This window comes from Sanguibacter inulinus (genome assembly GCF_013415325.1).
Classification (GTDB): Bacteria; Actinomycetota; Actinomycetes; order Actinomycetales; family Cellulomonadaceae; genus Sanguibacter; species Sanguibacter inulinus.
On sequence record NZ_JACBYE010000008.1, the window covers coordinates 57,672 to 115,342 of the forward strand.

47 protein-coding genes and 1 pseudogene (2 of these 48 cut by a window edge) are annotated in these 57,671 nt (G+C 70.8%); 12 read left to right on the forward strand and 36 right to left on the reverse strand.

Annotation, left to right across the window (positions count from 1 at the left end; all coding sequences use genetic code 11):
- The 4 genes from HZZ10_RS05220 to HZZ10_RS05235 form a co-directional block, all read right to left on the reverse strand.
- A protein-coding gene (locus HZZ10_RS05220) for an NAD(P)/FAD-dependent oxidoreductase (RefSeq protein ID WP_179912699.1) crosses the window boundary here: on the reverse strand, nt 1-326 show its start. Its footprint begins 877 nt before the window's first position; the window shows 326 of its 1,203 coding nt (coding positions 1-326); its start codon is at nt 324-326; its stop codon lies beyond the left edge, outside the window.
- Nucleotides 327-447: 121 nt separating this feature from the next.
- On the reverse strand, nt 448-2,022 hold the full coding sequence (locus tag HZZ10_RS05225) for a DNA polymerase IV (RefSeq protein ID WP_179912700.1): 1,575 nt from the start codon (nt 2,020-2,022) through the stop codon (nt 448-450).
- Nucleotides 2,023-2,155: 133 nt separating this feature from the next.
- A complete protein-coding gene (locus HZZ10_RS05230) occupies nt 2,156-2,374 on the reverse strand; it encodes a helix-turn-helix domain-containing protein (RefSeq protein WP_056133498.1) in 219 nt (72 codons plus the stop codon).
- Entirely contained in the window at nt 2,374-2,871 is a 498-nt protein-coding gene (locus tag HZZ10_RS05235) for a DUF2975 domain-containing protein (protein ID WP_179912701.1), read from the reverse strand. The genes HZZ10_RS05230 and HZZ10_RS05235 overlap by 1 nt, the downstream gene beginning before the upstream one ends.
- A gap of 442 nt (nt 2,872-3,313) precedes the next feature.
- Between HZZ10_RS05235 and HZZ10_RS05240 the strand changes: the two genes are divergently transcribed.
- The 5 genes from HZZ10_RS05240 to HZZ10_RS05260 all read left to right on the forward strand — a co-directional run bounded on the left by HZZ10_RS05240 (nt 3,314) and on the right by HZZ10_RS05260 (nt 8,853).
- The gene (locus HZZ10_RS05240; RefSeq protein WP_056133501.1) at nt 3,314-4,555 is read left to right on the forward strand and encodes a branched-chain amino acid ABC transporter substrate-binding protein; all 1,242 of its coding nucleotides are present in this window, start codon (nt 3,314-3,316) and stop codon (nt 4,553-4,555) included.
- 126 nt (nt 4,556-4,681) lie between these two features.
- Nucleotides 4,682-5,719, forward strand: coding sequence for a branched-chain amino acid ABC transporter permease (locus HZZ10_RS05245; RefSeq protein ID WP_228087105.1), 1,038 nt, complete (start codon nt 4,682-4,684; stop codon nt 5,717-5,719).
- Nucleotides 5,716-7,149, forward strand: a complete 1,434-nt coding sequence (locus HZZ10_RS05250; protein ID WP_228087109.1) for a branched-chain amino acid ABC transporter permease — start codon at nt 5,716-5,718, stop codon at nt 7,147-7,149. Before HZZ10_RS05245 ends, HZZ10_RS05250 begins: the two co-directional genes overlap by 4 nt.
- A complete protein-coding gene (locus tag HZZ10_RS05255; protein ID WP_056133506.1) occupies nt 7,146-8,147 on the forward strand; it encodes an ABC transporter ATP-binding protein in 1,002 nt (333 codons plus the stop codon). Before HZZ10_RS05250 ends, HZZ10_RS05255 begins: the two co-directional genes overlap by 4 nt.
- Nucleotides 8,134-8,853, forward strand: coding sequence for an ABC transporter ATP-binding protein (locus HZZ10_RS05260; protein ID WP_056133509.1), 720 nt, complete (start codon nt 8,134-8,136; stop codon nt 8,851-8,853). Before HZZ10_RS05255 ends, HZZ10_RS05260 begins: the two co-directional genes overlap by 14 nt.
- On the opposite strand, the gene HZZ10_RS05265 is transcribed toward HZZ10_RS05260, so the two are convergent.
- The 14 genes and pseudogenes from HZZ10_RS05265 to HZZ10_RS05330 form a co-directional block, all read right to left on the reverse strand.
- A complete protein-coding gene (locus tag HZZ10_RS05265; protein WP_179912702.1) occupies nt 8,835-9,263 on the reverse strand; it encodes a hypothetical protein in 429 nt (142 codons plus the stop codon). The two genes, HZZ10_RS05260 and HZZ10_RS05265, sit on opposite strands and share 19 nt — an antisense overlap.
- Before the next feature lie 322 nt (nt 9,264-9,585).
- Entirely contained in the window at nt 9,586-11,004 is a 1,419-nt protein-coding gene (pyk, locus tag HZZ10_RS05270; protein ID WP_056133515.1) for a pyruvate kinase, read from the reverse strand.
- Nucleotides 11,005-11,090: 86 nt separating this feature from the next.
- Nucleotides 11,091-12,557: a glutamate synthase subunit beta gene (locus tag HZZ10_RS05275; RefSeq protein WP_179912703.1), complete on the reverse strand. Its 1,467-nt coding sequence runs from the start codon at nt 12,555-12,557 to the stop codon at nt 11,091-11,093.
- Nucleotides 12,550-17,124 (reverse strand): glutamate synthase large subunit, encoded by a 4,575-nt coding sequence (gene gltB, locus HZZ10_RS05280; protein ID WP_056133521.1) that lies wholly within the window; start codon nt 17,122-17,124, stop codon nt 12,550-12,552. The genes HZZ10_RS05275 and gltB overlap by 8 nt, the downstream gene beginning before the upstream one ends.
- Before the next feature lie 135 nt (nt 17,125-17,259).
- On the reverse strand, nt 17,260-18,243 hold the full coding sequence (gene lgt / locus HZZ10_RS05285) for a prolipoprotein diacylglyceryl transferase (RefSeq protein ID WP_179912704.1): 984 nt from the start codon (nt 18,241-18,243) through the stop codon (nt 17,260-17,262).
- A complete protein-coding gene (gene trpA, locus HZZ10_RS05290; RefSeq protein WP_056133525.1) occupies nt 18,240-19,058 on the reverse strand; it encodes a tryptophan synthase subunit alpha in 819 nt (272 codons plus the stop codon). The genes lgt and trpA overlap by 4 nt, the downstream gene beginning before the upstream one ends.
- Complete coding sequence (gene trpB / locus HZZ10_RS05295) at nt 19,055-20,302, reverse strand: tryptophan synthase subunit beta (RefSeq protein WP_056133528.1); 1,248 nt, start codon at nt 20,300-20,302, stop codon at nt 19,055-19,057. The genes trpA and trpB overlap by 4 nt, the downstream gene beginning before the upstream one ends.
- A 131-nt stretch (nt 20,303-20,433) precedes the next feature.
- A complete protein-coding gene (trpC, locus tag HZZ10_RS05300; RefSeq protein ID WP_056133533.1) occupies nt 20,434-21,246 on the reverse strand; it encodes an indole-3-glycerol phosphate synthase TrpC in 813 nt (270 codons plus the stop codon).
- Nucleotides 21,247-21,405: 159 nt separating this feature from the next.
- A complete protein-coding gene (locus HZZ10_RS05305; protein ID WP_056133536.1) occupies nt 21,406-21,675 on the reverse strand; it encodes an HGxxPAAW family protein in 270 nt (89 codons plus the stop codon).
- A gap of 131 nt (nt 21,676-21,806) precedes the next feature.
- A complete protein-coding gene (locus HZZ10_RS05310; protein ID WP_179912705.1) occupies nt 21,807-22,493 on the reverse strand; it encodes a Trp biosynthesis-associated membrane protein in 687 nt (228 codons plus the stop codon).
- Between the two features lie 80 nt (nt 22,494-22,573).
- On the reverse strand, nt 22,574-24,160 hold the full coding sequence (locus tag HZZ10_RS05315) for an anthranilate synthase component I (RefSeq protein ID WP_179912706.1): 1,587 nt from the start codon (nt 24,158-24,160) through the stop codon (nt 22,574-22,576).
- A 149-nt stretch (nt 24,161-24,309) separates the two neighbouring features.
- A pseudogene (gene hisI / locus HZZ10_RS05320) lies at nt 24,310-24,693 on the reverse strand (phosphoribosyl-AMP cyclohydrolase); the annotation flags it as partial.
- Between the two features lie 153 nt (nt 24,694-24,846).
- Nucleotides 24,847-26,691: an ABC transporter ATP-binding protein gene (locus HZZ10_RS05325; protein WP_179912736.1), complete on the reverse strand. Its 1,845-nt coding sequence runs from the start codon at nt 26,689-26,691 to the stop codon at nt 24,847-24,849.
- 134 nt (nt 26,692-26,825) lie between these two features.
- Complete coding sequence (locus HZZ10_RS05330; RefSeq protein ID WP_179912708.1) at nt 26,826-28,655, reverse strand: ABC transporter ATP-binding protein; 1,830 nt, start codon at nt 28,653-28,655, stop codon at nt 26,826-26,828.
- A gap of 159 nt (nt 28,656-28,814) precedes the next feature.
- Between HZZ10_RS05330 and HZZ10_RS05335 the strand changes: the two genes are divergently transcribed.
- Nucleotides 28,815-29,459 (forward strand): TIGR03085 family metal-binding protein, encoded by a 645-nt coding sequence (locus tag HZZ10_RS05335; protein ID WP_179912709.1) that lies wholly within the window; start codon nt 28,815-28,817, stop codon nt 29,457-29,459.
- A 132-nt stretch (nt 29,460-29,591) separates the two neighbouring features.
- Here HZZ10_RS05335 and hisF read toward each other — a convergent pair whose 3' ends face one another.
- The 10 genes from hisF to HZZ10_RS05385 form a co-directional block, all read right to left on the reverse strand.
- On the reverse strand, nt 29,592-30,365 hold the full coding sequence (hisF, locus tag HZZ10_RS05340) for an imidazole glycerol phosphate synthase subunit HisF (RefSeq protein ID WP_056133550.1): 774 nt from the start codon (nt 30,363-30,365) through the stop codon (nt 29,592-29,594).
- 56 nt (nt 30,366-30,421) lie between these two features.
- Entirely contained in the window at nt 30,422-31,339 is a 918-nt protein-coding gene (locus HZZ10_RS05345; protein ID WP_156382783.1) for an FKBP-type peptidyl-prolyl cis-trans isomerase, read from the reverse strand.
- A gap of 77 nt (nt 31,340-31,416) precedes the next feature.
- Entirely contained in the window at nt 31,417-32,784 is a 1,368-nt protein-coding gene (pafA, locus tag HZZ10_RS05350; protein WP_056133556.1) for a Pup--protein ligase, read from the reverse strand.
- On the reverse strand, nt 32,781-33,566 hold the full coding sequence (gene prcA / locus HZZ10_RS05355) for a proteasome subunit alpha (RefSeq protein ID WP_179912710.1): 786 nt from the start codon (nt 33,564-33,566) through the stop codon (nt 32,781-32,783). Before prcA ends, pafA begins: the two co-directional genes overlap by 4 nt.
- Nucleotides 33,563-34,420, reverse strand: coding sequence for a proteasome subunit beta (gene prcB / locus HZZ10_RS05360; RefSeq protein WP_056133561.1), 858 nt, complete (start codon nt 34,418-34,420; stop codon nt 33,563-33,565). Before prcB ends, prcA begins: the two co-directional genes overlap by 4 nt.
- Nucleotides 34,421-34,426: 6 nt before the next feature.
- A complete protein-coding gene (locus HZZ10_RS05365) occupies nt 34,427-34,618 on the reverse strand; it encodes a ubiquitin-like protein Pup (RefSeq protein WP_179912711.1) in 192 nt (63 codons plus the stop codon).
- Nucleotides 34,619-34,732: 114 nt separating this feature from the next.
- The gene (gene dop / locus HZZ10_RS05370) at nt 34,733-36,322 is read right to left on the reverse strand and encodes a depupylase/deamidase Dop (RefSeq protein ID WP_218928465.1); all 1,590 of its coding nucleotides are present in this window, start codon (nt 36,320-36,322) and stop codon (nt 34,733-34,735) included.
- 75 nt (nt 36,323-36,397) lie between these two features.
- Nucleotides 36,398-38,101, reverse strand: coding sequence for a proteasome ATPase (arc, locus tag HZZ10_RS05375; protein WP_179912712.1), 1,704 nt, complete (start codon nt 38,099-38,101; stop codon nt 36,398-36,400).
- Between the two features lie 35 nt (nt 38,102-38,136).
- Complete coding sequence (locus tag HZZ10_RS05380) at nt 38,137-39,270, reverse strand: tRNA (adenine-N1)-methyltransferase (protein WP_308507500.1); 1,134 nt, start codon at nt 39,268-39,270, stop codon at nt 38,137-38,139.
- An 11-nt stretch (nt 39,271-39,281) separates the two neighbouring features.
- Nucleotides 39,282-40,424 (reverse strand): site-2 protease family protein, encoded by a 1,143-nt coding sequence (locus HZZ10_RS05385; protein ID WP_179912713.1) that lies wholly within the window; start codon nt 40,422-40,424, stop codon nt 39,282-39,284.
- A 53-nt stretch (nt 40,425-40,477) separates the two neighbouring features.
- Between HZZ10_RS05385 and HZZ10_RS05390 the strand changes: the two genes are divergently transcribed.
- Nucleotides 40,478-41,416 (forward strand): RecB family exonuclease, encoded by a 939-nt coding sequence (locus HZZ10_RS05390; protein ID WP_228087112.1) that lies wholly within the window; start codon nt 40,478-40,480, stop codon nt 41,414-41,416.
- Between the two features lie 152 nt (nt 41,417-41,568).
- Here HZZ10_RS05390 and HZZ10_RS05395 read toward each other — a convergent pair whose 3' ends face one another.
- On the reverse strand, nt 41,569-42,402 hold the full coding sequence (locus HZZ10_RS05395) for an HAD family hydrolase (protein WP_179912714.1): 834 nt from the start codon (nt 42,400-42,402) through the stop codon (nt 41,569-41,571).
- Between the two features lie 153 nt (nt 42,403-42,555).
- Here HZZ10_RS05395 and HZZ10_RS05400 point away from each other — a divergent pair, with 153 nt between their 5' ends.
- Nucleotides 42,556-43,431, forward strand: coding sequence for a PAC2 family protein (locus HZZ10_RS05400; RefSeq protein ID WP_179912715.1), 876 nt, complete (start codon nt 42,556-42,558; stop codon nt 43,429-43,431).
- Between the two features lie 154 nt (nt 43,432-43,585).
- On the opposite strand, the gene mshC is transcribed toward HZZ10_RS05400, so the two are convergent.
- Nucleotides 43,586-44,863, reverse strand: a complete 1,278-nt coding sequence (mshC, locus tag HZZ10_RS05405) for a cysteine--1-D-myo-inosityl 2-amino-2-deoxy-alpha-D-glucopyranoside ligase (protein ID WP_179912716.1) — start codon at nt 44,861-44,863, stop codon at nt 43,586-43,588.
- A 117-nt stretch (nt 44,864-44,980) separates the two neighbouring features.
- On the opposite strand from mshC, the gene HZZ10_RS05410 reads away from it, so the two are divergent.
- Nucleotides 44,981-45,973, forward strand: coding sequence for a magnesium and cobalt transport protein CorA (locus HZZ10_RS05410; protein WP_179912717.1), 993 nt, complete (start codon nt 44,981-44,983; stop codon nt 45,971-45,973).
- Nucleotides 45,974-45,995: 22 nt separating this feature from the next.
- On the opposite strand, the gene HZZ10_RS05415 is transcribed toward HZZ10_RS05410, so the two are convergent.
- A complete protein-coding gene (locus HZZ10_RS05415; protein WP_179912718.1) occupies nt 45,996-46,862 on the reverse strand; it encodes an undecaprenyl-diphosphate phosphatase in 867 nt (288 codons plus the stop codon).
- Nucleotides 46,863-46,922: 60 nt separating this feature from the next.
- Here HZZ10_RS05415 and HZZ10_RS05420 point away from each other — a divergent pair, with 60 nt between their 5' ends.
- Nucleotides 46,923-47,888: an aldo/keto reductase gene (locus HZZ10_RS05420; protein WP_179912719.1), complete on the forward strand. Its 966-nt coding sequence runs from the start codon at nt 46,923-46,925 to the stop codon at nt 47,886-47,888.
- A 55-nt stretch (nt 47,889-47,943) separates the two neighbouring features.
- Here the strand turns inward: HZZ10_RS05420 and HZZ10_RS05425 are convergent, their stop codons facing one another.
- Nucleotides 47,944-48,279 (reverse strand): primosomal protein, encoded by a 336-nt coding sequence (locus HZZ10_RS05425; RefSeq protein ID WP_179912720.1) that lies wholly within the window; start codon nt 48,277-48,279, stop codon nt 47,944-47,946.
- Between the two features lie 358 nt (nt 48,280-48,637).
- Between HZZ10_RS05425 and HZZ10_RS05430 the strand changes: the two genes are divergently transcribed.
- Nucleotides 48,638-48,841, forward strand: coding sequence for a DUF5703 family protein (locus tag HZZ10_RS05430; RefSeq protein WP_179912740.1), 204 nt, complete (start codon nt 48,638-48,640; stop codon nt 48,839-48,841).
- A gap of 158 nt (nt 48,842-48,999) precedes the next feature.
- On the opposite strand, the gene HZZ10_RS05435 is transcribed toward HZZ10_RS05430, so the two are convergent.
- The 4 genes from HZZ10_RS05435 to HZZ10_RS05450 all read right to left on the reverse strand — a co-directional run bounded on the left by HZZ10_RS05435 (nt 49,000) and on the right by HZZ10_RS05450 (nt 55,033).
- Nucleotides 49,000-50,337: a M20/M25/M40 family metallo-hydrolase gene (locus HZZ10_RS05435; protein WP_056133592.1), complete on the reverse strand. Its 1,338-nt coding sequence runs from the start codon at nt 50,335-50,337 to the stop codon at nt 49,000-49,002.
- 72 nt (nt 50,338-50,409) lie between these two features.
- Nucleotides 50,410-52,509, reverse strand: coding sequence for a M3 family metallopeptidase (locus tag HZZ10_RS05440; RefSeq protein WP_082544014.1), 2,100 nt, complete (start codon nt 52,507-52,509; stop codon nt 50,410-50,412).
- A gap of 80 nt (nt 52,510-52,589) precedes the next feature.
- The gene (ald, locus tag HZZ10_RS05445) at nt 52,590-53,714 is read right to left on the reverse strand and encodes an alanine dehydrogenase (protein WP_179912721.1); all 1,125 of its coding nucleotides are present in this window, start codon (nt 53,712-53,714) and stop codon (nt 52,590-52,592) included.
- A 23-nt stretch (nt 53,715-53,737) separates the two neighbouring features.
- The gene (locus HZZ10_RS05450; RefSeq protein WP_179912722.1) at nt 53,738-55,033 is read right to left on the reverse strand and encodes an AI-2E family transporter; all 1,296 of its coding nucleotides are present in this window, start codon (nt 55,031-55,033) and stop codon (nt 53,738-53,740) included.
- A 219-nt stretch (nt 55,034-55,252) separates the two neighbouring features.
- On the opposite strand from HZZ10_RS05450, the gene HZZ10_RS05455 reads away from it, so the two are divergent.
- Nucleotides 55,253-57,671, forward strand: the 5' portion of a protein-coding gene (locus HZZ10_RS05455; RefSeq protein WP_228087114.1) for a Pls/PosA family non-ribosomal peptide synthetase. It continues 1,757 nt past the right edge of the window; 2,419 of the gene's 4,176 nt are visible here — the first part of the coding sequence; it begins with the start codon at nt 55,253-55,255; its stop codon lies off the right edge, out of view.

The following is a 57,671-nucleotide window of genomic DNA, read 5'->3' on the forward strand; positions in this document are numbered from 1 at the left end:
GACCCTGGGCACACGGCAAGGTCCCCGTACTCGATCTCGTCACCACCGGCGAGGTGCACCGTCGAGGTGGCGGGGTCGACCGACACCACCTCGTCGACGTACCAGCGCACCCCCGACGGCGTGACGCGGTCCTGCGGGCGGCGCAGCTGGTCGAGCGTCGCCTGACCACCGGCGACGTAGGAGAGCATCGGGCGGTAGTGGTGCACCCGCGCAGGCTCGACCACCACGACGTCCTTCGCACCGTCCCTGCGGAGACGGCCCGCGAGCGACAGCCCAGCGTTGCCACCTCCCACGATGACCACGTCATGGTGTCGACGACTGCTCATAGGGCACGCTCCGTGGGGCTCGGGGAAGAAGACCCTTCGCACGCTACGCGTGCTTGCGCCACGGCGCGGGTCGAGAGCAGGGCTGCGAGCGCCGCCGGCGATCGACGACGCACCGGTGGACCTACTCCCCCTGTAGCTCCGCCGTCTCTGCTGGCTCCCCTGCCTCTGCCGGCTCCGCCGCGGCGCCGAGCTCGAGACCGTCGGGGCCCAGCGGGTCGACGAGCACGAGCTCTTCGACCTCCGGGTCCACCCAGCGCTGGTATCCAGGCCCCGTCGCGGCGGTCTCGAAGCGCACCGCGACCCGCCCGTCGTCACGGAGGTGGACCACCCAGCCCCGGCCGTCCCTCGAGGTCTGCACGTCCAGGCCCGGGGCGAGGGCCGCGGCGGTCGCCCGGACCGGCCCGGAGCGGGCGTCGACACTGTCCTGGTCACCGTCGCCGCCCTGGGGACCGTGGCCGTCCGCGCCCGCGTCGTCGGCAGCGAGCTGCCCGGACTGGTCGCTCCCGGCGCGTCTGCCGCCGAAGGGCCCGTCGCCCTCGGGCCCAGCCTCGTCGACCCCGACGTCCATCCCGAGCGGGAGCATCAGCTGGGAGTGCTCGGACAGACCGTGGAAGGACACCCCGAGCAACCGGACGGGCTCGACCACCTCGGCGAGGGCGAGGGCCCGTTGGGCAGCCTGCCGCAGCGCTGTGACGTCGGAGGTGGGTCGGCTCAGCGTCACCGAGCGGGTGATCGTCGTGAACGACGCGACCCGCACCTTGACCACCACGGTCCGGGCGGCGACAGCGTGCCGCTCCAGGCGCCGCAGGGCCGAGTCGGTCACGGCGTCCAGCGCGGTGGCGATCGCCGTCCTTCCGTGCAGGTCGTCGTCGAAGGTGTGCTCGGCCCCCGCGGACTTGCGCTCCCGGACCGTCGTCACCGGCCTGTCGTCCCAGCCACGAGCCACCCTGTAGAGGTTGGCACCAGCTGCTTCCCCCGCCGTCATGACGAGGGTGTCCAGGGGCTGGGCCCGGAGGTCTTCGACGGTCCGCACGCCCAGCTGGTCGAGCCTGGCGGCCGACACCGGCCCGACACCCCACAGGGCGCGGACCGGGAGGGCGAGCAAGAACTCGTCTTCGTCGGCAGGGTCCACGACCCGCACGCCGCCCGGCTTGGCCGCCTCGGAGGCCAGCTTGGCGACGAGCTTGGAGCGACCGAGCCCCAGGGAGACCGACAGCCCGGTCCGTGCGTGCGCCCGGGCGCGGAGCTCGTGGGCCAGAGTCTCGAGGTCCGCGCTCGAGCCAGGCAGGTGGTCGAGCTCGGCGAAGGCCTCGTCGATGCTGATGGCCTCGACCTGGTCCGTGACCTCACGCAGGACGGCCATGATCTGCGCCGAGTAGGCAGAGTAGGCGAGGAATCGCGGCACGACGACGGTGGCCGTCGGGCACAGCCGACGTGCCTGCTCCATCGGCATGGCCGACCGCGCACCGAAGGCACGCGCCTCGTAGGACGCCGTCGCCACCACGCCGCGCGGTCCCACGCCGCCGACCAGGACGGGTCGTCCGCGCAACGACGGCCTCTGGTGCTGCTCGACGCTCGCGAAGAACGCGTCGGCGTCGAGGTGCGCGACCGTCGGACGGCGACGCATCTGCGGAGCACGCATCGCGTTGAGCGCGGCCTGCGCTGCGGGGATGCCGCGAGAACGGTCGAGGGGCACGACTGGACACCCTCCTTCGCTGGGACTGGGCCGGGCTGGGACCACGCCGGACCGAGACAGTGCCGAGCGCGAGCCGGGCGGGTGCCGGCCGGTCCCGGACAGAGCCCGGGCGCGGCTGGCCGGGCAGGAGATCTTACGTTTCGGGACTGACAGGCTCCCAGCGGAGCAGGTCCCCGGGCTGGCAGTCGAGGGCCTCGCACAGCGCCTCGAGCGTGCTGAACCGCACGGCCTTCGCGCGACCGTTCTTGAGCACTGCCAGGTTGGCCGGCGTGATGCCGACGAGGTCCGCGAGCGCTCCCACCGTGATCTTGCGCCGCGCCATCATCACGTCGATGTCGACGACCACCGGCATCAGACCACCTGCTCGAGCTCGGCCTCGAGGTCCTTCGCCTGCGCGTCGCGGGCGACAGCCTGGGCGAGGAGCATCCGCAGGACGAGGACGACGAGCGCGGCGAGCACGACGAGGAGCCCGGCACCTCCGACGAGCAGGACGACCCCTGGGGCGACAGCCTCGCCGGGGGCGAGGACGACTCCGAGGGCGAAGACCAGCAGGGCGGCTGCGGTCACGGCACCGAGGACGATGTCGACGTAGCGGAAGGACGCGTGGGAGAACACCGTGCCTGCGCGCACCATCGACAGGAGCCGCCAGACGCACACGAGGACCACCTGGACCGTGAGGATCCCGAGCACGACGATCCCCAGGACCGGCACGCGCAGGTGCTCGGCCTCGGGCGAGAGGTCGTCGAGGTCGGCTGCGAGCAGCGGGACCATCACACCGAGGACGGCGAGAGACCCGGCGAAGGCTACGGCGAGCACAGCGCGCAGGGCGGGGACGACGATCGTGCTCATGGCAGCTCTCCTCTATCGATCAACGGTCACAACCTATCGACTTTCGATAGGGCGCACAAGGCTGCCAGATGGAGACCAGGTGAAGTTCTCCGACACCGGGCCAACGCCAGGAACGTGCGGCGCGCCGTCGCGCTCACTCCGTGGACATATGTTCAGTGACCCAAGTCACAAATGTGACCTGCAGATTTTGTAATCTCTTGACGATCTGCGCACCTCTGGCAGAACAGTCATGCGTGCAGAAGCGTGGCTTTTCCGTAACACTGACGCAACACCGATCGCAGTCGGCCGTAACACCAGGCCACCAAGGTGTGGGTACCGCAGGACCAGGACGAGTGCACCGTCGCACTCCTCCCCCGCGGCTCCACCACCCACCACCGACCGATCCACCCCACAGCTCCACTCATCATCCGGGTCCAGGGGGCCCACAGCCGGAGGTCACGAGATGCGTTCACATGCTCGCCGTACAACACCAGGCCTGGCGATCGCCCTCGCCGTAGCCGTCGCCCTCACCGCATGCGGGCAGAAGTCCACCGACGACGAGACAGGAGCCGCGTCAGGTTCCAGCGAGTCAGCCTCTGCCGACCTGGCCATCGTGCCGATGGTCCAGATCGACCCCGACGGAGTCGAGGTCGAGTCCGCGGCAGGCGGCGACGCCGTCGACCCCGCGGGTGACGGGAGCGCCACCTGCGCCGCCACCACCACCATCGCGATGGCCGGTGCGTTGACCGGTCCGAACGCCGCACTCGGGCAGAACATCCTCAACGGCGCACAGCTCGCGCTCGACAAGCACAACGAGGCCAACGCCGACTGCCAGGTCGTGCTCAAGTCCTTCGACACCGAGGGCGACCCGCAGAAGGCCACCCAGGTCGCGCCGCAGATCGTCGGAGACGCGAACGTCCTCGGCCTCCTCGGCCCCGCGTTCTCGGGCGAGACCAAGGCGACCGGCGACATCTTCAACCAGGCGGGCCTGCTCTCGCTCTCTGCCTCGGCCACCAACCCTGACCTCACCACCCTCGGGTGGAAGACCTTCTACCGCGGCCTCGCCAACGACGCCGTCCAGGGCCCGGCCGTCGCCAAGTACATGGTCGACACCCTCGGCTACGCCAAGGTCTGCGTCGTGGCCGACAACTCCGACTACGGCATCGGTCTCGCCGAGCAGATCACCGCGGGCCTCGGCGACGCCGCAGACTCCTCGTGCTCCGCCTCGGTCAAGACCGGTGACAAGGACTTCGCCGCCGCTGTCCAGATCATCAGCGGTGCCGAGGCCGACGCGGTCTTCTACGCCGGCTACTACGCCGAGGCAGCACCCTTCGTCCAGCAGCTGCGTGACGCCGGGGTCGACACCACCTTCGTCTCGGCCGACGGCACCAACGACCCGCAGTTCGTCGAGCAGGCAGGCTCGGCATCCGACGGCGCCGTGCTCTCCTGCCCGTGCGGCCCGGCACCCGACGCCTTCGCGACCGAGTACGAGACCGCCTTCGAGGCAGCCCCCGGTGTCTACTCCGTCGAGGGCTACGACCTCATGACGATCATGCTCGCCGGTATCGACTCGGGCATCACCGACCGAGCAGGCCTGCTCGACTTCGTCGCCAGCTACGACGGTGCCGGCCTCGCCCGGAACTACTCGTGGACCGACACCGGCGAGCTCACCTCCGCACTCATCTGGATCTACGACGTCGAGTAGCACCCGCCGCCCCGCCGGCAGCTGACCTCGCGCTCCCGGCCCGCCACCACGGCGGACCGGGAGCGCGGGCTGCTTGCGGGGCGCACCACGACGGACGTCCAGCACAGGAAAGAGAGAGTGCAGCACATGACAGGTGGTCTTCTCCACACCATGGTCGTGGCGGAACCCCTCATCGGGTTCGACGTCGCGGCCCTCGGGCGGAACTTCTGGGCGCTGACCGTCGACGGGCTGACCTACGGGTCCGTGTACGCCCTCGTCGCCGTCGGCTACACCCTCGTGTACGGCGTCCTGCGCCTCATCAACTTCGCGCACTCCGAGGTGTTCATGCTCGGGATGTTCGGGCAGTACGCGGCCCTCATGCTGCTCGGCTTCGGCCCGAGCGGCGACGCGTACGACATGGGGATCGTCATGACGGTCCTCTACCTCGGAGCCGCCATGATCGGCGGCATGGCCATCTCCGGCGGCGTGGCCGTCGGCCTGGAGCGGGTCGCCTACAGGCCGCTGCGCAAGCGCGGTGCCCCGTCGCTCGTCTTCCTCATCACCGCGATCGGTGCGTCCTTCGTGCTGCAGGAGTTCGTGCACTTCGTGCTCCCCCGCCTCACCGGCGGCACGCTCGGCGGCGTCAACGCCCAGCAGCCCATCCGGCTCGTCGAGCCCGAGGTGCAGTTCCAGATCGGCTCCGCCAACGTCACCAACGTGACCCTCATCATCGTGGTCTCCGCGCTGCTGCTGGCCCTCGCGACCGACCAGTTCATCAACCGCACCAAGTTCGGCCGCGGCATCCGTGCCGTCGCGCAGGACCCCGTGACGGCCACCCTCATGGGGGTCTCACGAGAGCGCATCATCATGCTCACCTTCCTCATCGGCGGCATCCTCGCCGGCGCCGCCGCGCTGCTCTACACGCTCCGCGTCCCCAACGGCATCGTCTACTCGGGCGGGTTCATCCTGGGCATCAAGGCCTTCTGCGCCGCGGTCCTCGGGGGGATCGGCAACCTGCGCGGAGCTCTCCTCGGCGGGCTGCTGCTCGGGGTCATGGAGAACTACGGACAGGTCGTCTTCGGCACGGAGTGGCGCGACGTCGTCGCCTTCGTCCTGCTGATCCTCGTCCTCATGGTCAGGCCCACGGGCATCCTCGGCGAGTCTCTCGGGAGGGCACGCGCATGACGACCCCGAACGCACCCACACCCGCGTCGCCGGGCGACGGAGAGCACGGGACCCCGTCCTCCGGCTCCTCGCCTGCCCCGCTCGCGAAGGGCACCTCGCCGACTGGCAGCTCGTCGACATCACCCCCGTCCACCGACCCTGCGCACAGCACGACGACAGGCCTGCGACCCCACTCCGGTGTGGGCGACGCCGTCCGTCTCTGGTGGGACGCCCAGGCCAGGCCCACCCAGTGGGCCCTCGGGCTACCCCTGCTGATCTTCATCGCTCTCCTTCCGATCTTGCAGATCCCGGTCCTGACGACAGTCGGCACCAACTTCGGCGGCGTCATGGCCCAGTTCGGCATGTACGCGCTCATCGCGATCGGCCTCAACGTGGTCGTCGGCCAGGCGGGGCTGCTCGACCTCGGCTACATCGGCTTCTACGCGATCGGCGCGTACACCGTTGCCCTGCTCACCAGCCCGTCGAGCCCCTGGAACCAGACCGGCGACGGCGGGTGGCTCTCCCAGGACTGGGCGTGGCTCGCCGCGCTGCCGATCGCCGTCGCGATCACCGCGCTCTCGGGACTGCTCATCGGCTCCCCCACGCTGCGTCTGCGCGGTGACTACCTCGCGATCGTCACGCTCGGCTTCGGCGAAATCGTCAGGCTGCTGGCCGACAACCTCGACGGCATCACCGGCGGCGGTCGGGGCCTCGCCCAGGTCGCCTACCCGCGAGCCGGGGTGAGCGAGACGAACCCCAACGGTGTGTTCTCGGCCGGCTCGGGCTCCGGAGCCCTCAACTCCGGGGTGTGGTGGTACTGGCTGAGCATCGTGCTCATCGTCGTCGCGCTGCTGTTCGTGGGGAACCTCGAGCGCTCACGCGTCGGTCGCTCGTGGGTCGCGATCCGCGAGGACGAGGACGCCGCCGAGATCATGGGCGTGCCGACCTTCAGGTTCAAGCTCTGGGCGTTTGTCATCGGCGCCTCGATCGGCGGTGCCTCCGGCGCCCTCTACGCCGGGCAGGTGCAGTTCGTGAACCCCACGAACTTCAACGTGATCAACTCGGTCCTGTTCCTCTGCGCCGTCGTGCTCGGGGGTCAGGGCAACAAGCTCGGCGTGATCCTCGGGGCCTTCGTCATCGTCTACCTGCCGAACTTCTTCCTCGGCCGGACCGAGATCTTCGGCATACCGATCGACGGTACCCAGATCGCGGAGTACAGGTACCTGTTCTTCGGCATCGCCCTCATGGTGCTCATGGTCTTCAGGCCGCAAGGGCTCCTGCCCGTGCGGCAGAAGCTCCTCACCTACGGCCGCGAGCTGTACGTCGCAGCCCGCCGCACCATCAAGGCGCAGGACAGCGAGCTCCACGACGGCTCGCACCACCGCGCGGGTCGTGGCAGCACCGGTCGCGGCAGCACGGGGCCCGACAGCACAGCGAAGGAGCAGGCATGAGCAGCCACGAGCCTGGCGGCATCGGCGCGGGCGCCGAGCACGGCGAAGAGCTCCGCAACCCTGAGCAGGGCGCCGGTACCGGACCCGCAGAGAAAGACCTTCCCGGTGGAGGGGTCGAAGAACCCGTCGTCGTGGACGTCGCCGACGTCCACCCCGAGCTGGCCGACCCGACCGTCGTCGCCGAGAAGGTGGCCTCGGACCGCGAGGTCCACACGGCCGTCGGCGAGCCGCTGCTGCGCATGGACGACGTCACGGTCCAGTTCGGTGGTCTCACAGCCGTCGACGGCGTGACCTTCGACATCCGTCGCGGGGAGATCCTCGGGCTGATCGGGCCCAACGGGGCGGGGAAGACCACTTGCTTCAACGCGATGACGGGGGTGTACAGGCCGACGTCGGGGACTGTGGTCTTCGACGGCGAGCCCGTCGGCCGCAAGAAGCGCTACCAGATCACCCAGCTGGGGATCGCCCGGACCTTCCAGAACATCCGGCTCTTCAACGAGATGACAGCCCTCGAGAACGTCGTCGTCGGGACAGACGCCCGGCACCGAACCTCGGTCCCCGGCGCCGTCTTCCGCACGCCCCGGCACCGACGAGAAGAACGCGAGGGCATCGACCGCGCGATGGCGCTGCTCGAGTTCGTCGGCGTCGGCGGCAGGGCGACCGATAAGGCCCGCAACCTCTCCTACGGGGACCAGCGTCGCCTCGAGATCGCCCGCGCGCTGGCCACCGAGCCCAAGCTGCTCTGCCTGGACGAGCCGGCCGCAGGCTTCAACCCCGCCGAGAAGGAGTCCCTCATGGACCTCATCCGGCAGATCAGGGACGACGGGTACACGGTCCTGCTCATCGAGCACGACATGAAGCTCGTGCGCGGGGTGACAGACCGCATCGTCGTCCTCGAGTTCGGCAAGGTGATCGCGCAGGGCACCCCTGACGCCGTCACGAGCGACCCGGCGGTCATCGCCGCCTATCTGGGGGTACCCGACGATGCCACTGCTTGAGATCTCAGGGATGACCGTCGCCTACGGGCGCATCGAGGCCATCCGCGACGTGTCCATCACCGTCGAGACCGGGGAGCTCGTCACGCTCATCGGTGCCAACGGTGCCGGGAAGACCACGACCATGCGGGCCCTCTCGGGCGTGCGTCCGCTGTCGCGCGGCACGATCGTCTTCGACGGCAAGGACATCACCCGCATGAAGCCGCACCTGAGGGTGGCCGCGGGGATCGTCCAGGCCCCCGAGGGCCGCGGCGTGTTCGCCGGCATGACCGTCATGGAAAACCTGGAGATGGGGTGCTTCGCCAGGCCCTTCGACTCCAAGGCCGAGCACGACGAGACCGTCGAGAGGGTGTTCACCTTCTTCCCGCGGCTCGCGGAACGGCGCACCCAGCTCGGCGGGACCATGTCCGGCGGCGAGCAGCAGATGCTCGCGATCGGCCGGGCGCTCATGGCCAGGCCACGGGTGCTGCTGCTCGACGAGCCGTCAATGGGCCTGGCACCGATGATCATCCAGCAGATCTTCCGGATCATCTCGGAGATCAACGCGCAGGGCACCACGGTGCTCCTCGTGGAGCAGAACGCGCAGCAGGCACTCTCGAGGTCCGACAGGGCCTACGTGCTCGAGACAGGGTCGGTCGTACGGACCGGCGAGGGCAAGGCGCTCCTCGCCGACCCGGCGATCAAAGAGGCCTACCTCGGGGTGGGCTGACCGAAGGTCAGCCGGACCACGGCCTCGCTCGTGCCCTGGGCACGGGCGAGGTCGGCCACGAGCCTCTCGACGACGCGGACGTCGTGCAGAGGATAGGCGAGCATGACAGCGCCGACGGGCATCCCCCGGCGTCGGGCGTAGGCCTGCACGAGCGACGAGACGAGCGGGCTGATCTCGGCCCGCTCGGTGCTGGGCTGCTCGAGCACCTCGGGAAGGGCCGAGCCTGCGGTGTCGAGATCGAGGTCCAGCACGAGGTCGAGGTCGCCGATCGCCGCGTCGACCATCGCTGCGGCGAAGGCACAGTCGGCGGCAGCGGACGCGGCGGAGGCAGCGGAGACGCGTGCTGCAGGAGTCGTGAGGACGGGCTCGGCGACGGCAAGGTCGACACCTGCTCCATAGCTCTCGGTCATCTCTCTCCCTCGTCGTCGTGGCGCGGCTCCCGACGCTGGGTTCCGCGGTCCGGGCGTCCCGGACACCTGTCTCATCGGCCGGTCGACGCCGGGCGTGAGTGTCTTGGCGGCACAGGCTCACGACAGCCGCAGGACGTGGCGGGCCGCCGAGCCGCTGCGCGCCAGCGCTCGTCCGCGGGACCGGCCGCCACTTGTGCTGGTCGCCGCACCCGAGCGCTCTCCTCGTCACACGACACGACCCCCGCCCTCCGGTGAGGAGGACGGGGGTCGTGGATGTCGTTCGTGTCAGGTCACGCAGACCTGCTCACGGAGGACGGGTCGATCAGAGCTCGTCACCGATGCGGTGGACGAGGATCGAGTTGGTCGTGCCCGCGACGCCGACGGGTGCACCGGCGACGACGACGACGAGGTCGCCCGTCTCGGCGAGACCGTTGGCCTGGAGGGTCGTGTCGACCTGGCGGACCATCGCGTCCGTGCTGTCGACCGAGGGGACCTCGTAGGACTGCGTGCCCCAGGTGAGGGACAGGACGTTGCGGACTGCTGCGTCAGGCGTGAAGGCCAGGAGCGGCAGGGCCGAACGGAGGCGCGACATGCGGCGCGCCGAGTCGCCCGACTGGGTGAAGGTCACGAGGTACTTGACGCCGAGGATCTCACCGATCTCCGCAGCGGCACGGGTGATCGCGCCACCGCGGGTGTGCGGGGTCGACCCGAGGGGGGCGATCCGCTCGCGGCCGAGCTCTTCGGTGCTCTCGATGATGCGGGCCATGACGCGCACGGCCTCGATCGGGTAGTCACCGACGCTGGTCTCACCGGAGAGCATGACGGCGTCTGCACCGTCGAGGACGGCGTTGGCGCAGTCCGAGGCCTCGGCGCGGGTCGGGCGCGGGGCCGAGATCATCGACTCGAGCACCTGGGTCGCGACGATGACGGGCTTGGCGGCACGACGAGCGAGCTCGACGGCGCGCTTCTGGACGAGCGGGACCTGCTCGAGCGGGAGCTCGACGCCGAGGTCGCCACGGGCGACCATGATGCCGTCGAAGGCGTCCACGATCTCGGCGAGGTTCTCGACAGCCTGCGGCTTCTCGACCTTGGCGATGACGGGGAGGACGCGGCCCTCTTCCTCCATGATGCGGCGGACGTCGTCGTAGTCGGCGGCGTTGCGCACGAAGGAGAGCGCGATGATGTCGGCGCCGAGCTTGAGGGCCCAGCGGAGGTCGGCCTCGTCCTTGTCGGACATGGCGGGGACCGAGACGGCGACACCGGGGAGGTTGATGCCCTTGTTGTTGGAGACAGGCCCGGAGACCTCGACGCGGGTCACGACGCGCGGACCCTCGACGGCGGTCACGCGGACGAGGACGCGGCCGTCGTCGATGAGGAGGGGGTCACCGACGCGTGCGTCGTCCGTCAGACCCTTGTGGGTCGTGGAGACGAGCTCCTTGGTGCCCACGACGTCTTCGGTCGTGATGGTGAAGGTGTCACCGACGTTGAGCCAGTGCTTCTCGTCACCGGCGAACCGGCCGAGGCGGATCTTCGGTCCCTGGAGGTCGACCAGCACGGCGACCGAGCGGCCAGAGGCCTCGGCTGCGGCGCGCACGTTGCGGTAGACCGCCTCGTGCTCTTCAGGGTCACCGTGGCTACGGTTGATCCGTGCGACGTCCATACCGGCGTCGACGAGGTTCTGGATCTGCTCGGGGGAGGCCGTGACGGGCCCGATGGTACATACGATCTTCGCTCTGCGCATGGCTCCAGCCTAGTTGATTGTTGAGGTGCTGCTCACGGGACAAAGGTCTTGCCCGGCCCGCAGATCAGGTGCTGCGAGCCGGTCGGTCACGGGCGGAGCGCGACTGTCGTCGCACGCACCGGGGCCGGGAGCTCTGTCGTGCCTTGCAGGTATGCGTCTACCGTAGCCGCAGTCGCCCGACCTTCGGCGATGGCCCACACGATCAGCGACTGACCGCGCCCGGCGTCTCCTGTGACGAAGACCCCCGGGAGAGCCGAGGAGAAGTCGTCGTTGCGGGCCACGAGGCCGCGGGAGGTGAGGCCCGCCCCGGTCTGCTGGACGAGCAGGCTGGTCTCGGGTCCTGTGAAGCCCATCGCGACGAGCACGAGGTCCGCGGGGATGACCCGCTCCGTGCCGGCCTGCGGCACGCGCCGGCCGTCGGGCAGGTACTCGGTCGTGGCGACCTTGAGCCCGGTCACGTGGCCGTGCTCGTCGCCGATCAGCTCGACGGTCGAGGCGAGGTAGTCGCGCTCTCCACCCTCGGCGTGCGAGCTCGAGACCTCGAAGAGCAGCGGGTCGGTCGGCCACGGCTGGTTCTCGGGGCGCGACGTCGGCGGCTTTTTGCCGATCGCCAGCGTCGTCACCGAGGCAGCGCCCTGACGCAGCGACGTACCGATGCAGTCCGAGCCGGTGTCACCGCCTCCGATGACCACGACGTGCTTACCTGTCGCGAGGATCTGGTCCTCGACGGTCTCCCCCGCGACGACGGCGTTCGCCTGCGGCAGGAACTCCATGGCGTAGTGCACGCCCTCGAGGTCGTTGCCGGGGATCGGCAGCTCGCGCGGGACCGTGGCCCCTGTCGCGAGCACGACGGCGTCGAAGCGCGAGCGGAGCTCGTCCCAGGTGATGTCCACGCCGATCTCGACACCGGGCCTGAAGCGGGTGCCCTCGGCCTCCATCTGCGCCAGACGGCGGTCGATGTGGGTCTTCTCGAGCTTGAAGTCGGGGATGCCGTAGCGCAGCAGACCACCGATGGTGGCGTCGCGCTCGTACACCGCGACGGTGTGCCCGGCACGCGTGAGCTGCTGGGCTGCCGCGAGCCCGGCGGGGCCCGAGCCGACGACCGCGACGGTCTTGCCGGTGAGGCGCTGCGGGATCTGCGGCACGACGTAGCCGCGGGCGAAGGCCTCGTCGATGATCGAGACCTCGACGTTCTTGATGGTCACCGCAGGCTGGTTGATGCCGAGCACGCAGCTCGACTCGCACGGCGCGGGGCACACACGACCCGTGAACTCGGGGAAGTTGTTCGTGGCGTGCAGCCTGTCGATCGCGTCCTCCCACTGGTCCCGCCAGACGAGGTCGTTCCAGTCCGGGATGAGGTTCCCGAGCGGGCAGCCCTGGTGGCAGAAGGGGATGCCGCAGTCCATGCAGCGCCCGGCCTGCACCTTGACGATCGCCGAGTCCTCCGCGCGGTGCTCGTGCACCTCGCGCCAGTCCATCAGTCGCACCGACACCGGCCGGTAGGCCGGGAGCTCGCGCTCCCGGACCTTCAGGAATCCACGTGGGTCAGCCACGAGCCACCTCCAAGATCTCTTCCCAGGCACCGGGGACGCTCAGGTCGACGCTGTCGGCGTCAGCCTTCGCGAGGGCGGTGCGGATACGTGCGTACTCGGTCGGCAGCACCTTGGTGAAGCGCGCGAGCGAGGAGGGCAGGTCGGCGAGCAGTGCCTCGGCGACCCGCGAGCCGGTCTCCTCCGCATGGCGGCGGAGCAGACCTTCGACGAGGACCAGGTCGTCGTCGTCGAGACCGGAGAGCGTGAGCTCGCCTGTCGTCGCCGCGACGGTGTTGAGGGCTTCTTCGCGCAGGTCCAGGACGTAGGCGGTACCGCCCGACATCCCGGCGCCGAAGTTGCGCCCGGTGTTGCCCAGGACGAGCACGGTGCCACCGGTCATGTACTCGCAGCCGTGGTCGCCCACACCCTCGACGACCAGCGTGGCGCCCGAGTTGCGGACACCGAAGCGCTCGCCCACGAGGCCGCGCAGGAAGATCTCCCCGCCGGTGGCCCCGTAGCCGATGACGTTGCCGGCGATCACGTTGCTCGCGCCCGTCAGCACGGCCGAGCGGTCCGGGCGCACGACGATGCGTCCGCCCGAGAGGCCCTTGCCGACGTAGTCGTTCGCGTCTCCGAAGAGGCGCAGCGTGATGCCGCGCGGCAGGAAGGCGCCGAGAGACTGACCGGCGGACCCCGTGAGGGTCACGTCGATCGTGTCGTCGGGCAGCCCGTCGCCGCCGTAGCGCTTGGTCACCTCGTGGCCGAGCATGGTGCCGACAGTCCGGTTGACGTTGCGCACCGGGACGTCGATCGAGACCGGCGTGCCGTCTTCGAGGGCCGCAGCGGCCGAGGCGATGAGCTGGTTGTCCAGGGCCCGGGCGAGCCCGTGGTCCTGGGTCGTGGTGTTGCGCAGCGACGAGCCCTCGACGGGCTGGGGCACCGCGAGCACGGGCGCGAGGTCGAGACCCTGCGCCTTCCAGTGGTCGACGGCCTTGCGGGTGTCGAGCGCCTGGACCTGGCCGACGGCCTCTTCGAGGGTCCTGAAGCCGAGGGCCGCGAGGTGCTCGCGGACCTCCTCGGCGATGAACTCGAAGAAGTTCACGACGAACTCCGGGCTCCCCGTGAAGCGCTTGCGCAGCTCGGGGTTCTGCGTGGCGACACCGACGGGGCAGGTGTCGAGGTGGCAGACGCGCATCATGATGCACCCCGACACGACCATCGGAGCCGTCGCGAAGCCGAACTCCTCGGCGCCGAGCAGCGCGCCGATGATGACGTCGCGACCTGTCTTCATCTGGCCGTCGACCTGCACGACGATGCGGTCGCGAAGGTTGTTGAGCACGAGGGTCTGCTGGGTCTCGGCCAGGCCGATCTCCCACGGGGTCCCGGCGTGCTTGAGCGAGGTGAGCGGGCTCGCGCCCGTCCCGCCGTCGTGGCCGGAGATGAGGACCACGTCGGCGTGCGCCTTGGAGACACCCGTCGCCACGGTCCCGACACCGAACTCCGAGACCAGCTTCACGTGGATGCGGGCCGAGGGGTTGGCGTTCTTCGCGTCGTGGATCAGCTGCGCGAGGTCTTCGATCGAGTAGATGTCGTGGTGCGGCGGCGGCGAGATGAGCCCGACACCGGGTGTCGAGTGACGCGTCTTGGCGACCCACGGGTAGACCTTGTGACCGGGCAGCTGACCGCCCTCGCCGGGCTTGGCACCCTGGGCGAGCTTGATCTGGATGTCGTCGGCGAAGGTCAGGTACTCGGACGTCACACCGAAGCGGCCCGACGCGATCTGCTTGACCTTGCTGCGGCGCTCGGGGTCGTGGAGACGCTCGGAGTCTTCACCGCCCTCCCCCGTGTTGGAGCGAGCACCGAGACGGTTCATCGCGATCGCGAGGGTCTCGTGGGCCTCCTGCGAGATGGACCCGTAGGACATCGCACCGGTGTTGAAGCGCTTGACGATCTCCGAGACCGGCTCGACCTCGTCGAGGGGCACGGGGGTGCGGTCGCCCGAGAACTGGAGCAGGCCGCGCAGCGTCATGAGGCGCGCCGTCTGGTCGTCGACCCGCTGCGTGTACTCGCGGAACACGTCGAACTGACGGGTCCGCGTCGAGTGCTGCAGACGGAAGACCGTCTCGGGGTCGAAGAGGTGCTCTTCCCCGTCACGGCGCCACTGGTACTCGCCGCCGACAGCGAGGCGCTGGTGCGCCTGGAAGTTGCCCGACGACGGGTACGCCTCGGTGTGACGGGCCGCGACCTCGGCCGCGATGACGTCGAGGCCGATGCCGCCGAGGCGGCTCGTGGTCCCCGTGAAGTAGTCGCCGATGAGCTCGTGCGAGAGACCGAGGGCCTCGAAGACCTGAGCACCGCGGTAGGAGGACATCGTCGAGATGCCCATCTTGCTCATCACCTTGAGGACGCCCTTGCCGAGCGCCTTGATGAGGTTCTTCACGGCCTTGTCGGGCGTGACGTCGAGGTAGCCCGACTTCGCGAGGTCCTCGACCGTCTCCATCGCGAGGTACGGGTTGACCGCAGCCGCGCCGTAGCCGATGAGCAGCGCGGTGTGGTGCACCTCGCGGACGTCCCCGGCCTCGACGATGAGCGACACCTGGGTGCGGGTGTGCTTGCGCAGGAGGTGGTGGTGAACGGCGCTCACGAGCAGCAGCGACGGGATCGGGGCGTAGTCCTGGTAGGAGTCGCGGTCCGAGAGCACGATGAAGCTCGTGCCCTGGGCGACTGCCAGGTCGACCTCGTCGAAGATCTCCTCGAGCCTGTCGCGCAGGCCCTCGCCGCCGCCGTCGACACGGAACAGGCCACGGATGGTCGTCGCGTCGAAGGTGCCGCCGAGAGAGGGCGCCTTGTGGATGTTGATGATCTTCGCCAGGTCGTCGTTGTCGATGACCGGGAAGGAGAGCACGACCTTGCGGGCGTGCTCGGCAGTGTCGGAGAGCAGGTTCGGCTCAGGTCCGATCGCCCCGCCGATCGACGTGACCAGCTCTTCGCGGATGGCGTCGAGCGGCGGGTTCGTCACCTGGGCGAACATCTGCGTGAAGTAGTCGAAGAGCAGACGCGGGCGCGAGGAGAGCACGGCGATCGGCGTGTCCGTGCCCATGGCGCCGAGGGGCTCGGCGGCCGTGTTGGCCATCGGGGTGAGGAGGATCTTGACCTCTTCCTCGGTGTACCCGAAGGCGCGCTGGCGACGCTGGACCGAGGCCGGGCTGTGCACCACGTGCTCGCGGTCGGGCAGCGCGTCGAGGAACACAGAGTTCTCCTCGACCCACTGCTTGTACGGGCGCTGTGCGGCGAGCTGGGACTTGATCTCGTCGTCGGGGACGATCCGGCCGGCGGCGGTGTCCACGAGGAACATGCGGCCGGGCTCGAGACGACCCTTCTGCACGACAGTCGCGGGGTCGATGTCGAGGACGCCGGCCTCGCTCGCGAGGACGACGAGGCCGTCTTCGGTCACCCAGAAGCGACCCGGGCGCAGACCGTTGCGGTCCAGGACCGCCCCGATCAGCGTGCCGTCGGTGAAGTTGAGGCAGGCCGGGCCGTCCCACGCCTCGATGAGGTTGGCGTGGAACTCGTAGAACGCGCGGCGCTCGGGCGACATCTCGGCGTGGTTCTCCCACGCCTCGGGCACCATCATGAGCACGGCGTGCGGCAGCGAGCGTCCGCCGAGGTGCAGCAGCTCGAGGACCTCGTCGAAGGACGCCGAGTCGCTCGCGCCGTCGGAGCACACCGGCAGCAGCGGGGCGAGGTCGCCGAGGTGCTCGCTCGCGAGCTTGCCCTGGCGTGCGGCCATCCAGTTGCGGTTGCCGCGGACGGTGTTGATCTCACCGTTGTGCGCGATCATCCGGAACGGCTGCGCGAGCGGCCAGGACGGGAAGGTGTTGGTCGAGAACCGCGAGTGCACGAGCGCGAGCTCGGAGGCGTAGCGCGGGTCCGACAGGTCGGGGAAGAACGGCTCGAGCTGAGCCGTCGTGAGCATCCCCTTGTAGGTGAGGGTGCGGGCGGAGAGCGAGGCGAAGAAGAGCCCGAGCTCGTTCTCCGAGCGCTTGCGCAGCCTGTAGGTGCGGCGGTCGAGCTCGATGCCGGACAGCTTCCGCTCGGGGTCGGCGACCACGAGCTGACGGAAGGTGGGCATCGAGGCCCGGGCGCTCGGGCCGACGAGGTCGGCCGTCACGGGGACGTCGCGCCAGGCGAGCACCTCGAGGCGCTCCTGGGCTGCGATGAGCTCGACGGCCCCAACCACCTCGGCCGCCTCGGCGGCGTCCTGCGGGAGGAAGGCCATGCCGATCGCGTAGCTGCCGACAGGGGGCAGGTCGACGGCGACGACGTCACGGATGAAGGCGTCAGGGATCTGGGTGAGGATCCCTGCGCCGTCTCCGCTGTTCTCCTCGGCGCCGACGGCGCCGCGGTGGTCGAGGTTGAGCAGTGCGGTCAGACCGGCGTCGACGATGTCGCGGCCGGGGGTACCACGCAGCGTCGCGACGAAGGCGACACCGCACGCGTCGTGCTCGGCCCGGGGGTCGTACAGGCCTTGGGCGGCGGGCGCCGCGGACATCGCGGAGCTGGTTGCGCTGTGCAGCGGCGTGGTCATCGACACCGTCCTCACGGGGAGCCTGCTTGACGCAGACTTGACTTGACTTGGGGGGTTGCGGGACGTCGTCGGCCCAAACATTACGACACTACGTCGCTCGTGTTTCGACGACGTTACCAACCGTTGTGACCTGGGTCACAACTTGGGCTGGTCTTGACCTTCTTCGACGGTGTCCGTCGGGTCGTCGTGACCGGTGGGGTGGTCGGTCACGACGGCTTCGTCTCCTGCTGCGCTCGCGTCGGCTCCGACCGGCGCGGGGACCTGACGGTCCCCGTCCACGAAGACCGAGTCTTCGCGTCCGGCGTGCCGGCGTCCCTGCACCACGAAGGCCGCGACACCGGCCAGACCCACGAGGATCGAGGTCCAGACGTTGAGGCGGAGGCCGAAGACCTGCTCTGCGGGGTCGATCCGCAGCAGCTCGATCCAGAGTCGGCCGACCGTGTAGAAGACGACGTACAACCAGAATACGCGTCCGTGACCGAGCCTGAACCGCCTGTCCAGGAACACGAGCAGCGCTGCGGCGGCGAGGTTCCACAGCAGCTCGTAGAGGAAGGTGGGGTGGAAGAGCGTGCCGACCTCGTAGCCTGCGGGGAGACGGTCCGGGCTGATCTCGAGGCCCCAGGGCAGGGTCGTCGGACCGCCGAAGAGCTCCTGGTTGAACCAGTTGCCCAGCCGGCCGATCGCCTGCGCGACGAGCAGGCCCGGGGCGACGGCGTCCGCGAAGGAGCTGAACCGCACCCCCGTGCGGCGGCACCCGATGTACGCGCCGACGGCACCGAAGGCGATCGCGCCCCAGATGCCGAGGCCGCCCTCCCAGATCGCAAAGGCCTTGAGCGGGTCACCGCCCTCGCCGAAGTATGCGTCGGGCGAGCTGATGACGTGGTAGATCCGTCCACCGATGATCCCGAAGGGGACGGCCCAGTAGACGATCGTGTACATGTCGTCGATCGAGCCGCCGCGGGCCTCCCAGCGCTTCCCGGTCATCCAGGCGGCGACGAAGATGCCGGCGAGGATCGCGAAGGCGTAGGCGCGCAGCGGGAGCGGACCGAGGTGCCAGACCCCGGTGCTCGGGCTGGGGATCGAGGCGAGCACGACCCCCTGGGCGAGGACGCCGGTCATGACGCGGCCGCACCAGAGCGGGCCGAGCGCACACCGGCGGCGAGACCGGAGACGACCGACTGCATGCTCGCCACCCTGTCGGCGAAGGGGGTGTCACCGAGCAGAGGCTTGACGAAGGCGGAGCCGACGATGACGCCGTCCGCGTAGCGGCCGACCTCGGCGGCCTGCTCGGGGCGAGACACCCCGAGGCCGACGCAGACGCGGGACGCTCCTGCGGCGCGGGTGGCGGCGACGAGCTCTTCAGCGCGGGTCCCCACGGTCGCCCGCTCCCCCGTGACACCCATGGTCGAGGCTGCGTAGACGAAGCCTCGCGAGGCCTTGGCGGTCATCTCGAGTCGCTCCGGGGTCGAGCTCGGGGCGACGAGGAAGACCTTGTCGAGGTCGCGGGAGTCCGCGGCCTCGATCCACTCCGAGCCCTCGTCGGGGATGAGGTCCGGGGTGATCAGACCGCTGCCACCGGCTGCCGCGAGGTCGCGCGCGAAGGCGTCGACGCCGTAGCGCAGGACAGGGTTGAAGTACGTCATGACCAGCACGGGCGCACCCAGGTCGGCGATGGCCTCGACGACCCTGAAGACGTCGCGCACGCGGGCGCCCGAGCTCAGCGCCTGGTCGACGGCCTGCTGGATGATCGCCCCGTCCATCACGGGGTCGCTGTACGGGATGCCGAGCTCGACGATGTCGGCCCCGGCCTCGACGAGGGCGCGGGCGGCCTCGATCGACTGGTCGACCGTCGGGAAGCCGACAGGCAGGTAGCCGACGAGGGCTGCCCTCCCCTGGGCCTTGAGCTCGTCGATACGACGTTCGGTGGCGCTCACGCGTCTGCTCCTTCTGCGCCGAGGTCGGCGTCCGCGTCGACCAGCTCGAACCAGCGTGCCGCTGTCGCGACGTCCTTGTCCCCGCGCCCGGAGAGGTTCACGAGGATGACCTCGTCCGTGCGGCCTGCGGCCGCAGCCTCCTTGCCGAGGCGGATCGCGCCGGCGAGGGCGTGGGCCGACTCGATGGCCGGGATGATGCCCTCGGTGCGGCACAGCAGACGCAGCGCCTCCATCGCGTCGGTGTCGGTGACGGGCTGGTACTCGGCCCGGCCGATGCTCGACAGGAAGGAGTGCTGCGGGCCGACGCCCGGGTAGTCGAGGCCCGCCGAGATCGAGTGGCTGTCCTTCGTCTGGCCGTCCTCGTCCTGCAGCAGGTAGGAGCGCGCACCGTGGAGCACACCCGTCGCGCCGCCGGTGATGCTCGAGGCGTGGCGACCTGTCTCGACGCCGTCGCCGCCGGCCTCGAGGCCGACCAGACGCACGGACTCGTCGTCCAGGAAGGCGTCGAAGATGCCGATCGCGTTGGACCCGCCGCCGACGCACGCGGCCACGACGTCAGGGAGGCGACCGACGAGGTCGAGGACCTGCTGGCGCGCCTCGACGCCGATGATCCGCTGGAAGTCGCGGACCATGGCCGGGAACGGGTGGGGGCCCGCGGCCGTGCCGAAGACGTAGTTGGTCGTGTCGACGTTGGTGACCCAGTCGCGCATGGCCTCGTTGATCGCGTCCTTGAGGGTGCGCGAGCCTGTGGTCACCGGGATGACCTCGGCGCCGAGCAGGCGCATCCGGGCGACGTTGAGCGCCTGGCGCTGGGTGTCTTCTTCGCCCATGTAGACGACGCACTCGAGGTCGAACAGTGCCGCGGCGGTCGCAGTGGCCACGCCGTGCTGACCGGCGCCGGTCTCGGCGATGACGCGCTTCTTGCCGATGCGCTTGGTGAGCAGCGCCTGGCCGAGCACGTTGTTGATCTTGTGCGAGCCCGTGTGGTTGAGGTCTTCACGCTTGAGGATGACCCGGGCACCACCGGCGTGCTCCGCGAAGCGCGGGACCTCGGTGATGATGCTCGGGCGGCCGCTGTAGGAGCGGTGCAGCTCGGCGAGCTGGGACTGGAAGACGGGGTCGGCGACGGCGGCCTGGTAGGCGACGTCGAGCTCGTCGAGGGCGGCGACGAGCGCCTCGGGGACGTAGCGGCCGCCGAACTCACCGAAGTACGGGCCTTGAAGGTTCTGCAGGGACTCGGGCACGAGATGGCCTCCTGAGGGATGCTGAGCGCCCCGGCGCCACGGCGAGCAGGGCTCGTCGCCACGCACGGGGCGGATGTCGGTGAGAGGGGTCCTTCGCCCGCGCAGAGGCGCGGGCGGGACCGGAGCAGGGTCTAGTGGCGGACTGCGCGCAGCGAGGGGTGGGAGCCTGCGGCGACGAGGTCGGCGACCGAGGAGCGCGGCGACTCCCCCGTGACGAGGGCCTCGCCGACGAGCACAGCGTGCGCACCCGAGCGGGCGTAGTCCATGACGTCGTGGGGTCCGCGGACACCCGACTCGGCGATGCGGACGACACCCTCGGGGATCGCGGGTGCGAGCCTGGCGAAGGTCGTGCGGTCGACCTCGAGGGTCTTGAGGTTGCGGGCGTTGACGCCGACGAGGCGTGCGCCGGCGTCGACCGCGCGGGTCACCTCGTCGACGGTGTGGACCTCGACGAGCGCCGTCATGCCGAGCGAGTGCACGCGGTCGAGGAGCGACTCGAGGACAGTCTGCTCGAGGGCCGCGACGATGAGCAGGACGAGGTCGGCGCCGTAGGCCCGTGCCTCCCACACCTGGTAGGGCGTGACCACGAAGTCCTTGCGCAGCACGGGGATGTCGACGGCTGCGCGGACAGCACGCAGGTCGGCCAGGCTGCCCTTGAACCGCCGTTCCTCCGTGAGGACGGAGATGACCGAGGCGCCGCCCTTCTCGTACTCGCGGGCCAGCGCCGCAGGGTCGTCGATCGAGGCCAGCGAGCCCTTGCTCGGGCTCGAGCGCTTGACCTCGGCGATGACCGCGACAGCGTCCTCACCGCTCAGGCGGCTGACGCACTCGAGGGCGTTCGTCTGGCGCTGGGCCTTCTCCTTGAGCACAGCGAGCGGGGTGGCCGCCTCGCGCACGGCAAGGTCTTCACGCACCCCGGCGATGATGTCGTCGAGCACCGTCATGACGTCTCTTCTCCCCAGCAGCATGGACCCGCACCGAGCAGGGACACCTCTGGCGCGGGTCGTCCGCGCCGTCGAGGCACCTGCACAGCCATCGTAGAGCCGCCGTGCGGGTCCACCGACCGGCGTCACGCATGTGAGACGGGTGACCGTCCCGAAGGGTCAGGAGCGCGAGGCGCCGCGACCTGCAGCAGCCGGCTGTCCGTGCCCGGCGACCGAGAGGAGCTTGCCGCCCACGAGACCGGCGACGACGATGACCGCCCCGACGATCACGAGCCAAACGAGCGCGAAGCACATCGCGACCCCGGCGACCGCGGCGCCGAGCACCACGACGATCGTGGTGAACCACGCCGCGGTGGTGTGACCGTGGTTGGTCGGGGGCGCGGACGGCGGGAGGTAGGTGTCGTCACGCTTCACTGAGCTGTCAGCCATGGAACTGCCTTTCACGAAAATGTGGTCCCAGCCTAACCACTGCTGGTGCTCGAGGTGGCCACGGAGCGTCTGTCGGCCGTGTCTGGCACGTCCTGGGAGCGTCTGCGCGGGTCGGAGGGAGAGCTGTGAGGTCAGGTGGGGTCGTCGCCCTGGGTGAGCGAGTCCCAGGTGTCGCGCTCGTCGAGGTCCGGGGTCGTGGAGGCCCCAGGAGACGTCGTCTGGTCCTCTGCGCGGGATCCCGTGACACTGGTGGCGGCCGGGGTCGTCGCGGCGGCTGCGGCACCTGAGGCACCACCGGGTGCGACCTGGGCGCTCTTCTCCCCCAGTCGGGCAGCCTGCTGACCGCTGCCGTGCGGAGCCGACGGTGCGTCGTAGCGACGGGACCGCTTGCCCCAGTCGACCGGGGCGAAGGCCGCCCAGGCTGCGACGACCACCACGACAGCGCCGAGGACGACGGTGACGTAGGGGGCGACCGAGATGTCGACCGCCGCGCCCGACCTGGCCACGCCTGTCGCCTCAGCGACCCCGGAGCGGGCCGCCGCGTCCGGGGACAGGACGAAGGACAGCGCCGAGCCGCCGATGACCGCGCCACCGAGAGCCACGACGAGCAGCGAGACCCACCGGGCCGCGCGGCCGACGAGCCCGAGGGACAGAGCCGCCGCGACGACCACGAGGGCCGCGGCGCTCACCCCCGGTGCGGCCGTGGTCCCGGAGACGGTGACGTCGACTGAGGCATCGAGCGCAGTCGATGCTGTGGTCGAGAGCCACGTCGGGACGGCGCTCAGCAGGCTGAACCCGCCGAGCAGCAGGAGCGTCATCACGACGGTCCGTCGCGGGGTCGTCCGGCGTGCGGCAGGGCTGTCAGGGCTGGCAGAGCCGCTCTGACCGCGCTGGCCGGTCACGGGCGGGCTCGCAGACGGCTCGCGACCTGGACCGCGCGGACGGCGGCTGCGGCCTTGTTCCGCGACTCTTCGTACTCGAGCGCGGGGTCGGAGTCGGCGACGATGCCACCGCCCGCCTGGACGCTCGCCCGTCCGTCGCGGATGAGCGCCGTGCGGATCGCGATGGCCATGTCCATGGTCCCGTCGAAGCCGAAGTACCCGACGGTGCCACCGTAGATGCCGCGGCCTGCAGGCTCGATCTCGTCGATGAGCGCGATCGCGCGCGTCTTGGGCGCCCCGGAGAGCGTGCCCGCCGGGAAGGTCGCCGTGAGGACGCCGAGCGCCGTCGCCTCGGGGCGCAGGGCACCGACCACCGTCGAGCTCATGTGCATGATGTGGCTGAAGCGCTTGATAGCCATGAACTCGACGACCTCGACGCTCGTGGGGTCGCAGACCTTGGCCAGGTCGTTGCGGGAGAGGTCGACGAGCATGATGTGCTCGGCGCACTCCTTCGGGTCGACCAGCAGCTCTTCGGCCAGGCGGGTGTCCTCCTCGGGGGTCGCGCCGCGGGGACGCGAGCCGGCGATCGGGAAGGTGACGACCCGACGGTCGGCGACCTTGGCGAGGGTCTCCGGGCTCGAGCCGACCACGGCGAAGTCTTGGCCGTCAGCGTCCGTGAGCTGGAAGTAGTACATGTACGGGCTCGGGTTGATCGTGCGCAGCACCCTGTAGACGTCGAGAGGGTCCGCCGTGCACTTGAGGTCGAGGCGCTGCGAGAGCACCACCTGGAAGACCTCGCCGTCGCGGATGGCCTCTTTGCCAGCCAGGACCGACTCCTCGAAGGTCGAGCGCTCGGTCCTGAAGGCCAGCTCCGGCTCGGGCTCGTCGACGAGCACCCGGCGGACCGCGGCGGCGTCGGCGGGCGACGGGGGCGCCACGAGGCTGGCCTCCATCGCGTCGAGACGTGCGACGGCGTCGGCGTGGGCCTCGTCGACGCGCTCGTCGCTCGCGTCGAAGTTGATGGCGTTGGCGATGAGCCAGACCGAGCCGTCCACGTGGTCGACGACAGCGAGGTCGCTGGCCAGGCAGAGCGTCATCTCGGGGACACCGAGCTCGTCAGGGGCCGTCTTGGGCAGCGTGGGCTCCCAGCGGCGCACGACGTCCCACCCGAGGGCACCGACAAGACCACCCGTGAGAGGCGGCAGCCCGTCGATCGCCTCGGTGTGCAGGACGCGCAGCGTCGCGTCGAGGACCTCGAGAGGCTCGCCGTCCGTCGGGATGCCGGCGGGCACGTCACCGCGCCACACGGCGCGGTCGTCCGCGACCGTCAGCGTGGCGCGCGAGGTCACCCCGACGAAGGAGTAGCGCGACCATCCACCACCGATCTCGGCGGACTCCATGATGAAGGTCCCCGGGCGCCCCTGGGCCAGCCGGCGGTACAGCGCGACGGGGGTGAGGTCGTCGGCGAGCAGCCTGCGGACGACGGGCACCACGCGGCGGTCGGCGGCGAGCTCGCGGAACTCCGGGAGCTCCGGCCACGTCTGGCCCCACGGCAGCGACCCGACGGTACGGGGGGTGCTCACGGGGTGCGGTGACGTGGTCATGCCGAGGTCTCCTTGCTGTCGGGACGTCCTGGGGCTGTCTGCTCTGCTGCGGCAGGTGTCGAGAGGTCGGTGGTGCGGTCGGCCGGTTGGTCGGTCGAAAGTCCGGCGTGGTGGTCGGTCGAGCGGTCGGCGGCCGTGGGCTCGGCCGCGCTGGCGACCACAGCTCCGAGGTCGCCGCCGCTGATGAAGCAGGTGCGCTCCCCCGTGTGGCAGGCTGCGCCGACCTGGTCGACCTCGACCAGCAGGGCGTCGCCGTCGCAGTCGATCGAGACCGAGCGGACCCACTGGACGTGGCCGGAGGTGTCGCCCTTGCGCCAGTACTCCTGCCGGGACCGCGAGTAGAAGGTCACGCGTCCTTCGGTCAGCGTGCGGGACAGCGCCTCGTCGTCCATCCAGCCGAGCATGAGCACCTCACGGGTGTCGTGCTGCTGCACGATCGCGGCGACGAGGCCGGCCGGGTCGCGCTTGAGGCGGGCGGCGATCTCCGGGTCGAGGGTGCTGGTGGGGACGGGGGCTGAAGACTGGGCAGGCACCGCAGCATCTTCCCATGCTGCGGTGCCGCGCCGCGCCTCGGGTGCGTCTCGCGGACACACCGGGGCCCCGTCCCGAGCCCCTGCACGTCACGACAGGCCAGGGCCCGCCAGCCGCCCTCGCGGCGCTGGGCAGCCTGTCCGATGGGCTGCCTGTCAGCGGACCTGGGAGACCCAGGCCTCGTGCATGCGGGCGTAGTGCCCGTCGACCTCGACGAGCTCGGCGTGCGGGCCGACCTGCGCGATCCGTCCCGCGTCGACCACGACCACCAGGTCGGCCGCCTCGGCCGTCGAGAGCCTGTGCGCGATCGTGATCGTGCTCCGGCCGTGGGTCAGCGAGTCGAGGGCCCGCGCGATGCGGACCTCGGTCGCGGGGTCGACCGCGCTGGTGGCCTCGTCGAGCACGAGCAGGTCGGCCTGGGCGAGGTAGGCGCGGGCGATCGCGACGAGCTGCCGCTCCCCCGCCGACAACGACTCTCCACGCTGCCCGACCGAGGTGTCGAGACCGTCGGGCAGGTCTGCGACCCAGTCGGCCAGACCGAGCTCGGACACCGCCCGCTCGAGGTCCGCGGCCAGGCGCGGGTCCCTGTCACGACCAGACGACCGGCCGGGCTGCAGGTGGTCGTGCGAGAAGGGCGCGTCAGGGTCGTCGAGCTCGGGCCTGTGGCCGTAGGCGATGTTGTCCGCGAGGGTCCCGTCGAAGAGGAAGCCCTCCTGCGGGACCATGACGATGCGCTGGCGCAGGCTCGCCGCCCGGATGGTCCGGACGTCGGTGCCGTCGAGCAGCACCGTGCCCTCGGTCGGGTCCATGAGACGGGTGGCGAGCTTGGCGATCGTCGTCTTGCCAGAACCCGTCGCACCCACCACGGCGACCTTGGTGCGCGGGGGCAGCGCGAGGTCGACGCCGTGCAGGACCGGGGCCCCGCCCGGGTAGGCGAAGCTCACGCCGCGGAACTCGACGGCCGCAGCCCCACGAGGGCTGTGCACCCCGTCGTCGCCCGGGTCGGCGACCATCACCGGGGTCTCCAGGACGGCGAGCACACGGCGCCAGCCGGCGACGGCGTTCTGCAGCTCGTTGAGGATCTCCGTGGCCATCTGGACGGGCCCCGTGAACAGCTGGACGAGGAAGAGGAAGGCGAGGAGCTGACCCACGCTCAGACCGCCCCCCACGCCCAGGTACGTCCCGGCCACCACGACGGCGCTCAGCACGAGGTTGGCCACCATGACACCGCTCGAGAAGACGATCGAGACGAGCTTCTGCGCGCGGATCGCCGCGTGGCGGTGGTCGTCGATCGAGGCGTCGATGCGACGCTCGGTCCGGCGGCCGACGCCGTAGGCGCGGATGGTCTCGGCACCGACCACGGCCTCGGAGATCGCACCGAGCATCGCGCCGACCTTGGCGCGGACAGCCGTGTAGGCCTGGTTGACCTTCTTCTGCGCCGGGCGCAGCACGAAGAAGAGCGGCACGAAGCAGACCCACACGACGATGGTCAGCTGCCACGAGTACCAGAGCATGAGGCCCGTGGCCGCGAGGATCTGGAGCATCGAGACGAGCAGCATGATGCCGCCCCACTGCACGAACAGCGAGATGGTGTCGACGTCCGAGGTCACGCGAGACACGAGGGACCCGCGTCGCTCGGTGTTCTGGGACAGGACAGAGAGGTCGTGCACGTGCCTGAAGGCCTTGACCCGCAAGGACGCGAGACCTGTCTCGGTGCTGGTGAAGAGCCGCACGTTGACGAGCGCGGAGCAGGTCCCCGCGATCACGAGGACCACCGCCGCGGCGCTGACGAGCCAGACGACCCGGGTCATGTCGACCCCGCCCGGCGCGAGGATGCCGGTGTCGACGGTCTGCTGGACGGCGAGCGGGACGACGATGCGTCCTGCCGCGGCGAAGACGGCGAGGATGAAGGTCAGCGTCGCGCCGTGGAGGATCTCGGGCGAGACCTGGACCCCGCGGCGCAGGGTCGCGAAGACCCCGAGCTCGCTGGCCGAGGCGATCGAGCTGTGGCTGTCGGAGTCGGGAGCACCGGAGACCGGCGTCGTGGAACCCTGCTCCTCCGCACTCTTCCGCGTCACCCTCTTCAGCCTCGAGCTCTTGCCCTTCGAGCCGGCGCCCGTCGTGCTGTCGGCGCTCACGCCTCGTCCTCTCGTCGGGTCGCCTCGCGCTGGTACGCGAGTGCGAGGTCTTGGAATCCTTCGTCTCGGGTCAGGAGCTCGGCCGCGGTACCGACGTCGACGACGCGACCAGACTCGAGGTGGGCCACCCTGTCGGCGAGCGAGACGCTCGACATGCGGTAGGCGACCATGACCACGGTCGTCCCTGCGCCGGCCCGCAGACCGGCGAGGATGGCCTGCTCGACCTCGGGGTCGACGGCCGAGGTCGCGTCGTCGAGCACCAGCAGGCTCGGTCGGCGCACGAGCGCCCGCGCGATCGCGACGCGCTGGCGCTGACCGCCGGAGAGGTTCGCGCCCCGCTCGCCGAGCGGTGCGTCGAGGCCACCGGGCAGCGCGCGGACCACGTCGGCGACACGAGCCAGCTCGAGGGCCTGCCACACCTCGTCGTCGGTGTAGGACCCCTGGTCCCCCACGTCGGCGAGCGTGATGTTGCCGCGGATCGTGTCTTCGAAGATGAAGGTGGTCTGCGAGACGAAGGCGACGGCTCCGGTGACGGCCTCGGCCGTCAGCTCGCGGGCGTCGACGCCGTCGAGCAGGACGCGTCCGCTGCTGGGGTCGGAGAGCCGGCTGAGCAGCGAGACGAGGGTCGTCTTGCCCGAGCCCGTCGGTCCGACCACGGCGAGGGTCTCCCCAGGCTCGACCACGAGGTCGACGCCCTCGAGGATGGTGATCGGTCCGTTCGAGCCGGGGACCTGGACACCGACGCCGTCCATGCGGACCTGGAGTCCTGCCGGCGCGCCGTCCGGGCCGGCGGCCCGCGCAGGCCGGGTCCTGGTGCCGACCGAGAGTGCGCCCGGTGCGTCGAGCACCTGCGCGATGCGGTCGTGGCCGACGAGCCCGCGCGGCAGCTCACCGAGGACCCAGCCGAAGGCTCGGACCGGGACCGCCATCATCGTCAGCAGGTAGGCCGCCGAGACCACCTGGCCCGTGTCGACGTACCCGCCCGAGACCCGCGAGGTACCCACGAGGAGCACGAGGAGGGTGCCGACCGAGGGCAGGAACTCGATGATCGGGTCGAAGGACGCCCGGACCTTGCCGACCTTGATGTTCGCGGCCCGCAGCTCGCCGGCCTTCTCGGCGAAGCGTGCCTCTTCGCGGTCTTCGGTGCCCAGTGCCTTGACGAGCAGCGCTGCCTCGAAGCTCTCGTGGGCGACGTCGGCCACCTCGGCGCGCAGCTGCTGCGCGCGGGTGATCGCCGGTGACATGTACTTCTGGAAGACGAGGTTGACCAAGACCGCGAGAGGCAGCACGACCAGGGCTGCGGCGGCCAGCCAGACGTCGATGCTCAGCAGCGCGACGGCGGCGATGACGATCATCACGCAGACACCGAGGGCGAAGGGCAGCGGCGTGAAGACCCCTGTGGCCGCCTCGACGTCCGAGCTGACGTTCGACAAGAGCTGCCCCGTGGGGTGCGCCCGGTGCCAGGACATCGGCAGCTCGAGGTACCGGCGGGTGACCGCGCGCCTGTGGTGGGCCTGCAGGTTGGACAGCCCGATGCCCGCGTAGATGCGGCGGGCCGCGACGCTCAGCGCGAGGCCGAGGCCGACGGCGGCGAGCACGAGGCCACCGATCCAGGCTCGGCCGGCCGGGCTCGACCCGTCGAGGGCCGGGACGACGATCGTGTCGGTGACCCGTCCGAGGACCTGGCTGATCGCGACGGTGAGTCCGCCGAAGAGCGCCGAGGCCCCGATGGCCCAGAAGTAGACGACGGGTTCGGTGCGCAGACCGCGACCGATGAGGACGGCAGAACGGCGTGTGCGTGAACCCGTGAGGGCGTGCGAGGTCACGGAGAGGGTCCTTCCAGAGGGAGTGAACAATGTTCTCACAAGCCACCGACACGGGCCCTGGCTGGTCGAGGGCTGTCACCGTCGCCACCTGCTGCGACGCGGGTCCACAGGCTGGCGCCGCAGCATGCCCGGCCGGGGGCGCCGTGCCAGGATGGGGCCATGACCCAGACCTGGAGCGCCACCGAGCGCGCGGACCTCGCCCAGACCCTGCTCGCAGCGGGCCCCGGAGCCCCGACGCTGTGCGCGGGCTGGCAGACGCAGCACCTCGCCGCGCACCTGGTGCTCCGCGACAGGACCCCGTGGCGGATGTCCCCAGGTCGGCTCGAGTCTGTCGCGGCGACGTCTGCCGACCCCCAGGGCTATGCCGCCCTGGTCGCGCAGGTCGCCGAGGGCCCCGGGCGCCTCAGCCCGGGGTATTGGTTCTCCGAGCAGATGAACCTGCTCGAGCTGTTCGTGCACTCCGAGGACGTCCGCCGCGCCGGACCTGACGGCGCGCGGTCGACCGAGATCGGCCCCGACTACGCGAAGGCGCTGTGGAAGCAGTTCCGGCTGTTCTCGAGGATGCTGCTCCGCCCGGCACCTGTCGGGGTCGTCCTCGTCGTGACCGACGGCCCGCGGGTCGTCGCGCGCAAGCCGCGGTCGGGGGCCGGCACCGTGGTCGTGACCGGAGAGCTGGCCGACGTGATCCTCTTCGCCTTCGGCCGCGGGACCAGCACAGACCTGACCTTCCAGGGGGACGACGCCGACGTCCGAGCGCTCCTCGCAAGGTTCCCCGGGCCGGGCGGAGCGTCGAGCCAAGCCTGAGCACGAAGCACGAAGCACGAAGCACTAAGCACTAAGCACTAAGCACTAAGCACTAAGCACTAAGCCAGGCTGCCACCTGCGGGAGGGCATCCTGGCTTCGTCGTCTGGCGCCCCGTCACCGGGGCACCGCGGTCACAGGCGGACGGGGACCCCGTCCGCGGCCATGGCCTGCTTCACCTGGTCGATCGTCAGCCGACCGAAGTGGAAGACGCTCGCTGCCAGCACGGCGTCGGCCCCGGCCTTCGCCGCCGCCGAGAAGTCTGCAGGGCTGCTCGCCCCGCCGCTCGCGATGAGCGGGACGCGCACCTCGGACCGCACCTGCGCGAACATCTCGAGGTCGTAGCCGTCGTAGGTACCGTCGGCGTCCATCGAGTTGAGCAAGATCTCGCCGGCACCGAGCGTCGCCGCGCGTGCGGCCCACTCGACGGCGTCGATGCCCGTTCCCTGCCTGCCGCCGTGCGTGGTCACCTCGTAGCCCGAGGCGGTCTCGACGCCGTCGCGGACGCGTCGTGCGTCGACCGAGAGCACGAGGACCTGGCTGCCGAACCTGTCGGCGATCTCGGAGATGAGCTCGGGACGCGCGATCGCCGCAGTGTTGACACCGACCTTGTCCGCTCCGGCGCGCAGCAGCCTGTCGACGTCCTCGACCGTGCGGACGCCGCCGCCGACGGTCAGCGGGATGAAGACCTGCTCGGCGGTCCGGCGGACCACGTCGTAGGTGGTCTCGCGGTTGCCCGAGGACGCCGAGACGTCGAGGAAGGTCAGCTCGTCGGCACCAGCGGCGTCATAGGTCCGCGCGAGCTCGACAGGGTCACCGGCGTCGCGCAGGTTCTCGAAGTTGACACCCTTGACGACACGACCGGCGTCGACGTCGAGGCACGGGATGACGCGGACCGAGACAGACATGCACTCCTGCTTCCTGGGGACTCGTCCGGGCTCAGGGCCGCGGACAGCTCCCGCGGTCAGGCCGGAGGAGACACCGCGAGTATATCGACCACGTAGACGAGGGTCTCGGACGCGAGCTCGTTGCCGCTCGGGCCGAAGGCCAGGCCGGGCGGGACGACGAGCATGACCTCGCTGCCGACGGGCAGGTCGACAAGACCCTCGTCGAAGCCCTCGATCAGCTGGTCGGTGCCGAGCGTGACGGTCTGGGGCAGACGCCCCTCCCCCCACGTCGTGTCGAAGACCTCACCTGTCGACCACTTCACGGCGACGAACTGGATGACGACCTGCTGGCCGCTCGCCACCTGCCCACCCGTGCCGCGGATGATCTGGCGCACGACAGGCTCGGCAGGCGGCTCGGTCCCCTCGGGGATGGTCACCGTGGGCACACCACCCTCACCGTGCTCGACGCTCGGCAGACCGGCCTCGGGGTCGCTGATGTCACCCGAGGCGCTCGTCGGCAAGATGTCGATGGTCGAGACGAGAGGCGTGCCGTCGGTCGCTGCGGCGTACATGATGCGCGCCCCGACGGAGTGGCCCTCGAGGACCGTGTACAGCTCGGAGCCGATCGAGTCGGGGGTCATGAGGTAGGCGGCCGGCACAGACGCGAAGTCGTCCCGGACGACGCTGCCGTCGGTCCCGCTCACCGTGTACACGCGGAGCAGGACGGGTCCTCCGTCGACCAACGGGTCACCGGCGCCTTCCCAGACGACCTCTTCGACGGGGTCCGAGAGTGTCAGCGGGGTCTGGAAGTCGAGCGTGGGGACGGTGCCGCCGGTCCCGGTGACACCGATCGTCGGCTCGGCGGTCGGGACGGGTTCCGGGGCCTCGTCGTCGCCGGGTCCGCAGGCCGTGAGTGCGAGCACGAGGGCGAGGGCCGGCGCCGCCCAGGCGGCACGGATCCTGGACGTGGAGCTGCGGCGGTGGTCTCGGGGCATCCCGCCATCGTATCGAGCGGTCGTGGAGGACTCGTGGAGCACGCCCGCCCAGACGGCTGCGGCGGGCGTGGCTCCCCTCACATGCTCTCGATGAGCCTGTCGACCCTCTCGTCGACGCTCTGGAACGGGTCCTTGCACAGCACGGTGCGCTGCGCCTGGTCGTTGAGCTTGAGGTGCACCCAGTCGACCGTGTAGTCGCGCTTGGCCTCCTGGGCCTTGCGGACGAACTCGCCGCGCAGCCTGGCCCGGGTGGTCTGCGGCGGGACGGCCGTCGACTCGAGCACCTCGACGTCGCTCGTCACACGCTCGACCAGCCCACGTGCGGCCAGCAGGTTGTACAGCCCCTCGGTGCGTGAGATGTCGTGGTACGCCAGGTCGAGCCGTGCGATGCGAGGATCGGTCAGCTCAAGAGAGTGCTTCTCCTGGTAGCGGCGGATCAGGCGGTGCTTGATCACCCAGTCGAGCTCGCGCTCGACGCTCGTGAGGTCACCCGACTGGAGCGCGAGCAGCCCGCGCTCCCAGAGGTCGAAGACCTTGCGGTCGGTCTCGGAGATCTCCCCCGACGCCTCGACGAAGTCGCGGACCCGCACCAGGTATTCCTGCTGGAGGTCGATCGCGGTGACGGTCCGGCCCGAGGCCAGCGTGACGGGCGCCTTGCCCGTCATGTCGTGGCTGATCTCACGGATGGCACGCATGGGGTTCTCGAGCGCCATGTCGCGCATCGGGACACCCGCCTCGATCATGCGCAGCACCATGTCGGTCGCGCCGACCTTGAGCATCGCCGTGGGCTCGGCCATCGTCGAGTCGCCGACGATCACGTGCAGGCGCCTGTACAGCTCGGCGTCGGCGTGCGGCTCGTCGCGCGTGTTGATGATCGGCCGCGACCGGGTGGTCGCGCTCGACACCGACTCCCAGATGTGGTCAGCACGCTGGGACAGGCAGAAGGTCGCGCCGCCCGGGGTGGGGAGGATCTTGCCAGCGCCGGTGAGGACCTGCCGGGTGATGAGGAAGGGCACGAGGATGTCGGCCAGGCGCGTGAAGTCCCCCTGCCGGCGCACGAGGTAGTTCTCGTGGCAGCCGTAGGAGTTGCCTGCCGAGTCGGTGTTGTTCTTGAACAGGTGGATCGAGCCCGGGATGCCCTCGACCTCGAGGCGCTGCTGGGCGTCCGCCACGAGCCCTTCGAGGATGCGCTCCCCGCCGCGGTCGTAGGTGATGAGCTGGCGGATGTCGTCGCACTCGGCCGTCGCGTACTCGGGGTGCGAGCCGACGTCGAGGTACAGCCTGGACCCGTTGCGCAAGAACACGTTGGAGGACCGGCCCCAGGCGACGACCTTGCGGAACAGGTAGCGCGCGACCTCGTCGGCGGAGAGCCCTTGCTGGCCCGCGGGCGCTGCGCAGGTGATGCCGTACTCGGTCTCGAGGCCGAAGATCCGGCGGGTGCTCATGCGGGGTCTCCTGAGGTGTCGGTCGTGGTAGTCGGTCCCGCCGGGTCGGAGGACTCGGGCCCAGCACCAGCCGGGCGTGACGGTTCGACCGCCAGGAGGTCGTCGAGCACGTCGCCCGAGAGCCTGCGGAAGGCACGGCGTGGTCGGCTGCGGTCGAGCACCGCGACCTCGAGGTGAGCAGCGGGGATCTCGCGTGCCTCGCCGTCGGGGGCAGCAGGACCGGCGAGCACCTCGCGCACGAGCACGAGGACCTCGGCCAGGGTCAGACCCGGGCGCCAGCGCTCGGTCATCGCCGTCCCGAGCTGCTCGGCCTGCCCGCCCATCACGACGAAGCCGTGCTCGTCGGACACCGACCCGTCGTAGGAGAGCCTGTAGATCTGGTCGTGCTCGGAGGTCGCCCCGACCTGGGCGACGACGATCTCGACCTCGAGGGGCTTCGACTCTGTCGTGAACACCGTGCCGAGCGTCTGGGCGTAGGCGTTGGCGAGGCCGCGGGCGTCGACGTCCGAGCGGTCGTAGGAATAGCCGCGCAGGTCTGCGTACCTGACACCGGCGACCCGCAGGTTCTCGAACTCGTTGTACTTGCCGACGGCCGCGAAGGCGATGCGGTCGTAGATCTCGGAGATCTTGTGCAGCGCGCGCGAGGGGTTCTCGGTCGCGAAGGCGATACCGCCCTCGTAGGCGGCGACGACGACAGACCTGCCGCGGGCGATGCCCTTGCGCGCGTAGTCGGCGCGGTCCTTCATCAGCTGCTCGGGCGAGACGTAGAACGGCATGCTCATCGCAGGTCTCCTCCGAGCGATCCGTGGCGGGTGCGGGACGAGCGGGCCTGCCGGGTCCGCTCGAGCGAGATGTCGTCGACGACGCTCTCGAGCTCGTCGTCTGCCAGACGCAGATAGCCCGCCTCGCTGACCGTGGCGACCACGGGCCAGATCTGGCGGACCGCGTCGGGGCCGCCGGTCGCCGAGTCGTCGTCGGCGGCGTCGAAGAGCGCCTCGACGACCACCCGCACGGCGCCCTGGGCGTCGAGACCGGGTCGCCACAGCTTCTTGAGGGCACCCCGGGCGAAGACCGACCCCGACCCCACGCTGTGGTGGTCGAGCTCTTCGTACCGTCCGCCCGTGACGTCGTAGGAGAAGATGCGGCCGCGACGCGCGACGAGGTCAAAACCTGCGAAGAGCGGGACGACGGCGAGCCCCTGCATCGCGAGCCCGAGGTTGCCGCGGATCATGGTCGACAGGCGGTTCGCCTTGCCGTCGAGGGAGAGCAGCGTGCCCTCGATCTTCTCGTAGTGCTCGAGCTCGAGCTGGAACAGCCTGACGAGCTCGAGGGCGAGCCCGGCGGTCCCCGCGATCCCGACAGCCGAGTACTCGTCCGCAGGGAACACCTTCTCGATCTCGCGGTGCGCGATCATCGAGCCGGCGGTCGCGCGGCGGTCCCCGGCCATGACGACGCCGCCGTCGAAGGACGCGGCGACGATGGTCGTGCCGTGCGGTGCTGGCGGCGCAGAGCCCGACGGGAGCGTGCGCGACGACGGCAGCAGCGAGGGGTCGTGCGCGGCGAGGAACTCGACGAAGGACGAGCTGCCCGGCGTCATGAACGAGCTCGGGAGCCGTGCAGGGTGCTCAGCCGTCATGGCGGGTCACTGCCCACCCTTCTGCACAAATCCACGGACGAAGGACTCGGCGTTCGTCTCGAGCACGTCGTCGATCTCGTCGAGCAGCGCGTCGACCTCGGCGTCGCGCGCCTGGGCCGCCGCGGGGGCTGGCGCCGGTGCTGCGTCGTTGGGCTCGCGGTCCTGCGGCGAGTGCTGCTGGCGTTCCTGGCCGGCCATGTGGTCCTCCTTGCCTGAGGTGCGTCACCCCGAGGGCGTCGACTGACTCCCATCTCACCACATCAGCGCGTCCGACGAGCGGCGAGTCCACAGGTGGCGTCGCAGGTCGGCGGCTCAGCCGAGCAGCGCGGCGAGGAACTCCTCGGCGTCGGGCCGCTCGGCGAACAGCCGGCCGACGTGCTGCTCGGTGCCGCGCCACGGGTCCATCATCGGGACACGCTGCAGGGACGGGGCCCCCGGCAGGTCGAAGATGACGGAGTCCCAGCTCGCCGCCGAGACCATCGCGGGGAAGCGCGCCATGACCTCTCCGCGGAAGTAGGCGCGGGTGTCCGTCGGCGGGTGCGCGACCGCGGCCGTCACGGACTCCTCCGTGACGAGGCGCTCGACTGCGCCCTTGGCGAGCAGACGGTGGTAGATGCTGCGCTCGGGGCGCACGTCCGACCACTGCAGGTCCATCGCGCGCAGCCGGGGGTGGTCCCAGGCGAGGTTGTCGCGTCGGCGCAGTCCCTCGAGCAGACGCAGCTTTGCGACCCACTCGACGTCGCGGGCGCACGACGCCCTGTCGGTCACGAGCCGGTCCAGGACGCTGCCCCAGCGGTCGAGGACGTCGTCGGTCACGGTGTCACCAGAGCCGATCGCCTCGACCCCCGCCCTCACCACCTCGAGGTAGGCGTCCTGGAGCGCGACGGCCGTCATCCGCCGGCCGTCCGCGAGCTCGAGCCCGTAGTCGAGCTCGAGGTCGCGGCTCACCTGCGAGACCGCGGCGACGGGGTCGCGGAGGCGCAGCGCGGCGAGCGCGGCCTGCGCGCCGGGGATCTCGTCCAGGTGCTCGAGGACCCACAGGACAGCCGACGTCGTGCCGAGCTTGAGGTACGTCGCGGTCTCGAAGAGGTTCGCGTCTCCGATGATCAGGTGCAGACGGCGCCACCGGCTGCGGTCGGCGTGCGGCTCGTCGCGGGTGTTGACGATCGGGCGTCGCAGCGTCGTCTCGAGGCCGACCTCGGCCTCCATGTAGTCCGCGCGCTGCGACATCTGGAAGCCGGCCTCCTGGCCGACGGGTCCCAGCCCCACACGACCGGAGCCTGTGAACACCGTGCGCGTGACGAGGAAGGTGGTCAGCAGCTCGGTGATGATGCCGAAGGGGACCTGACGGTCGACGAGGTAGTTCTCGTGGGTGCCGTAGCTCGCGCCCTTGCCGTCGACGTTGTTCTTGTACAGCTGGAGGTCGACCCCCATGTGCGCGGCGACCTCGCGGGCGGCGGCGACCATGACGCGCTCCCCCGCCACGTCCCAGCGCACGCCGTCGAGCGGGTTGGTGACCTCGGGCGAGGAGTACTCGGGGTGCGCGTGGTCGACGTACAGCCTGGCGCCGTTCGTGAGGATCGCGTTCGCTGCGCTCGGGTCGTCGTAGGCCTCGGTGGTCGGGCGCTCGATGCTCTGGACCTGGGCCTCGCCCGCGGTCGGGCCTGACGGCGCGGGGCGGCTGGGGTCGTCGGTGAGCAGCGACGGGTGCGCCGAGGCCCGGCGCACGTGGAAGCCCCGGGCGTCGAGCAAGGGGTCTTCGTCGTCGTAGTCCCACCGGGCCCTCGAGCGGGCCGAGGAGCTGATCGCCCTGTAGGCGGTCACCACCTGGCTCGACATGAGCATCGGGTTGGCCATCGGGTTGCCCTGCTGGAGGACGCCGTACTCGGTCTCGATCCCCATCACGCGTCGCACAGTCACGCGTCCAACCCTAGCCCCGGCGCGCAGGTCAGGGGTGCCGGGACCAGGGTCGGCGCGCTACAGGTACTGCCCGGTGCTCGTCGCGGTCTCGATGGTCCGCCCGGCAGCCGTGCGACCCGAGCCGTTCTTGTCCTGGACGATCGTACGGATGAAGACGATGCGCTCACCCTTCTTGCCCGAGATCCGCGCCCAGTCGTCGGGGTTGGTGGTGTTGGGCAGGTCTTCGTTCTCCTTGAACTCGTCGACGCAGGCCGTCACCAGGTGCTCCACGCGGATGCCGCGCTGCCCGGTCGCGAGGAAGTCCTTGATCGCCGACTTCTTCGCCCTGTCGACGATGTTCTGGATCATGGCGCCCGAGTTGAAGTCCTTGAAGTACAGCGTCTCCTTGTCCCCGGAGGCATAGGTCACCTCGAGGAACTGGTTCTCCTCGGTGTCGGCGTACATCCGCTCGACGACCCGCTGGATCATGCCGTCGACCACGGCCGCCGTGTCGCCCAGGTGCTCGGCGAGGTCGTCCGCGTGAATCGGCAGGTCTGCCGTGAGGTACTTCGCGAAGATCTCGCGGGCCCCCTCGGGGTCTGGCCTCTCGATCTTGATCTTCACGTCGAGGCGACCAGGGCGCAGGATCGCCGGGTCGATCATGTCTTCACGGTTGGACGCCCCGATGACGATGACGTTGTCGAGACGCTCGACGCCGTCGATCTCGCTCAGCAGCTGCGGGACGATCGTCGTCTCGACGTCCGAGGACAGGCCGGTCCCACGGGTGCGGAACAGCGACTCCATCTCGTCGAAGAACACCACGACCGGGTACCCCTGCGAGGCCTTCTCGCGAGCACGGGAGAAGATCAGCCGGATGTGCCGCTCGGTCTCCCCCACGTACTTGTTGAGCAGCTCGGGGCCCTTGACGTTGAGGAAATAGCTCTTCGCCTGGTTGGCGGTCTCGACGACCGCCGGGACACCGTCGGTCGGGCCGTCTGCCGCTGCGGCCGCCGCGCGTCGTGCCACGGCTGCCGCGAGGGAGTTGGCGACAGCCTTGGCGATGAGCGTCTTGCCACAGCCGGGCGGGCCGTAGAGCAAGATGCCCTTCGGCGGGCGCAGCCCGTGCTCGCGGAAGAGGTCGGGGTGGTTGAAGGGCAGCTCGACGGCGTCGCGGATCTGCTCGATCTGCGGACCGAGCCCGCCGATGTCGCTGTAGTCGATGTCCGGCACCTCCTCGAGCACGAGGTCTTCGACCTCGGCCTTCGGGATGCGCTCGTAGACGAAGCCCGACCGCGTGTCGACGGTGAGGGCGTCGCCCGCGCGCAGCGGAGCGCCCACGAGCGACCCGGCGAGGCGCACGACCCGTTCCTCGTCCGAGCGGCCGACCACGAGAGCGCGGCCGTCGTCGAGCAGCTCTTTGACGGTGACGATCTCGCCCACAGGCTCGTACCCGCCAGCAGCCACGACGACGAAGGCCTCGTTGAGGCTGACCTCCTGGCCTGGGCGCAGCCGCGAGAGGTCGACCGACGGGCTGGCGCCCACGTGCATCTTGCGCCCCGCCGACATGATGTCGAGGGTTCCGTCGCCGTGCTCCTCCAGGAACACCGCGAAGGTGCCCGGAGGCTTCGCGAACTCCTCGATCTGCTGCTGGAGCTCGACGATCTTGCCGCGGGCCTCGCCGAGCACCTGGGCCAGGCGCTCGTTCTGCGCAGAGAGCACGGCAAGACGTCGGGCGGCGTCCTCAGGTGTGCTCCGGGGGGTGTCGGGTGTCGAGTCGCTCATGGTGAGCCCCTTCCGCTGCGTGAGGTCCGACGATGTCACAGATCGTCGTCGTGCGCCCCTGTGTCCGCGGAGACGTCCTGTGACGATCCGGTCACGCCGCTCTCGGCGGCAGCCGCGGTGACGTCACGACGGACCCTGCGGACCTTCTTGTCCGAGACGGCACGCTCGCCGAGGTCTTCGGCGCTCCACTCTTCCTCGACGACCGGGTAGGAGCCCTTGGACGGGCGGCGACGCCGCACGGGCGCGTCGATGCCGTCAGCCATCCGGCGGGTGGTCAGCAAGAAGCCCGTGTGCCCGACCATGCGGTGCTGGGGCCTGACGGCGAGTCCTTCGAGGTGCCAGCCGCGCACCATCGTCTCCCACGCCTCGGGCTCGGTGAAGCGGCCGTCGTCGCGGAGGTCTTCGGCGAGGCGGGACAGCTGGGTGGTCGTCGCGACGTAGCAGACGAGGACACCGCCGGGCGCGAGCGCACCCGCGATGGCCTCGAGGTTCTCCCACGGGGCGAGCATGTCGAGGACCACGCGGTCGACAGAGCCGGGCTCGGCGACAGTCGGGAGGACGTCGGAGAGGTCACCGATCGAGAGCTCCCACGCGGGGTGCGGGGCGCCGAAGAACAGCTCGACGTTGGCACGGGCGATGTCGGCGAAGTCTTCGCGACGCTCGATCGAGTGCAGCGAGCCGCCGTCGCCGACGGCACGGAGCAGCGACAGGGTCAGCGCCCCGGAGCCGACCCCGGCCTCGATCACCCGGGCACCGGGGTAGATGTCGGCCATCGCGACGATCTGCCCGGCGTCCTTGGGGTAGACCACAGCGGCGCCGCGCGGCATGGAGAGCGTGTAGTCGCTCAGCAGGGGGCGCAGCGCGAGGTACTCGATCCCCGAGGTGGTCGTGACGACCGAACCCTCGGTCTGGCCGATGATCTCGTCGTGCTGGAAGTACCCGCGGTGCGTGTGGAAGGCAGCACCCGCGGTGAGGGTGATGGTGTGCAGACGGCCGCGCGGGTCGGTCAGCTGGACGCGGTCCCCCGGGCGGAACGGCCCGCGGCGGACCTGGGCTCCGGTCGGTTCAGGACGCCCGGTGGCGCTGGTCCCGGCAGGGACGGCGGTCGGTGCGCCAGGCGCGGAGGGGGCGGAGGTGCTCGGTGCGGCGGAGCTCAGTTCGTCGGTCACAACGCGCCAGTCTAGATCGCGCGGGCGACGTCCGTGGCGTAGAGGGCGCCGACGACGTGCTCGCCGAGGACGAGGATGCACACCGGGGCGTGCGGGGCAGCGCGCAGGACCGCCGAGAACAGCTGCTCCCCCGCGAGGGCCGCGTCGACCACGGCGACCGTCGGCAGGGCGACGGAGACCGACCAGACGGGCGCCGTCGCGGCGGCGTTCTCCGGAACGTCTGCGAGGGCGAGATGGTCGACGAGCCCGACGGGCTGTCCTGTCGCGACCCCGGTCGTCGGCTGCGGCCCGGCCACGAGGACGAGCTGGACCTGGGCGTCGTCGCCGCCGAGGTCCTCGGCGATCTGGCGAGCCTGCGCGACGGTGACGTCAGCGCTCACGGCGACCGCGGGACGAGCCAGCAGGCGCGGGTCGAGGGCGTCGATCTTCGTGCGGCGACGGCTCTGGGCCAGCGCCGCCGAGGCCGAGCTCCACATGAACGACCCGATGAGCGCGGCCCACACGACCATGAGGAGCTCGACGCGCCGACCGCTCAGGCTGGGGACCGCGATGGCTGCTGCGACGAGGGTGACGGCGAGGACCCGCCCCGTCCAGGCCGCGACGACGGTCCCGCGCAGCCGCGAGCCGGTGACAGCCCAGACGAGCGCCTCGGTGACCTGCCCGCCGTCGAGCGGGAGCCCGGGCAGCAGGTTGAAGATCGCGACGGCGGCGTTGGCGTAGGCGGAGACGTAGAGGAGCAGCGCGACCGACGACGAGCCGGCCTGAGCCTGGTAGCCGAACCAGGCGAGACCGGCGAGGACGACGTTGGTGAGCGGGCCGACCACCGCGATGACCGCTGAGCTGCGGGGCGTGGACCTCGTGTCCGTGTAGGCCGTGTGCCCGCCCCAGAGCGTGAGGGCGAGCTCTTGGACGACCATGCCGTGGGCGCGCGCCGCGAGGGCGTGCGCTAGCTCGTGCAAGAACACCGACACCATGAGCATGACGACCACGACGAAGGCACCCAGGAGGGTCTGCGACCCGAGCTCGGGGCTGACCGTCCGGACCGTCGGGACGAACAGCAGCGTGAGGACCCCGACCATGACCAGGGCAGAGGGCTTGAGCAGGACCGGTGCTCCCGCGATCCGGCCGACGACCCATCCTGTGCTCTTGTCCACAGGCGTCACCCTACGTGCCACCGCTGTCGGTGACGCACCCTAGGCTCGTCTCCATGCAGCACTCCGTCACTCCCCCAGCACTCCCGTCCGCCGTCGGCACCGCTCCGGTCGACGGACAAGCCGTCGTGCCTGCTGAGGACGGGGTGGTCGCCGAGGTGGTCCGGTCGCCGCGCCGGCCAGGGCTCTCGCCGTCGCGTGCCAACGACTTCATGCAGTGCCCGCTGCTGTTCAGGTTCCGCGTGGTCGACAAGCTCCCCGAGCCGCCCAGCTCTGCCGCAGCGCGCGGGACCCTGGTGCACTCGGTCCTCGAGAAGCTCTACGACGCGCCTCTCGGCGAGCGGACCGTCGAGCTCGCCCAGGGCATGATCCCGGGCGAGTGGGACAGGCTCCGCGAGGCCTCGCCGGAGTACGCGGAGCTCTTCACCGACGCCGCTGCGCTCGACACCTGGCTCGACAGTGCCGGCCGGCTGGTCTCGACGTACTTCACCCTCGAAGACCCGAACCGGCTCGAGCCGGAGTCGCGTGAGATGTTCGTGGAGTCCCAGCTCGACGGCGGACCGTTGATGCGCGGCATCGTCGACCGCGTGGACGTGGCTCCGAACGGCGCCGTGCGGGTGGTCGACTACAAGTCTGGCAAGTCTCCCCGACCGGGGTACGAGAGCTCAGCGGTGTTCCAGATGCGGTTCTACGGCCTGGTCCTGTGGCGCGAGCGAGGCGAGATGCCCAAGATGCTCCAGCTCGTCTACCTGGGCGACGGGCAGGTGCTGCGCAGCGAGCCGACCGAGCGTGAGCTGCTCGCGACCGAGCAGAAGGTGCGGACCATCTGGTCGAGCATCGAGACTGCCGCGACCACCGGGACCTGGGCACCGCGTCGGTCCAAGCTGTGCGGGTGGTGCGCGCACCAGAGCATCTGCCCCGAGTTCGGCGGGACGCCGCCCGAGATCGACCCGGACGCCGTCGAGCGCGCGACAGGTGTGCGCCCGGCAGCCTGACCGCGCGGCCGGGATGGGTCCCGGGCCAGGTCGACGACCAGCCAGCATCGAGGACCAGGCCGGTCCCCGACCAGGACGGGTCGGGTCGGGTGCCAGACCGGGTCTGTCGCCCCTCCAGCCCCGGTCAGCCGAGGCGCGGTGCCAGCGTGCGCTCAGGCCCGAGAGGCAGTCTCGGGCACGCCGATCTCGTCGATGACCTCACCGGCTGCGAGCCGACCGAGGGTCTCGAGCGTGAGCGAGCGCAGAGACCGGATGCGGCTCAGCCCGGGCCGCGGCTCGACGGGCACCATGACCTCGATGCCGACGGTCGGTGCGCCTGATGCGAGACCCGACGCGATGCCGGACGGAGAGTCTTCGACCACGACGCAGTCCTCGATGCGGACCCCGAGCATCTGCGCGGCCCGCAGGTAGGCCTCGGGGTCGGGCTTGCCGCGAGCGACCTCGTCACCGGTCACGATAACGTCGAAGGTGCCCTCGGCAGCCTGCGCGACGAAGGCGTCAGCGAAGGACCTGTAGGACATGGTGACGAGAGCGCACGGGATGCCAGCAGCCCGGACCGACGCCAGGGTCTCGACGGCGCCGTCCTGCCACGGGACCTCGATCTTCACCTGGGCGATCACCCGGGAGATGAGGTACTCGATGATCTCCGGGACCTCCAGGCGCACACCGGCGCGCTGCATGATCGCCGCAGAGTCGACGAGGGCACGACCGACCAGCTGCAGGCCGTCCTCGTGCGTCCACGGGACGCCGTGCTCACGGGTGAGCTCACCCTCGGCTGCCATCCAGTACGGCTCGGAGTTGATGAGCGTGCCGTCCATGTCCCACAGGACGGCCGCGGGCAGCGTGACCTCGCTGCGGACAGCGTCACGGGCCTCGGCGGAGGCCTCCGCGATGTCAGACGTGGCGGAGGTCGCAGACGTGGAGGCAGCTGCGGACGGGGCGGCGGCAGGCGCGGGAACAGGACTCAGATCAGGTGAGGGGGGCACCCGTCCATCGTATCGGCGGTCTCTGGGTGGGGTGGCCCTGAGCAGCACGGGTCGGGTGGTCCGGGCGAGACAGCCAGGGCAGGCTGGTCGGTCCGGGCGGGCTGGGCGGCGGCCGGCGCGGTCCTGGCGGCGCGGGCCAACTACGCTGGTGGGATGACGGACGAGACCCCCTCCGAGGCCACCCCCGACACCGGCGACGCGAGCCCTGCAGAAGACGCCATCATGTTCGCGGCCTTCGAGGGCTGGAACGACGCCGGCAGCGCTGCGAGCTCGGCCCTGCTGCACCTCATCGACGTGTGGGGCGCCGAGAAGATCGACGAGCTGGACCCTGAGGAGTACCACGACTTCCAGGAGAACCGGCCGATGGTCTCGACCGCGGCCGACGGCACCCGGCACCTCGCCTGGCCGACGACCACGATCTCGGTCGTCGAGCCGCCCATGACCCGTCGCCGGGTGGTCCTGGTCCACGGGATCGAGCCGTCGCTGCGCTGGAAGTCCTACTGCACCGAGCTGCTCGAGATCGCCCAGAGCCTCGGTGTGACGACGGTCGTGACCCTTGGCGCGCTGCTCGCCGACGTGCCGCACACCCGCCCGATCCCGGTGTCGGTGACCTCCGACGACCCGGCTGTCCAGCACCTGCTCGAGGTCGAGGCGAACACCTACGAGGGGCCGACGGGGATCGTCGGGGTGCTGCACAGCGCCGCGCACGAGGCTGGTTTCCACTCCCTCAGCGTGTGGGCCGCCGTGCCGCACTACGTCGCGCACCCACCGTCGCCCAAGGCCACGGCGGCGATCCTCGGACATCTCGAGGCCTTCCTCGCCGAGCCCGTCGACCTCAAGGACCTCGAGGAAGACGCGGAGGCCTGGCAGAACGGTGTCGACAAGCTCATGACCGAGGACACCGAGATCGCGGAGTACGTGAAGCAGCTCGAAGAGGCGAAGGACACCGCCGAGCTTCCCGAGGCGAGCGGCGAGGCGATCGCGCGGGAGTTCGAGCAGTACCTCAAGCGACGCGACAAGGATCTCTGAGCGACGTCCCTCGCGGGGAGCAGCAGCTCCTCACGCCGAGGGAGCGTCGCGGATACGCCACGAGCCGGGACCCCTGAGTGGGGTCCCGGCTCGTCAACTGTCCGCGTCAGCCGTCCAGCGTTGACGTCGTGCGGCGATGACGACGTGCGGCGTGTCAGAGCCGGACGCCGAGGAGCGCGTTGACCGCTCGTGAGATCACTCCGGGCGCGCCCTCGACAGGCTCGGCGGTGCCGGCGAGGGACAGCTCGGCCCACCTGTCGACGGCGGCCAGCGCGCGGGGCGCGTCGAGGTCGTCGGCGAGCGCGGCACGCACCTCCGCGAGGGTCGCGTCGGCGTCGGGGCCGCCGTTGCCGGAGACAGCCGAGCGCCACGTCTCAAAACGCTGCACGCCCTCGGTGAGGCTCGCGTCGGTCCACTCCCAGTCGGAGCGGTAGTGGTGGGCGAGCAGGGCCAGACGGATGGCCATCGGCTCGACGCCCTCGGCGCGCAGACGCGACACGAACACGAGGTTGCCGCGGGACTTGCTCATCTTCTCGCCCTGGTAGGCGACGAGCCCGGCGTGGACGTGCGTGGCCGCACCGGCTCCGTGGACCTCGCCGTCGCCGATGAGGCGGGCGTGCGACGTGCTCATCTCGTGGTGCGGGAACAGCAGGTCGGAACCACCGCCCTGGACGTCGAAGGGCAGTCCGAGCCCTGCACGGGCGATCACGGCACACTCGATGTGCCACCCAGGACGCCCGGTCCCGAGGCTCCCTGCCGCCCAGGCCGGCTCGCCCGGACGCTCACGGCGCCAGAGCAGCGGGTCGAGGGCGTTGCGCTTGCCGGCACGCTCGGGGTCGCCCCCGCGCTCGGCGAAGAGCTCGAGCATCGTCGCCTCGTCGAGGCGTGACACCTGGCCGAAGGCGCTGTCGGCGGTCACGTCCGCGTAGACGTCTCCGAGCTCGGGGGCGTCGCCGCCCGCGCCGTCCTCGAGCGGCACCCTGTACGCGGCTCCGGCCGCGACGAGCTCTTCGACCGCAGCGGCCACAGGCGGGATGGTCTCGACGGCCCCGAGGTACACGTCAGGGGGGATCACACCGAGAGCCGTCATGTCTTCGGCGAAGAGAGCCGTCTGCTCGACGGCGAGATCGCGCCAGTCGACCCCCGTGGCCGTGGCGCGCTCGAGGAGCGGGTCGTCGACGTCGGTGACGTTGGACGCGTAGGTGACGTGCTGACCGGCGTCGCGCCACGCCCGCCCGAGGAGGTCGAAGGCGACATAGGTGGCGGCGTGCCCGATGTGGGTCGCGTCATAGGGGGTGATGCCGCAGACGTACAGCGACGCCGACGGCCCCTGCGAGGCGACGACCAGCCGGCCGGTCGAGCTGTCGTGGACGCGGACGACGTCGCCGCGGCCGGGGAGTTCGGGGATCTGTGGGGCAGGCCAGGTGAGCACGGTCCAACAGTATCCCGAGCCGGGCACCCCCAGGCCCGCCCGCTGGGTGTGCGGTCGGTCCCGTACGACGTCGGTGACCGGGCGCGCGTCGCACCGTGCGTGGTCCAGAATGCAGGCATGGTCAGCCCACAGCCCCCGGTCTCCGTCCGTCGCACCGTCGAGCGTGTCTCCGACGGCTGGCACGAGACCACGCCCGGCCCGGCCGTCGCCCGTGCCGAGGCGCGGTGGTTCGTGGTCGAGGACGGCGCCGACGTGCTCGACGCCGCAGAGGAGCACGGTCTGGACGTCTCCGAGATCCGGGCGCGCCTCGCACGGATCGGCCGTGGTCCGTCGAGCGTGGCACCCCGGGTGGTCCGGGTGAACGACCACGCCCTCTACGTCGTGGTCCCGACAGCCGCCTACGACGACGAGCAGGTGACCACAGGCCGTCTCGTGCTCTTCGCCACGGGCACCGTGCTCTACTCGGCCGAGTCAGGGTCGGCCGGGGTCACGGACAAGGTCGTCGAGCGGCTCGGTGAGCAGCGCGCCCTCAAGGGTCGCGGTGCTCTCCCGGTCCTGGCAGCGATGCTCGTCGAGCTGGTGGCCGGTGCGTCAGACGTCGAGCTCGCGCTCGGCGACGCTGTCGCGCACCTCGAGCAGGTGGCCTTCCGTCTGGACGAGGACCCGCTCCCCCGCCTCTACAACCTCAAGCGCGAGATCTCCGAGGCGCGTCGAGCGCTGCTCCCTCTCTCGGTCGAGCTGCCGGACCTCGGCGACGACCGCACGACGGTGTCGACCGAGCCGCTGCGCCTCGACCGCCAGCTGCTCGAGCGACTCACGGCGCACGCGGAGCGGATCGACCAGCATCTCGAGAGCCACGACAGCCTGCTCTCGGACATGCTCACGGTCCGGCTGTCGCTCGTGTCCGTGCGGCAGAACGAAGACATGCGCAAGATCTCCGCGTGGGCCGCCATCGCGGCGGTCCCCACCCTGGTGGCCGGGATCTACGGCATGAACTTCGAGCACATGCCCGAGCTCGCCTGGACGTGGGGCTATCCGGGCGTGCTCTTCGCGATGGTCGGGATCTGCGTCGGTCTGCACCGCGCCTTCAAGCACAACGGGTGGCTCTGAGCGCCGACGCTCACCTGAGGCCTCAGACGCCGCCCTGGGCGGTCAGCACCCCGGCGAGGAGCAGCACGACGACGACCACGGCGAGCCCGATGCGGTAGTACACGAAGGGCTTGTAGCTGAAGGTCGAGACGATCTTGAGGAACACGATGATGACCAGGTAGCCGACGACGAAGGCGACCAGCGTCGCGAGCAGCGTCGCCCCCGCTCCAGGGGCGCCGGCCGAGCCGATCTCGCCCGAGGAGCTGAAGAGCTTGTAGAGGCCCGAGCCGAGGACCGCCGGGATGGCGAGCAAGAAGGAGTACCGGGCAGCGGCCTCGCGGGAGTAGCCCATGAGGAGCCCTGCGGTGATGGTGCCACCAGACCTGGAGACGCCCGGGACGAGGGCCATCGCCTGCGCGAGACCGAAGTACAGCGCGTGACGCGGGGTCAGCTCGTCGAGGGTCCGCGTCTTGCGGCCGACCTTGTCGGCCCAGCCGAGGATCACACCGAAGACCACGAGCATCAGCGCGATGAGGTAGAGGTTGCGGAAGTTCTGGTCGATCGCGCTCTCGAGCAGCAGACCGAGGACCACGATGGGGATCGACCCCAGACCGATGAACCAGCCCATCCGTGCGTCGTGGTTCTGCGACCCCATGCGCTCGCGCCAGCCCGTGCCGTCCGCGCCGCGCAACGCCTTCCACCAGGCCGTGCAGATGGTGACGATGTCGCGCCTGAAGTACAGCAGGACCGCGGACTCCGTGCCGATCTGGGTGATCGCCGTGAAGGCCGCCCCCGGGTCGTTGGAGCCGATGAGGTCGCCGACGATGCGCAGGTGCGCGCTCGAGGAGACGGGCAGGAACTCGGTGAGGCCCTGGACGAGTCCGAGGACGAGTGCTTCGATCGCGTTCACGTCGAGACACGTTACCCGCACCCTGGCCCTGCGAGGTGCCCGGCCACGTAGTCTGCGGGGATGGAGAACCGCCGCCTCGGTCGCACAGGCCTGCACGTGTCCGCCCTCGGACTGGGCACGATGACCTGGGGACGCGAGACCGACGCCCAGGACGCCGCCGTGCAGCTCCGTGACTTCACCGACGCCGGTGGGACCCTCGTCGACACCGCAGGCTCCTACGCCGACGGTGCCAGCGAGGAGATCCTCGGGTCTCTCCTCGGCTCGGCCGTCCACCGCGACGACCTCGTCCTGTGCACCAAGGGCGGGCTGCGCCAGACAGCGAGCGGGACCGTCGTCGACTCCTCGCGCAGAGCCCTGCTCACCGACCTCGACGCGTCTCTCGCGCGGCTCGGGACCGACCACGTCGACCTGTTCCTGGTGCAGGCGCCCGACCTCGGCACACCCCTCGACGAGACCGTCGACGCGCTCTCCCACGCCGTCACCTCGGGCCGGGCGCTGTACGTCGGGCTCTCGAACCACGGCGCGTGGCACACCGGGTACGTCGCCGGGCGGCTCTCGCAGGTCGACGGGGTCACGCTCGCGGCCGTCGAGGTCGAGCACTCGTTGCTCGCCCGCGCCCTCGAGGACGACGTCGTGCCCGCAGCACAGGCGCTGGGCGTCGGGGTGATCGGGTGGTCGGCCCTGGGTCGCGGGGTCCTCACCGGCAAGTACCGCGGTGGTGTCCCCGCGGGGTCGCGCGGCGCGTCGTCACAGCTGGCCGGCTTCGTGGAGCCGTACCTGGGCGAGGCCGCGTCGTCGGTCGTCGACGCCGTGTGCACGGCAGCGGCGGGCCTCGGGCGGGAGCCTCTCGAGGTGGCCCTGGCGTGGTTGCTCGAACGGGACTACCTGGGGTCCGCCGTCGTCGGAGCGCGCACACCTGGTCAGCTCCGGGCCGCGCTCGGGGCTGTCGACCTCGTGCTGCCGCCCGCGGTGAGCCTCGCGCTCGACGACGTCAGCGCAGACGATCGGGAGTCAGCCCGCGCCTGACCCGGGTCGAGCGCCTCACCAGGCTGGGCGCACCTGCCCGGGCGAGGTCAGCAGGTCAGCGGTCGCCGTCCGATTCGTACCCCTGGTCGTCGGCGTCGTCGAGGTCCGCCCCGTCGATCTCGTCGTCGTCGAGGTCGTCCTCGTCGATGTCGTCGTCGTGGTCTCCCTCGTCGTCGTCATCGTCATCGTCGTCGTCCGCGAGGACGAAGGGGAGAGCCTCGCCGTAGGTGTTGCCGACAGCCTCGTCGTAGACGTCGAAGGCGTCCGCGAGGATGTCGTAGGCGTCGTCGACCGAGGAGTCCTCGTCACCGCGCCGGCTGCTCACGGCCGCGTGGTGGGCTTCGAGGGCGGCGACGAGACGATCAAGGGCTGCGCGAGGGTCGACGGTCATACCCCTGACCGTAGCGCCCCACCAGGCTGAATGGCACCACGCAGGCGCTCCGAGTTCCACACGCACCGCCGCTGCTCGACCAGCGGCGGCGCGGTGCCGGGCTGGTGCGACGTCCCCGCAGACCTGCCGAGGGCTCCCGACGCGCCCTGCGCGGGCAGCGGGCGGGCTGTCCGCGGGTGCGTCGAGCGTCACGAGGTGGTCTTCACGGGGCCAGTGTCAGCGGTGTTTGGTAGGTTCGCCGGAGCGATCCAGGCGCCGCAGGCAGCGCCCGGCGACAGGCGAGAAGGTGGTGCCAGACATGGAACGACGTACGCACGACGACACCCAGCCGCCCGTCCCGCCGCGAGTGCGCCCGACCATGTGGGCCGACACCGGCGGGCAGTACGAGTACAGGGTCATCACGATCCCCCGCGACCGGGACAGGTCCGAGGAGACCCGCCGCATGCTCACCGACGAGGCCGAGTACGGGCGCTGGGAGCTGGCCAGGTCGGTGCTCTACATGGGTGGGCTGCGCAGGGTCTGGCTGCGACGCAAGATCATCCGCGTCCGCAGCACCCTCTGACCCTGGCAGCCCTCTGCCACACGGGTGCCACCTCTGCCTCGTCCAGCACGCGCTGATCCGGTCAGCGCACGGTCGGCACGCCCTGCGCTGGTCAGCGCACGCTGGCGCCCAGCCCACGCTGCCACCCCAGCGCACGCTGCCGTCCGGCAGACGCGGGGTCAGCAGGTCGCGAGCAGCCTGTCGAGGACGCGGGTCCCGAACTTGAGCGAGTCTGTCGGGACGCGCTCGTCGACCCCGTGGAACATGCCCGGGAAGTCGAGAGTCTCGGGCAGCAGCAGCGGCGCGAAGCCGTACCCGGTGATGCCGAGCCTCGCGAGCGACTTGTTGTCCGTCCCACCCGAGAGCGCGTACGGGAGCACGACGGCCTCGGGGTCTTCCGCGAGCAGCGACGCCGTCATCGCGTCGACGAGGTTGCCGCTGAAGGGCACCTCGAGGGCGATGTCCTGGTGGATCGGCTCGATACGCACGTGCTCCCCCGCGAGCTCGCGGAGCGTGGCCATCGCCGACTCCTCGTGGCCGGGGAGGAACCTCGCGTCGATGGTCGCCTCGGCACGCCCGGGGATCACGTTGGCCTTGTAGCCTGCCGCGAGCTGTGAGGGGTTGGAGGTGTTCTGCACTGTCGCGCCGACGAACCTGGCAGCCGAGCCCATCGCCGCGATGAGCGCGTCGACCCCTGCGGGGTCTTCGGGGTCGAAGGGCAGACCTGTGAGCTCGCCGACGCCTCGCAGGAGCGCCTCGACGGTCGGCGTCATCACGTAGGGCCATCGATGCTGACCGATGCGTGCGACGGCTGCCGCGAGGTGCACGACGGCGTTGTCCGTCTGCACCTGCGACCCGTGACCGGCCCGGCCGTCGGCGATCAGGCGCAACCAGCCGATGCCCTTCTCGGCGGTCTGGAGCAGGTACGCACGCTGCCCGTTGATCTGCGTGGAGAACCCGCCGACCTCGCTGATGGCCTCGGTCGCGCCCTCGAAGAGCTCCGGGCGGTGGTCGACAGCCCACCGAGCGCCGAGCGCTCCGCCGGCCTCTTCGTCGGCGAAGAACGCGAGCACCACGTCGCGAGCAGGCTTGCGGCCCTCGCGGACCATCTGCCGCACGACCGCGAGCATCATCGCGTCCATGTCCTTCATGTCGACAGCACCGCGACCCCAGAGAAGACCGTCGATCTCTTCTCCGCCGAAGGGGTCCACCTGCCAGTCGCCGGCCTGCGCGGGCACCACGTCGAGGTGACCGTGCAGCACGAGGGCAGGCCGGGTCGGGTCGAGCCCCGGGAGACGGACCACGACGCTCGCGCGGCCCCGCTCGGACTCGAAGAGCTCGGGCTCGAGGCCGACCTCGTGCAGGGAGGTCATGACGTACTCGGCCGCGGCACGCTCGCCGGGCCCGGACCCGTCACCGAAGTTCGACGTGTCGATCCGGAGCAGGTCCTGACAGATCCCGACGACCTCGTCCTGGGCGCTCGGGACTGGGGTCTGTGCAGTGTTCTGTGAGGTCATCCCCCCACGCTACCTGCCTCGGAGTGGGCCGGGGCCGGGGCGACCGAGCAGCGGTCGCCCCGGCAGCCGAGGTCAGACCAGACCGCGCCGCGCGAGCAGCGGGGCGATCTCGGGCCCGCGCCCGCGGAGCTCGCCGAAGGCGAGCATCGGGTCGGTCGACCCGCCGCGCGAGAGCAGCGCCGCGCGGAAGCGGTCACCCGAGGCGCGGTTGAGGACACGGCCGTCGGCGTCGGCGTTCTCTCGGAACCACTCGACGGTCTCGGCGTCGAGGACCTCGGACCAGATGTAGGAGTAGTAGCCGGCCGAGTAGCCGCCGCCGAACACGTGGTTGAAGTACGTGGTCCTGTAGCGCGCGGGGACCTCGCGCAGCGCGACGCCCGCAGCCTCGAGGGCTGCTGCCTCGAAGGGCAATACCTCGTCGACGGTGCCGGGCACCTGCTCGGGGGTGATCTGGTGCCACGCCTGGTCGAGCAGCGTCGCGGCCAGGTACTCGGTCGTCGCGAAGCCTTCGTTGAACAGGCGGGAGTCGAGCATCGTGCGGACCCACTGCTCGGGCAACGGCTCACCGGTGACGTGGTGGACGGCGTAGGACCGGAGGATCTCCTCGTCCCAGGCCCACATCTCGTTGACCTGCGACGGGTACTCGACGAAGTCGCGGGGCACCTCGGTCCCGGAGTGCGACGGGTACCTCACGGCCGAGAACAGGCCGTGCAGCGCGTGGCCGAACTCGTGGAACAGCGTGATGACCTCGTCGAAGACCAGGAGCGTCGGCTCCCCCGCCGGCGGCTTGACGATGTTGAGGTTGTTGACCACGACGGGCAGCTCACCGGTGAGGTAGCTCTGGTCGACGAGGTTGTTCATCCACGCACCGCCCCGCTTGGACTCGCGCGTGTAGTAGTCGGCGAGGAAGAGCCCCATGCCGGAGCCGTCGGTGTCGAAGACCTCGAAGACCCTGACGTCGGGGTGGTAGCCGACCAGGTCGTCGCGCTCGGCGAAGGTGATGCCGTAGAGCTCGGTCGCCGCCTTGAAGACGCCGTCCTGGACGACCTTCTCGAGCTCGAGGTACGGGCGCAGGAGACCGTCGTCGAGGGAGTAGCGCTGCTTGCGGACCCGCTCGGCGTAGTAGGCCCAGTCCCAGGCCTCGAGCGTGGCGCCCGGGTCGCCCAGGTCGGCGACGAGGGCCTCGGTGAGGTCGAGCGCCTCCTTGCGGGCGTTGGCGGCCGCAGCCGGGGCGAGGGGGGCGAGCATGGCGTTGACGGCCTCGGTCGTCTTGGCCGTCGCGTCTTCGGCGATGTACGCAGCGTGGTGGTCGTAGCCGAGCAGACGGGCGTGCTCGGCGCGCAGCCTGGCGAGCTCGATGACGATCTCGCGGGTGTCGGTGTCGTCGCCTGTCGCGCCACGGGTGACCGAGGCCTCGTGCACGCGGCGGCGGACGTCGCGGCGCGCGAGCGAGGCGAGCACGGTCTGCTGGGTCGGCAGCTGCATCTCGAGCAGGTAGCGACCCTCTTCGCCGCGGTCGGTCGCAGCCTGCGCCGCGGCGGCGATCGCGTCGTCGGCGAGCCCGTCGAGGTCCGCGACGTCGTCGACGAAGACGCTCGCCGCGTTGGCACCGGCGAGGAGCTTGCGCCCGAAGGCGGCCTCGAGGGAGGTCGTGCGCGCGTTGAGGTCGCGCAGCGTCGCCTGGTCCTCGGGCGACAGGTCGATGCCCGAGCGGCGGAAGTCCTGGAGCAGGTTCTCGAGGAGCCACCGCGTGTCGGCGTCTGCCTCGACCTCGCCCGCGCGGACCGCCGCGTCGAGCGCGACGACACGGGAGTACAGGCGAGCGTCCATGAAGATCGTGTCGTGGTGCGCGGAGAGCTCGGGGGCGAGAGTCTCCTCGATGTCTTCGAGGGCAGGGCTCGAGTCGGAGCTCGCCACGTTGTAGAGGACCGTGAGAGCACGGTCGAGGACCTCGCCGCTCAGCTCGAGGGCCTCGAGGGTGTTCTCGACGGTCGGCGGGTTCGGGTCGGTGACGATCGCCTCGATCTCGGCGAGCTCGGCTGCCATCCCGGCGCGCACGGCCGGGATGTAGTGCTCGTCGCGGATCGCCGCGAAGTCGGGCAGCGCGTAGGGAAGGGTGGACCGGCTGGCGAAGGGGTTGCTCGCATCGAGCTCGACAGGAGAGTCAGACATGACTCCATTCATACGTCACGAGGCGTCGGAGGTCGACCAGCCACGTCGGTGCAGGTCGTCAGAGCCCGCAGCCGTGCGGCTCACCGGGCAGGGGCGAACCTGTCGACCCAGTCGAGATCGTGCGCCTGCGCGACCTCGCGGTGCGCGAGCGTGCCCTCGTACGTCGCCAGACCTGCGGCCAGCGCCGGGTCAGCCGCGAGGGCGCGCAGGTCTCGGGCTCCTCCGAGGGCTGCCAGGCGTGAGACGTAGGGCAACGTCGCGTTGGTGAGCGCCTGGGTGCTGGTCACCGGGACGGCACCGGGCATGTTCGCGACGGCGTAGAAGATGCTCCCGTGCACCGTGTAGGTCGGCGCACTGTGCGTCGTGGGACGGGTTCCCTCGAAGCAGCCGCCCTGGTCGACCGCGACGTCGACCAGGACAGACCCTGGACGCATGCGCGAGACGAGCTCGTCGGAGACCAGGCGTGGGGCGAGCGCGCCCGGGACGAGCACGGCTCCGACGACGAGGTCTGCGCCTGCGACCTCGCGGTCGACGGCAGCAGCCGTCGAGGTCACGGTGCGCACGGCCCCGCTGTGCTCGCGGTCGATCGAGGCGAGGACCGAGGCCTCGAGGTCGAGCACCGTCACGTCGGCGCGCATCCCTGCGGCGACCTGCGCGGCGTTGCGGCCGGCCGTGCCGCCCCCGAGGACCACGACCTTGGCCGGTCGGGTGCCGGGCACGCCGCCCATGAGCAGACCCGCTCCCCCGACAGGGCTCGTCAGGTGGTATGCGCCGACCTGGGTGGCGAGCCGTCCGGCGACCTCGCTCATCGGTGCGAGCAGCGGGAGCCTGCCGTCGGCGAGGCGGACCGTCTCGTAGGCGAAGGACGTGGTCCCGCTGTCCAGCAGCGCCTGCGTGCACGCACGGTCGGCCGCGAGGTGCAGGTAGGTGAAGAGGGTCAGACCAGGGCGCAGGTAGCGGTGCTCGGACGGCTGCGGCTCCTTGACCTTGACGACGAGCTCGGCCTCGGCCCAGACCTCCTCGGCACCGGGGACCACCCGCGCGCCCGCTGCCTCGTAGTCGGCGTCTGTCACCGCCGAGCCGAGGCCGGCCCCCGCCTGGACGACCACCTCGTGCCCGGCCGACACCAGATGGTGGGCGCCGTCGGCGGTCAGGGCCACCCGGAGCTCGTCGGTCTTGGTCTCGGTCGGGACTGCGATGCGCATGGGTCTCCTTCGCGCCCGGCGGGTCACGCCGTGCTGGTCGGTGGTTCCTGCGTGGTGCTCCTGGACGTCGGGCGGGTGGTCGGGCCTGCCGGCACGACAGGGGCTGTGACGGACACCGGGGTCTCGTCCTCGAGGGCCCCGTCGTCGTGGTCCTCCTCGTCGTCGTCCAGGTCCTCGTCGTCCACGGGATCGAGCATGGGCGGGTCGAGGGTGCGCAGCTGGGAGTAGACGGCCCACGCGACGGCGACGAGCGGGACGGCGATGACGGCGCCCAGGATCCCGGACAGGAGCGTCCCCGCAGTCACCGAGACGGCGACGACGATGGGGTGCAGAGACACCTGCTTGCCCATGACGAGCGGCTGGAGCACGTGCCCCTCGAACTGCCCGATGAGGGCGATGCCGATACCCACGATCGCGGCCTTCCAGATGCCGTCGGCCGCGAGCGCGACGACCATCGCGATGACCATGGCCGCCGGGGCCCCGATGAGCGGGATGAAGGCACCGATGAGGACGAGCACGGCGAGGGGTGCTGCGAGGGGGACACCGAGGATGGTGAGGAAGACGCCGGCCAGGATGCCGTCGGTCACGGCGATGATGACGGTGCCGCGGGTGTAGCCGGAGAAGGTGTACCAGCCGGCTCCTCCGACGACCTTCCACGTGTCGCGCATGCGGCTGGGGAGCTGGTTGAGGAACCAGGACCACATGCTGTCGCCGCGGGCGAGGAAGAAGATGGTGCAGAAGATGGCGAGCGCGAGGGCCGTGAAGACCTCGACGACGGTCCCGGCCTGCTCGAAGGCCGTGCCGGCGATGTCGCCTGCGTGGTCCTGGACCCACTGCTGGCCGTCCTCGATCCAGCCGCGCATGTCGTCGACGGTGATGGAGAAGGGCAGCGGGCCGTTCTCCAAGAACTCGAAGATCTGGTCGGTGCCTGTCGCGAACTGGTCGGAGAGCTTCTGCCACTGCCCGGCGACGGAGGCGACGACGTAGGTGAGGAGGCCGCCGATGACGAGGACGCCGCTCAGCAGGGCGAGCGCGGTCGCGAGGGCTCGCGGCATGATCTTGCCGTAGATGTTGACAACAGGGCGGAGCACGGCCGAGAACACGAGGGCCACGAAGAGCGCGATGAAGACGAGCTGCACCTTGGCGGTGGCGAAGACGACGAGCCCGACGGCGATCGCGACGATGATGAGCCGCCAGGCCCACCCGGCGGAGGACCTGAGCCACAGCGGGACCGAGTCCTGGGGGGCTGCCGGCACCGGTGGACGGATCGACCCTGTGCTCCGTCGCACTGCTGCGCTCCGTACCCGCTGGCCCGACATGGTGGTCCCCTGCTCTCTGCTCTCGGACCCGCTGGAGGCTGCGGATCGCTCACCTGCGACACTAACCGTTCTGTACGACGCGCCTGTCGCCGCCGCGCCTCGCGGTCCTCGCGGACCTGCGACAAGTCTGGCGCAGCGCGCTCGTGCTCGCCCGGCGGTGACGCGTCAGTGTCGCCGGGCATTCATGCATCGTTCACCTGAGCGAGGGATCGTCCGACCATGACCGCACCGAGCACCCCCGGCTCGCAGCCCGCACAGGGCATGCCCGGCTCGCAGCCGGCACCGAGCACCCTGAGCTCGAAGCCCGCACCGGGCACCCAGGGCTCGCAGCCCGCGCAGGCCGTCCCCGGCTCGCAGCCGGGCGCGAGCCCGGCAGGGTCGTCCCTGCTGCGGGGCGCCCTCGCACCGCCTCCCCGCACGCTGGTCGACATCTTCGCCGACACCGTGGACAGGTACCCCGACTCCCCCGCCCTCGACAACGCCGTGGACGTGCTCACCTACGCTGCGCTCGACGAGGCTGCCGACGAGCTCGCGGCCGAGCTCGCGGGGGTGGGCGTAGGACGCGGCGACAGGGTCGGTGTGCGGATCAGCTCGGGGACGACAGACCTGTACGTGGCGATCATCGCGATCCTCAAGGCCGGAGCGGCCTACGTGCCTGTCGACAAGGACGACCCCGACGAGCGCGCCCGGACGGTCTTCGACGAGGCCGGCGTCGCCGCGGTGGTCGGGGACAGGCTCGTGGTCGCGCCGCGCCCTGTCGTGGGCAGTCCGGCAGGTGGGGCAGCGCAGGGTCCGCAGGCGCGGGCTCTCCCCCAGCCGTCGGTGCCTCCGGTCCCTCCGATGCCTTCGGTCCCCTTGGCGCCCCGGTCCGACGCGGCCGGCACCGCAGACGACGACGCCTCGGCGTGGGACGGGCCGGCGACGACCGACGACGCCTGGATCATCTTCACCTCCGGCTCGACGGGCACGCCGAAGGGGGTCGCGGTCTCGCACAGGTCCGCAGCCGCCTTCGTCGACGCCGAGGCACGGCTGTTCTTGCAGGGCGACCCGCTCGGCCCCGGCGACCGCGTCATGGCGGGCCTCTCGGTCGCCTTCGACGCGTCGTGCGAGGAGATGTGGCTCGCCTGGCGGCACGGTGCGTGCCTGGTGCCCGCACCCCGATCGCTCGTCAAGAGCGGCATGGACCTCGGTCCGTGGATGACGGCCAACGACGTGACCGTGGTCTCGACCGTCCCGACGCTCGTGGCGCTCTGGCCGCCGGCCGCCCTCGACGGGGTGCGGCTGCTCATCCTCGGCGGCGAGGCGTGCCCGCCGGAGATCGGTGCCCGCCTGGCCACCGAGGACCGCGAGCTGTGGAACACCTACGGACCGACCGAGGCGACAGTCGTGGCCTGCGCAGCACGCCTGACGACCGAGCCCCCTGTGCGCATCGGCACGGCTCTCGACGGCTGGGACCTCGCCGTGGTCGACGCCCAGGGCGTGCAGGTCGCGGACGGCGAGACCGGCGAGCTGATCATCGGCGGTGTCGGGCTGGCCCGGTACCTCGATCCTGCGAAGGACGCCGAGAAGTACGCCCCGATGCCGACGCTCGGCTGGGACCGCGCGTACAGGTCGGGCGACCTCGTGGTCTCCGACCCGGAAGGTCTGCTGTTCGTGGGGCGGGCAGACGACCAGATCAAGATCGGCGGGCGGCGCGTCGAGCTCGGCGAGGTCGACAGCGCGCTGCTCGCGCTGCCCGGCGTCGAGGCCGCCGCAGCAGCCGTCCGGAAGACCGGGTCGGGCAACACCATCCTCGTCGGGTACCTCACCCCGGGGCCGGGCTTCGACCTCGAGGCCTCCATGGCGACGCTGCGCGAGACGATGCCCTCGGCCCTCGTGCCGCGCATCGCCCAGCTGGCGACGCTGCCCACCCGCACCTCCGGCAAGATCGACCGCGACGCGCTGCCCTGGCCGCTGCCCAGCACGGGGTCCGCCCCCGAGGCCGAGACCCTCGGCGGGACCGCCGGATGGGTCCAAGAGCTCTGGCTCGAGATCCTCGGGGCCGTGGTGACCTCCCGCGACGACGACTTCTTCGCGCTCGGCGGTGGCAGCCTCACCGCCGCGCAGCTCGTCTCCCAGCTCCGCGGGCAGTTCCCCGAGGTGACCGTGGCGGACGTCTACGAGCGTCCGACGGTCGGCGCCCTCGCCGACGCCCTCGACGCGATGTCCGCACCGACCGGGCTGCGCAACGCCGAGGTCAACCCGGTCCCGGCAGCCACCCAGGTGGCCCAGGTCCTCGCCTCGGTCCCGCTGCGCACGGTCGCCGGGCTGCGCTGGCTGGTCTGGGTCGCGGCGGCGAGCACAGTCGTGGGCGACCTCTTCTCGGTCACCTGGCTGCCGCAGGCGTCGTGGTGGTGGACGGGGCTCGGGGCGCTGCTCTTCGTGCTGCCCGCGGGGCGGATGACACTCGCCGCCCTCGGGGCGCGGCTGCTGCTGCTGGGTGTCACGCCCGGGCGCTATCCGCGCGGCGGTCGGGTGCACCTGCGCCTGTGGCTCGCCGAGCGGCTGGCCGACGAGCTCGGTGCGACGTCGCTCGCGGGAGCCACCTGGATGCCCACCTACGCCCGGATGCTCGGCGCGAAGGTTGGTGCAGACGTCG

What these genes read in the sequence shown, in the direction of transcription:
- HZZ10_RS05230 (WP_056133498.1), bottom strand. Translation starts at nt 2,374, where the DNA reads ATGCCGGTGGTCGTCGACATCGACGTGATGATGGCGCGGCGCAAGATC.
- HZZ10_RS05235 (WP_179912701.1), bottom strand. Translation starts at nt 2,871, where the DNA reads ATGAGCACGATCGTCGTCCCCGCCCTGCGCGCTGTGCTCGCCGTAGCC.
- HZZ10_RS05240 (WP_056133501.1), top strand. Translation starts at nt 3,314, where the DNA reads ATGCGTTCACATGCTCGCCGTACAACACCAGGCCTGGCGATCGCCCTC.
- HZZ10_RS05245 (WP_228087105.1), top strand. Translation starts at nt 4,682, where the DNA reads ATGACAGGTGGTCTTCTCCACACCATGGTCGTGGCGGAACCCCTCATC.
- HZZ10_RS05250 (WP_228087109.1), top strand. Translation starts at nt 5,716, where the DNA reads ATGACGACCCCGAACGCACCCACACCCGCGTCGCCGGGCGACGGAGAG.
- HZZ10_RS05255 (WP_056133506.1), top strand. Translation starts at nt 7,146, where the DNA reads ATGAGCAGCCACGAGCCTGGCGGCATCGGCGCGGGCGCCGAGCACGGC.
- HZZ10_RS05260 (WP_056133509.1), top strand. Translation starts at nt 8,134, where the DNA reads ATGCCACTGCTTGAGATCTCAGGGATGACCGTCGCCTACGGGCGCATC.
- HZZ10_RS05265 (WP_179912702.1), bottom strand. Translation starts at nt 9,263, where the DNA reads ATGACCGAGAGCTATGGAGCAGGTGTCGACCTTGCCGTCGCCGAGCCC.
- pyk (WP_056133515.1), bottom strand. Translation starts at nt 11,004, where the DNA reads ATGCGCAGAGCGAAGATCGTATGTACCATCGGGCCCGTCACGGCCTCC.
- gltB (WP_056133521.1), bottom strand. Translation starts at nt 17,124, where the DNA reads ATGACCACGCCGCTGCACAGCGCAACCAGCTCCGCGATGTCCGCGGCG.
- lgt (WP_179912704.1), bottom strand. Translation starts at nt 18,243, where the DNA reads ATGACCGGCGTCCTCGCCCAGGGGGTCGTGCTCGCCTCGATCCCCAGC.
- trpC (WP_056133533.1), bottom strand. Translation starts at nt 21,246, where the DNA reads ATGACGGTGCTCGACGACATCATCGCCGGGGTGCGTGAAGACCTTGCC.
- HZZ10_RS05305 (WP_056133536.1), bottom strand. Translation starts at nt 21,675, where the DNA reads ATGGCTGACAGCTCAGTGAAGCGTGACGACACCTACCTCCCGCCGTCC.
- HZZ10_RS05310 (WP_179912705.1), bottom strand. Translation starts at nt 22,493, where the DNA reads ATGACGCTCCTGCTGCTCGGCGGGTTCAGCCTGCTGAGCGCCGTCCCG.
- HZZ10_RS05315 (WP_179912706.1), bottom strand. Translation starts at nt 24,160, where the DNA reads ATGACCACGTCACCGCACCCCGTGAGCACCCCCCGTACCGTCGGGTCG.
- HZZ10_RS05335 (WP_179912709.1), top strand. Translation starts at nt 28,815, where the DNA reads ATGACCCAGACCTGGAGCGCCACCGAGCGCGCGGACCTCGCCCAGACC.
- hisF (WP_056133550.1), bottom strand. Translation starts at nt 30,365, where the DNA reads ATGTCTGTCTCGGTCCGCGTCATCCCGTGCCTCGACGTCGACGCCGGT.
- HZZ10_RS05345 (WP_156382783.1), bottom strand. Translation starts at nt 31,339, where the DNA reads ATGCCCCGAGACCACCGCCGCAGCTCCACGTCCAGGATCCGTGCCGCC.
- pafA (WP_056133556.1), bottom strand. Translation starts at nt 32,784, where the DNA reads ATGAGCACCCGCCGGATCTTCGGCCTCGAGACCGAGTACGGCATCACC.
- prcA (WP_179912710.1), bottom strand. Translation starts at nt 33,566, where the DNA reads ATGAGCATGCCGTTCTACGTCTCGCCCGAGCAGCTGATGAAGGACCGC.
- prcB (WP_056133561.1), bottom strand. Translation starts at nt 34,420, where the DNA reads ATGACGGCTGAGCACCCTGCACGGCTCCCGAGCTCGTTCATGACGCCG.
- HZZ10_RS05365 (WP_179912711.1), bottom strand. Translation starts at nt 34,618, where the DNA reads ATGGCCGGCCAGGAACGCCAGCAGCACTCGCCGCAGGACCGCGAGCCC.
- dop (WP_218928465.1), bottom strand. Translation starts at nt 36,322, where the DNA reads ATGGGGATCGAGACCGAGTACGGCGTCCTCCAGCAGGGCAACCCGATG.
- arc (WP_179912712.1), bottom strand. Translation starts at nt 38,101, where the DNA reads ATGAGCGACTCGACACCCGACACCCCCCGGAGCACACCTGAGGACGCC.
- HZZ10_RS05390 (WP_228087112.1), top strand. Translation starts at nt 40,478, where the DNA reads ATGCAGCACTCCGTCACTCCCCCAGCACTCCCGTCCGCCGTCGGCACC.
- HZZ10_RS05400 (WP_179912715.1), top strand. Translation starts at nt 42,556, where the DNA reads ATGACGGACGAGACCCCCTCCGAGGCCACCCCCGACACCGGCGACGCG.
- HZZ10_RS05410 (WP_179912717.1), top strand. Translation starts at nt 44,981, where the DNA reads ATGGTCAGCCCACAGCCCCCGGTCTCCGTCCGTCGCACCGTCGAGCGT.
- HZZ10_RS05420 (WP_179912719.1), top strand. Translation starts at nt 46,923, where the DNA reads ATGGAGAACCGCCGCCTCGGTCGCACAGGCCTGCACGTGTCCGCCCTC.
- HZZ10_RS05425 (WP_179912720.1), bottom strand. Translation starts at nt 48,279, where the DNA reads ATGACCGTCGACCCTCGCGCAGCCCTTGATCGTCTCGTCGCCGCCCTC.
- HZZ10_RS05430 (WP_179912740.1), top strand. Translation starts at nt 48,638, where the DNA reads ATGTGGGCCGACACCGGCGGGCAGTACGAGTACAGGGTCATCACGATC.
- HZZ10_RS05435 (WP_056133592.1), bottom strand. Translation starts at nt 50,337, where the DNA reads ATGACCTCACAGAACACTGCACAGACCCCAGTCCCGAGCGCCCAGGAC.
- HZZ10_RS05440 (WP_082544014.1), bottom strand. Translation starts at nt 52,509, where the DNA reads ATGTCTGACTCTCCTGTCGAGCTCGATGCGAGCAACCCCTTCGCCAGC.
- ald (WP_179912721.1), bottom strand. Translation starts at nt 53,714, where the DNA reads ATGCGCATCGCAGTCCCGACCGAGACCAAGACCGACGAGCTCCGGGTG.
- HZZ10_RS05450 (WP_179912722.1), bottom strand. Translation starts at nt 55,033, where the DNA reads ATGTCGGGCCAGCGGGTACGGAGCGCAGCAGTGCGACGGAGCACAGGG.